Source organism: Chlorogloeopsis fritschii PCC 6912 (assembly GCF_000317285.1).
Lineage (GTDB): Bacteria > Cyanobacteriota > Cyanobacteriia > Cyanobacteriales > Nostocaceae > Chlorogloeopsis > Chlorogloeopsis fritschii.
Genome location: NZ_AJLN01000140.1, coordinates 1 through 57,671 on the forward strand (window position 1 = coordinate 1; position 57,671 = coordinate 57,671).

Here is a 57,671-nt window from a genome sequence, read left to right on the forward strand (position 1 = left end):
AGTCAGCAAATTACAAAAACAATCAGAAATAGATATTCTGGGAGCAAGAAGCAGATTTGCTGTTTATCAAAAAGGAGCTATAGATGGAAGTAAAGTTCTCCTGCCTAACTTTAATAAGGAAGTGCCTCCTCTGCAATTTTTTCTAGATACTGTTCATGGTAAATACAGCGGCTGTAAGTCTATGACAGGAGGAGGTATAGTCGGAAGAATTGACGCGCTTGTCAGTTTGATAGTTGTAATTTCTCAAAGGTATCCAGGGACAAGAATTGAAGACACTCATCTGACTATCCTAGCCAAATATGCAGGATTTGTAGCTGAAATATTCACAAATGTTGTTTCTACGAACAGAACTCCTAGCCTGACAGAAATAACAATGGATAAGCCACCTAAAAAAGCTTGGATTGAACAAATATATAGATGGAATAGTGGTTATCAAGGGTTAAAACTATGCTATGGAGAACATAATATTAAGTCAATTGTGTCTGACGGCTTTCCTTGGTCTATTTTTACAGCACCAATTGTTTTTTTGAAAAGGTTAAAGAGAACAGATAAATTTACTTTATCTACGGTAATTCATAAATTTAAAGTGTTAGCGCTCGCCTTTGCCGCATCGCGAAACATCAAGAAGAGAAGTTTAGATAATCCTGACATATTACAAGGGAGCCAAGCAAAAGCTTCGTGGTGAGCTAGTTGGCTAATTTAACAACAATAGAGAATGATCATGAATGCAACAACTCTCAACTTAGGTACTATCCAAGAAACCTTGCTAATAACGCTATGGGCGCGAGCGGTTGAGATCAACCAACTCGATCCCATTCTGACCGATCCAAGAGCTGCTCAGATCCTCACTCAGATTGACTATGACTTCCAGAAATTCTTTCAGGAGAAAAGCTCTCAAACTACAGTATGTATTCGAGGTAAAGCGTTTGATCGCATAGTTAGCGAACTTCTACAGACGCATCCTCAAACTCCTGTTTTAGAAATTGGCGCGGGTTTAAATACTCGATTTGAGCGATTGGATGATGGAAAGTTGCGCTGGTTTGATTTAGATTTACCAGATGCGATGACAGTAAGAAGAAAGTTTTTTGAGGAAAGCGATCGCCGTCAGTTCATTTCCGCTTCAGTGTTTGAAACAGATTGGATAGAGTCAGTCAAAGCCTCCACAAATGAGCCAATCTTGTTCATTGCAGAAGGAGTCTTACTTTTTTTTTCTGAGCAACAGGTAAAGGCTTTGTTTGCAACATTAGCAGAACATTTTCCAGGTTCTTGGATTGTATTTGATGCAATCTCCCAACTTCTGCTAGCAGTTCGACACAGATTTGATGCAGTCAAGCATACAAGTGCTAAATTTCAGTGGGGAATTCAGAACATCCAGCAAATAGAGACGTGGGATTCAAGGTATAAATTGCATCGTTCGCTATACATTCCAGCAGACTTTACCCAATACTTGGCGAGATTTCCCCGGATGGAACAGATATTGATGAGGTTGTTTCCAGATTTTCAACGGATGGCTGGGGTACACCTAGTTAAATTCCAAAATCTTGACTGAGGACATTTAGAGTTGCTCTACAAGCCTTATTAGCCTGAACTGCCAATGAAAAGAATTTCGTTGGCAGTTCATTTTGTTTTAAGCTTCTCGTAATGTCATAAAACTATGACATTGCTGCCTGTTTTTGACTTGTAAAAGAGCCGTTTTTGCTATTTTTGTCATGATATTTTGACATTTCGATCCCGGAAGAGTTTAAAAATTCGTGGAAGCCTTAAAAACAGGTCTCATACCCCCTTGATTCCACCCGGAGGTTAATGGTTAGTATTTTTTAACAAAAGGCTCCTCTACTCTCAAAAAAACAAAAAGTGCTGACCTTGGCATAACCAAAACCAAAAAATTGAAAGGGGTTAGCCCGCAATTTAAAACAAAACACACTAAAAACAAAATAACTAAGTAGAACAGGGGTCACATATCAAACAGCTGAAGTGGATTCTAGATTCAATCACGACTTTTAACAAGAGGTATATCATTTACCTTTCAAACGACTGGAGGCCAAATTCATGGCAAAAGAACGCCCACCGCTAGAAGAGATGACATTGCGGCAACTACGTAGAGTTGCCAGCGAATATGGAGTCTCTCGCTACAGCCGAATGCGTAAATCTCAATTGCTGGCAGCGATTCAAGACGTAGAGCGCAGCAAAGTTTCTATTAGCCAATCTCGCTTAATGGAGGCACAGGAAACCGTGGAAGCAGCAAAATTTGAATTGGGTCAGGAAGATCGTAATGGCGGTACTCTTGCTGATGTAGATGAAGGAATAGGCGACTTACCTGCTGGTTATGGTGAAAGCCGGATTGTGTTGATGCCTCGCGATCCACAGTGGGCTTATACCTATTGGGATGTTCCTAACGAACACAAAGAAGAACTGCGTCGTCAGGGAGGACAACAGCTGGCGCTGCGGATTTACGATGTGACTGACATCAGCTTTGATTATCAAAGTCCTCATAGCATTCAAGAGTATCCTTGCGATGAGCTAGCGCGGGAATGGTATTTACCAGTTCCGGTGAGCGATCGCGATTATGTTATCGACATCGGCTACCGTTGCGCAGATGGTCGTTGGTTAGTCCTAGCCCGTTCTGCTCCCGTACACGTTCCTCCTGTGTATCCATCTGACTGGATTGAAGATGTCTTCCTTACCGTCAATTTTGATGAAGAATTACGCGGAAAGACCTTCTACGAACTAGTTCCACCTGCCAAGAAAGTTGCTGCTACTGCAAACGGCAATGCCATTTACGACCAAATCTTTGGCATGGCAGAGTCTGTGGAAGCAATGCGGGTTGCTGGTTCACTATTTGGTTCGATGCAGCACGTTCCTGGCTCAATGGTTCCAGAACAAGCGATCAGTTCCTACGTTTTCCCATCTGGTGTGGGAATGTGGGCTGTACCTACCGTATCTGGTTTAACCATGTCTGGTGTTGGTATGTCTGGTGTTGGCTTCTCTGCCTCCGCCGTACCAATGCGTCCGCGCCAGTTCTGGTTAATTGCTGATGCTGAGTTGATTGTCTACGGTGCAACCGAACCTGATGCAACTGTAACAATTGGTGGTCGTCCGATTAAGCTCAATCCAGATGGTACCTTCCGCTTCCAGATGTCCTTCCAGGATGGCTTGATTGACTATCCAATTATGGCTGTTGCTGCTGATGGCGAACAAACACGTTCAATTCACATGAAGTTTACTCGTGAAACTCCATCACGCAATACCAACACTAAGGAAGAAGCTGTTTTAGAATGGCTGTCTTAAAGTTCAGTCAACATAAATAAACTAAAAACACAGAGCCCCGACTTCTGACCAAAAGTCGGGGATCTTAATATCTAGAATTCTGTCTCCTGCAAAAACTTAAAAATAGCTGTATTTACTTCTTGAGAAGCTCCCATTGAAGCATCGTGACAGCAGTTAGATAGAATTTGTAACTTAGAATTCGGAAGACATTGATGCAATTTTTCACCATGACTAGCAGGAAACCAACTATCTTGTTCACCCCACAAAACTAATGTGGGACATTGAATGGCACCAAGATTATTTTGGATATTGCTGAGTAAATTTGGTTTATTTGCTTGAAAATTCTCAATTTCTCGTGCAGCTATTTGTATCTCTTCAGCTACTTTGGTAAGAGTGCCCGGAAATTCAATAAACGGATAAGTGATCCAATAAACATCTTCTTGAGTCAATATTGACGGATCGAATAGCACTCCACGCCGTTCTATTGCCATCACTTCTCTAACAAATGGTGCTAACAGATATGCTAAACGCAACGTATCAATTGTTTGCACTATTTCCAGTGGAGTATGAGCAAGTAGTGACATTCCCCAATGAGGCAAGCGTTCAGCAAAAATAGGTACGTTTACTACTACTAACCGCCCTATTAACTGCGGATTTTTTTGAGCAAAGGCAAGAGTAACTAAACCACCTAAAGACTCTGCCACAATTGCTACGGGTTCATCAGTTAATTCCCGAATTATTCGCTCTAACTCTATCACTTGATGACCGCTTTGTTCTCGACGAGAGACAGGTTTTTCAGAAAAACCGTAACCTTTGGCATCAAAACAAATCACCCGAAAGTATTTAGATAATGGCTGAATGCTGTGACGCCAATTGTAGCTCCAGCTACCCATACCATGTAAGAAAATTAGAGGTTTACCAGTACCTATTTCGCCATAGGCAATTTGTACAGGATAACCATGAGCATCAATAATTGTTAGACTTTGCCGCCCTTTTGGAAAAGTTACTTGCCACCAATCGTTCATTCTTTTTGTCAATCACTCTTTTAATTGCCAGTTAAAACTCCCCACAGCAGTCTAATTAGTAGCACAGGCAATGCAACTAATACAATGGAGACAAGCAATAATCCAATCAAGACTACAAAGATAAACCACCCATCTGCACTTTTTCTTTGGCTTGGAAACTTTAAGTATTCTTCTAGCAGTTTGATATTGTATTCGTTTGCTGTCCAAGCAAAATCAAATAAATCTCCTAGCACGGGGAAAGCACCCACCAAACCATCAATGATGATATTAACAACCATTCTGCCCAAAGTTGCTGCTGGCGTACCTAAGCGTGCTGCTTCCAAGATAATGTAGGCAGAAAGCATAACCCCCAGAAAATCACCACCAATAGGTATTAATCCTATAATCGGATCTAAACCGATACCAAGGTTCGTTCCAGGAATAATAACAGCTTTATCCAGTAGCCGACTCAGGTAACGCAACCGCCTCAAGGTGGGTGCTCTAACTTCAGGTTCAATTGTGTAAAAGCGAGAGAGTGGCTTTGACATAAGAGCGATCGCATTTTTGTTACTAAATCGCAAACATTCTACTCTCGTCTGGGAAATTTTCAAGTATATTTTTGCTATAAGTAACAATAATTACTACATTAGTCATTGGTCATTGATTAGTGGTTAGTAGGGGAGGCAGCGCGTTGCGGAGGTTCCCTCCGTTGTAGCGACTGCCGTGCGGGTTTTATTGATGATCTTTGGGTTAAAACCGACAATTTATCTTCTAAACCCGCCCGTACAGTAGTTAGTAGCTAGTTGTTCTCCTCTGCTCCTGGTGCTCCCCTGCTTGTCCCCTTATCCCCCATCTTCCCCATTTACATTTATGACTCAAGAATTAACGCAACAGTGGTTAACGGAAATTCAGACATTGCAACAGCAGGTAGCACAGTTACAGCAAGAACGTCATGCTGGATGGGAAAGTGCGGAAAAATGGCGTAAACTTTACAACACAGAAGCAGAACAGCGCCGCACAGATGCTGAGTTCTTTAAACAAACGATCGCGTCTTTGAAAACAGAAATTGAGCGTTTACAAGGTGTTGAAGAAGAACGATTCAATGAGGCTACAGCTAAAACTGCACTGCAAAAAGAAATAGCCCAAATTAAAACTGTGGAAGAATTGAAAGCCAAACTTATTAGTGTCATAAAAGAACGCGATCGCCTGCAACAAGCTTTGAAAATAGAGCAAGACAATCACGCCCAAACCCGCAAAAACCTTACCACCGCATTGGGTGATGCAATTGATAGCTTGACACGGGAGCGTGCGACAGAGGCAGAAGGTAAGATAAAGCCTTAATTTCCAATTGGTGGAGCTAAAGGACGGCGAGGTTTACCCCCACCACCGATGCTATTTGGCCCATTGTTGTCCACAACTTTCAAAACACCAATTATTTTGGTGAGATCGGCTTGGAGTGCTTTATCGTCATTGAAGTAATATCCGGTAACTGCCTTGTACTCCTGCTCGGCATCATGCTCAATACAGATATAGTTATAGTCAAAACCGGAATCGTCAACGACATAAGCACCGTAGTTCTGCATCGCCTGGAAAATCTTTTTACCCGCTTTGGTGGTTAGTCCCAAGCTTTTCATATTCACGTTCGGTGGAATTGCCAGCAACGAACCCATGACTAAAGCTGGGTTAGAACCCTGATATTGTTTTGGTGCACCCGCATCAGCGGCACGAGCAGGCCAACGATGACCAGGTGTTGGTGATGAAGGATTGTAGTGCATCCACTTGCCCCAAATCACAAGTTTGAGTGCGTGACGAATAGCTGTGTCATTGAACAACTCGCCTTTGCGAATACTACCGCCAATACTTGACATCCCGGAGCCACCATGTCCACCATCAATGCCATCTCCGTAGATGTCGGTTTTTCCAAACCAACTACCGTAAAATGGGCCGCCCTCTTGACAACGAGCCGTCACGTTAAAAGAGACTAGGGTTCTACCATCGGGTTTGAGAACGGCAGAGGAGTTATTTGGAGTAAAATTGTGTCTTGCATCTGGAATAATCAGATCTTTAGGAATATGCAAATGCTCTGCCGCTTCGGGATGCCACTGTGCCTGGTGTTGGGGAGTTTTCCCCGTGCAGCGACCTTCGCCCCAAGCTCCGGGCATATAGGTTGGCACAACTGGATCTGTTTCTTTGCCTACAATAAACCAATCAGTGTCAACTCCAACACCTTTTGAGCCAATATGGGCATCAACATATTTAGCATTCGAGCCAATCGGCATATTCCAAATGCTATCGCAGGCGAACGGCCACGTATATTTATCGCGTGGTTTCCCCGAACCACATTTACTATCATCTGCTTGGGCTGTAAGACTAGGGGCTGCAATAGCCCTGCTATTTCCTAGCCACGAGTTTTTACCTTCTCTCATACTCAAGCTAAATTGATTTTGCGTGCTAACGCTGCGTACTTCAGCTACATTCTGAGCATAGCTAATGGCACTTAAAGCACTAGGATCGAAAATTATCATTTTCCTCTTCTGTTTCCATCAAAGCTAGTAGAAGCTCACGCACCGATCCAATATGAACTGGCGTGAAACCGAAGTAAAGCTTGACTTAACTTGCGCAAGTAAGAGCTGCTCAATCTTTGTTTAAGGTTATTTATATTGAGTTATCGCTTAACAAGAACCTGCATAAATTTCCAGCTCCTATTGTACTGAAGTCTGAAAATATGAGGAATTTCTTAAGCGATAAGTCTAATCGATAAAGATTTGTCCAAAAATAGGCCAAACCATTTCAAGATGTCAATAGCTTGATATTTACTTACTGTTTATTAAGTATCTAACTTGAAAATAGGGGTTAGGGGCTAGAGGCTAGGGGCTAGAGAAAAAGAGAGCTAACGGAGCACACCCGTAACTCATCTGTATGTATCTGTGTGTATCTGTGTTTATCGGTGGTCGATTTTTCATGCCCATGAGAGCCTTGCTCCATTAAGAAGAGCCAGAATACTCTAGTTCTCGTTACCAGGTTGAACCTGGTAACGAGGATTTGTGGACTGCCGGGAGGATATCACAATCCCATTGCCTCGGCTACAGCTTTAATTTCTGCCTCAATACCTTGTTTAAATTGGCTTTGACTGTGTTTAATGGCTGTATCTGGGTCTTTTAAACCGTTGCCTGTGAGGACGCAAACTACGGTTGCACCTGTGGGAATTTGATCCTTCACCTGCAACAAACCTGCAACTGAAGCAGCGCTAGCTGGTTCGCAAAAAATGCCTTCTTCTGATGCCAGTAGTCGATAGGCATCCAAAATTTCTGCATCAGTGACAGAATGAAAATTCCCCATACTTGCTGATTTGACTGCAACGGCTTTTTCCCAGCTAGCAGGGTTACCAATTCTAATGGCAGTGGCTATGGTTTCTGGATGTGGTACTGGCTTACCCGTAACCAAAGGAGATGCACCAGCAGCTTGAAAGCCCATCATCCGAGGTAAGCGATCGCACTTGCCAACTTGATGATATTGACAAAATCCCATCCAATATGCGCTGATGTTTCCCGCATTACCCACTGGGATGCACAGCCAGTCGGGAGCATTCCCTAAGGTATCGACTATTTCAAAAGCCGCTGTTTTTTGTCCTTCTAAGCGAAAAGGATTAACTGAATTCACCAAAGTCACTGGATAACTTTCAGCCATTTCCCGGACAATTTCCAGAGCTTGGTCAAAATTCCCTTTGATTGCCAATACCTCTGCACCATACAGCAACGCCTGTGCCAGCTTACCCAACGCCACATAACCATCGGGGATCAATACAAAGGCACGCATTCCTCCACGTCTAGCATAAGCTGCTGCCGCCGCCGAGGTGTTGCCAGTACTTGCACAAATCACAGCTTTTGCGCCAGCTTCCTTGGCTTTAGAAATTGCCATCGTCATTCCTCGGTCTTTGAAGCTACCAGTGGGGTTAAGACCGTCGTATTTGACGAAGACACGTACTTGTCTGCCGATACGTTCTGCGATCGCGGGAATTGGGATCAAAGGAGTGTTACCTTCCAACAAAGTCACAATCGGCGTTTGATCGCTGACAGGCAAGTATTCACGATATTGCTCTATAAGTCCAGGCCAGGGTTGGCGATGAGGTTTAACAGCAGACAGGCTCAAAGTCACGGGATTTTAAAGCTTATTAAAGTGTTTTGTTTAGTTACTAGAGATTAAGGGCTAGAAAATAAAAAAGAAAAGTATTTTTGACTTTTGACTTTTTTACCAGTCCCTAGTAATTAATGTAGAATGCCAGTTTATCTTTTTAGGTGCTTCTGTGGAAAGCTTTGCGCTACGTTTTATTAACTACTCCTACACAAGATTGTTGTTTTCTGGGGGAACAAAAATCATCTCCTTGGTAGTCATTTAGTGTACAGGCTGCAACATATTACAGTGGCAAATAGAAATTATATAATTTTTTAATAAATCTTCAAAATCGTTTATTATAATATCACTTAAGGTGTGAGTTAATTTTTGAATTTAATAAGCAATGTCTAAATCTAGTGTTTCTGATTTCGAGTCTCAAACAGCCCTGGCAACAAAGTTAGATAAGTGTTTTTATCAGGCGGATCAGCAGGTCAAATTGCTACACTTACAAGCAGAAATTGACTGCCTGTTACAGCAGTTGCAAAACCTGAAATTGCAGCGTATAGCCAGCACAGTCAAGGAAGAATAGCTGAATAGATAATACAGGTAATACAAAAATCGCTTCAGATGGCTACTACTCAAAGCGCTGATTTTTTTCTGACCAGCGCTTGAGTTTGTAAAAATTAGCGTTCTCTACTAAGAGTGATAAAGAGTCTGTTGTTGAAAGCTTGGCGATCGCTGTCAAAAACTGTACAGAGTTATTGCTGAAATCTGTATATATTATTTTACCAGTATCAGATAAGATGAGCGTTCTCGGACGAGATTGATTTTGTTGCTCCCCATCTTCATCTGAGGTTGGATGCAATGATTGTATTGCTTCTGCCGAAATAGTAAGCACCGTTTCCGGCTTACCGTTACCTGTTAAATCAATTTCTTGCACTGGCCAGTAGCCTAACTTTTGCAACATTTGGGAGAAGCTTGGTATTTCACCGGGTGGCAGTTGTCCAGAAGCTTGTAATAAACGCCACACCGTTGGGAGTATAACCTTTACCCGCAGTCCATTTTGTTGGTATAGCTGTTCGAGAGTGATCGCAGAAGGCTGCACCCACTCTAGCGCTTCTGATGTAAGTGCTAAAGGAGGGGGTTGCATGGCGTTGCTACCATCTTGAGGAATTTTGTCATCCACAGCAACTAATAGCTGCAATTGCGTGTTGCGTAAGCGTACACCTTTAACTGTAGCTGTAACTATTTGCTGTTCTCCATTGGCAAGCCAGACAACGATCTCGATTTCAGGATCGGAATTTAATCCCAAACTTTCCCAGAAAAACTTTGTTGAGGAAGTTTTGGTGAAGTTTAAATTTGCAAAGGGAGAATACAGCCAGCGTTTACCGTTATGAAAAGCTGTCACCTCCACTTGATACCAAGCTTGTTTTTCTGTTTTTTGTGTCTCGACAAAATTGGGTTGCCACCATTCGGTGAGATGTACTGGTGCGATCGCCCGCACCGAGCCAATAATCCGGCTGGGGTGAGTGGGGTTAATTTTCAACTGTTGTGCAAGTAGACTTTGGATGTATGCAAAAGACTCTTGGGAAAGTTTGGTTTGTTCTTTAAGGAAGGAATTGGCACGTTCGTGTCCATGCTGAACTGCTAAAATTAAGGCACCCCAAGCTTGCACCTCTGTTCGATGAGGATTGACTTGCAGTGCTGCTTCAACGCGACTCCACAACCTGCCTGCATCCGCCTTGAGTACAGTGGCAATTTCTTGGGCATTCTGCGGAGATGCCTCAAACACCTGCAAAGCTTTTTGCCAACGTCCATCGATTAAATCTGCTAAGACTTGTTGGCTGGGGCTGATCCAAGTTGTATCGGCTTGAGTTTTGGTGAGTTGAGAGTGCAAGCGAATCACATCGATTTGTGCTTGCGCTGCCGCAGGAATTTTCCCTTGGCGTTGTTTGGTTATCGATTGCAACCATTCCCACGCTGGTGTCCACAATCCACTGCGAGCAAGAAGCAGGGCATTTTGGTAGGTAGAATCATTGAGAGCAGGAGATTGCAGGGAAACTTCTTCTAATTGAACGGGGTTGAGGATAAACTCGATTGGCTTGGCTTGATAAACACGTAGCTGAGGTTCAAAGCCTACTGTTTGATCCACAACTAATTCTTTGGTACTACTGCCAGTTACTTGTTGCCATTGGGGTAGTTGCCCAGAGGGACTTGTCCAAGACAACATGAGTTGGAGGTGGCTGCGTTCGGGATTGTAGTGAACGATGTAGCCGTAAGCGATCGCATGAGTTCCTGAAGCACGCTTACCCTGCAAATAAAACCAAATACCTGAGGATGGTGTCTCACCTTCAAAGCGCCCCACTTCACTGATAGGTAAGAGCGTGCTTGAACCTTGGCGCTCAGAATTAGCATTGACTAAGGGGCTGAGTACAAACGATTCTTCTAGCCCAGTTACAGGTAACTGAGCCATCAAATTGTAGTATTTTTCTGGTTTGGATTGTAGTTCTACGTTGTGCGATCGCTGATAAACTCTGAGTTCAACTACATCTTTACAGTTTGACTGACAATTGGCACGCCCTTTGAGAACTGGCAGAACAAAAGTTTCTGTTGGATTTGCAGCTAAGGGTACAATTTCTCCTGCCATCCACCCTTTTTTTGTAAGGTGAATTTGAATTTCGCCCAAGCTTTGAGGCTGTTGTGCGCTATTGAAGGATTTCACCCATGCAGGTAAAAGCCGATTTAGCCAAGTTACTTTGTCGGGATTTAAGATTAATTCAATGCTTACCCAGGCAAAGGCTGCAATTAAACCAAGACTGCCAAGCAAAGCTGCGATCGCTAGTGTTGATGCCAGATGACTTCCCCTGGGAGCAAAAGTTGACTTTGCCTTACTCTTTTGGTGTACAACCGGGGTAGTACCTTTTTGGGAATTCTGTGTGGGAATTTTCCCCTGCCTCTTCTTCAAGTTTTTTTGTAATTTTTTGACTATGTGCTTCTTCGTAGTTTTGGCAGAAGATTGATTTTGTTTATTCTGTCGATATGGTTTTGGCGCTGGATGGATGGAGCGATCGACCATACTTTTATCAGTAGATTTAACTATAACTAAAGTGATTTTTCTTTTATACTCGCCATCTTCCAATATTGCCCAGAAAAATAAAAGTGTTGTTTTTTACAAATTGCGTAAATTTACGAATGTCAGGATTAAGGCAACTTTTATAAGCTCTTCCATTGATGCTATGTAAGGTAGAGTGTAAAAAGTTGAACATTGGTCAAGCCTGGGTCATTGCGTTTTTATTAGTAGTAGGAGTCACCGGACTACCAACAACAGCGATCGCCATTCCCACAGAACAGTTGGAGGAACAAACAGAAATATCCTCTAATGTTCTTGACGATCCGATGGCACAAGTTACATCGGTTTCTCAACTCAGGGACGTGCAACCTACAGACTGGGCTTTTGGTGCATTGCAATCATTAGTAAAACGCTATGGCTGCATTGTGGGTTATCCAAATAGGACGTATCGTGGCAAGCGTGCTTTAACTCGTTACGAATTTGCAGCCGGATTAAATGCTTGTCTAGATCGGGTGAATGAACTCATCGCTACAGCTACCAGTGATGTAATTCGCCACGAAGATTTAACAACTCTACAAAAATTACAAGAAGACTTTGCTGCTGAATTAGCAACTTTGCGAAGTCGAGTCGATAATTTAGAAGCTCGCACTGCCAAAATAGAAGCCAATCAATTTTCGACAACTACTAAACTCAGTGGTTTATCAATAATTGGTATTCAAGGGCGTACCCAAAATCGTGCTGATATTTCCCCAAGAGATGGGAAAAAAGATACAGATGATGCAGGTACAAACACTAATCTTATCTATCAACACCTGCTATTTTTAACTACTCAAATCAGTCCCCGCAGTTACCTATTTACTGGTCTTTTAGCTGCCGACGGTTCAACAGAACCCAGACTTAGCAATGATGTTTTTCTTAGTTACGAATATCCTACTGATGGTCAATTAATCGTAAGCGATCTCAATTATCACTGGTTGGTTACTGATAATTTAGCTGTAATGATAGGAACAGAAGGCGTCAGTATGACCACTGCTTTTCGAGGCCCGAATCGGTATGAGAGTGCTGCTACAGGGCCATTATCATGGTTTGCACAAAGAAATCCGATTTTAGACATTGGATTTGGTAAAGGTGGTATTGCTGTTGATTGGCAATTTGCTAAAAGGGCTAGCTTACAGGCAATTTATTCTAGTAATACTCCTGGAAATCCTGGAAAACGCAGTGGTTTATTTGACGGTCACACAACCGGTGCTGTGCAATTATTACTGACACCATCTGACGTTTTGGATCTGAGTTTATATTACGTTAATAATTATTCATCAGATGGATGTTTGCTTAGTTTTGCAGGTGATGATTGCTTAACCGCGACGAATCCCGCAACAGGAAAATCAGAACCGCTACAAACAAATGCCCTTGGCGCTTCTATGAATTGGCAAATTTCATCCCGCGTTACTTTGGGTGGGTGGTTTGGTTACACAAATTCTTATATTCCGGGCAGATCGGGAACTGTAGAGACAACTAATTACATGGTGTATCTCAATTTCCCCGATTTGTTTGGCAAGGGTAATTTAGGTGGAATTTATTTCGGACAACCCCCAAAAATCACAAATAGCGATCTGCCTGTAGGAAACAATGTCCCTGACTTCATCAATACAGGTTTAGGGCGTGCTGGCGGGCAACCAGGAACCACATATCATATCGAAGCTTTTTATCGCTTCCAAGTAACAGATAATATCAGTATCACACCGGGGATAATTCATATCTGGGAACCCAGACATACTCCAGATAGCGATCCAATTACTATGGGTGTTTTGCGGACTAGCTTTAGTTTTTAAGTAAAAGTTGATTAACCAATAAATATTGCAGAATTTAATTTATGTAATGAACCCACAAAATGTTTCTTTGTTGAAACTTTATAAATAGTTTATAGTTTATTTTTAATAGTTGACTAAATCATCTAAAACACAAGCTTTTTAGAACAGTGTAAGAGAAATTATATATTTCCGAAATTTCTCTATTGTATATACTCTTTGTAAAAAGATAAATTTTAAATAGTTAGGTATTGGGTATCGGGTATTAAAGTTTCTTTATTCCTAGTCTCTAGTCCCTAGTCCCTATTCACTAGTCCCCTTTACAGGTGCATCTATCAAATCAGTTTTTATCAGCTGAGAAATAAAGCATCATTGAATGATGTAACTGGGCATAAATAAAAATCCCACTTCATTAGCCACTTTGATTTGATTCAGTAAAAGTTGAAAGTTGAATTGGCAACGCACATATATATTTTGTGGAATGCAGCACTCGAATTCCATAAACTTCTCATGTCACATCTTGCACAAGTCCAAACAGCCTTGAGTTACCAGCCCACAAATCCTTGTTACCAGGTTGAACCTGGTAACGACAATTAGAGCAAGAGTGCTCTCTCACAACCTTCCTGTTAATTTTGAAATTTTTTAAAAATCATTTATATGCATCAATTTAATCACCATCTAATAACACTTGTTTTAATAGTTAGTTCTGCTGCAATTGCAATGCCTTCTTATGCTCAAAATGTGAGAGAGTTAAATCGAGATAAAAATGATAATAATGTGATATCAATATCTTCTCAAAATGATGTTGCTACAGAGCAAAATGTGCAACCTCAATTAGGTAATCAATCTGATTCTTCCAATAAAGATTTAGCTGCTAATACAAAAAAATCTGTTACTAATCGTAACCCACGCATTCCTATATTTAGCAAAATTTTTCCTGTACCTTCAATGCAGCAGTAATCAAATTAAGATGTTTGTTCTATACTGCGATCGCGCAATATCAAATCATAGCCTTCTCGGCGACAAATAATATCGTAGTAAACAACGGATTTAACTGATTGCCAAAACGGCATGAGGATAATTCCGTTAATTAAATTTAAAGCAATTAGCACAATGCTGCTAATTATAAAATCATTATTATTTCCTGATTGTGTAAATAATAGATCAGATATTCTCCCCAAGATAATGCTAAATCCAAAACTTAAAATTAACCACAGTAAAATTTGGATAGGCAGAGTAATAAAAAATGCGATTAATATAATAGCAATAATACGCAGCGTTAAACCTTTAGTTAGTTGCCTACTCAACTTCATGGCTTGAATAGAATTTATCTTATCCTCTATTGCTAAAGGTAAATCAGTAAGAAAAAAACGTGAGTAAAACCATAGAGGACTTAAATATACAGCTATTACTGTTGGGATAATAATTATTGTAAATAATAGATTACTAAAAGGGTTGACTTGATTAATTGGTTGAGAAATTAATCCAAAAATTGTTGCTAATATTAGATAAATTATTCCTGATGCAAGAGAACACAGAATATAAAAAATCAGAAATTGTAGTAAGCATATCAATATACTTAAGATAACGGTAAGTAAAAACTGCCAAAAGTGCTTATTAACATGAAACTTTGCACTCCTAATACTTTCTTTTTGACCAATAATATCGCTAAAAATCAAGCGTGATATCAGTCCGGCAGTTGCATAAAACTTTGCCCATCCATAAATAGGAACAAACAACCATAAATGAGCAATTAATGCTAGTTGGAAATATTGTTTAAAGCGAGAACGATATAAGTAGCTGCCAAGACTGACAATGTTACCAATATTAAGCTGTTGGGTAAGATTTTGAGTAGTAAAATTTGGAGGCATAGCAACCTTTCCTTTGGAAGCAGGGGATGGAGAGACAAGGGGACAAGGAGACACGGAGAATAATGAATGACTAATGACCAATGACAAATGACAAATAACCAATGACTAAATTTATAATTGATTTCGTGCCTTAAGCTGCAAATATTTCTCTACCAATTGATCTGCAATCTGATTTGCTGGTGCATCGAGTACTAATACACCTTTTTGCTTGAGTTGTGCAAATGCCACTTGTCGTTGTGCTAATAAATCTAGGGCGACTGCACGCCTGTAAGCAGCGGTAACATCTACTGAGTTCCCCTCTAGAGAAAGGGGGGTATGTGCTAGAAGATCCACTTGCGGATCGCGCAAGGTGACAGCAAACGGCAAATAACGGGGAGTAAGCCTAGAAAGTGCGGCAAGGAGTTCGCTGGAAGCAGTGACATCTACTATGTCAGTGATAATGACTACAAGTGCCCTGCGGCTTTGCTGCTGGACAACATGAGTCACAGCACCCATATAATCAGATTCTAAAAGCACTGGTTGAATTGGTGTCAGGCGATCGATTAAAGTACCTAAATGCTGTTGTCCGCGTTCTGGAGTAATCCATGTATGCATTTGCCGATCAAATACACCTACCCCAACGCGATCGCCTCGATGTAACCCAGCCAAAGCTAAAGATAAAGTTGTATTTAAACCCCAGTCAAACCGTTGCAAATTATGTACTTTTGCTGTCATCAATCGTCCGCGATCCAGCAAAATCAGTAAAGTTTGCTCTTGTTCTGGTTCCAGTACCCTCACTAATGGAGGCGCATTGCTAGAAGCACCTACCCGACGTGCTGTAGCTTTCCAATCAATGAACCGCAAATCATCTCCAGTTCGATAGTTGCGCAATTCGGCAAACTCTGTGCCGATACCCAAACGACGAAATTGGCGAATTGAACCAGAAGATTGCAATGTTAGACGAATAGAAAGCGATCGCAACCCTACCAAATCTGGATAAACCCTAACTTTCAAACTTTGGGGAATCTTCCAATCACTCCAAGCTAATCCCCAAGCGCCGAGTTGTCGCACCTGAATATCTCCCCAAGCAAACTCTCCACGTTGGGTTGGGCGAACAGTATAGGATAATTCTTGGGTGCTTTGTTTGGGAAGTGTAGCGCGTAGAGTTGTATCAGATACGCCAAACCCAGCTGGATAGTAATCGCGGATTTGAACTACTGCCTTGCTTTTTCCCGATGTAACTCGCAGCACAACCAAATTATCTCGCCCTACAGACAATCGTGGCAGTAATTCGCGCACCACCCCAACGCGATCGCTACGTACTCGTAAACCATCCACAACCATTAATGCCAGAACTACGGCATCAAATAGTAAAGTGATAGCGATACTAGTAGGAATACTGAAAAAAATTGCGAAAATAGAGGCGATCGCAATTCCTAAAATCAACAATAAATAAACTTTTTTAGAGGGTATCATTTCTTGGAAGATGGGGAAGATAAAGAAAACCAGCAGTAGAAAAAAAGAAATATTAGCGATCGCATTTATTCTTTCCCAAACTGTTGCTTCTCTAAGTCGGCAATATCATGCATCGAGTTTTGTAACCATTCTTGAATACTTGGTTCCCATCCCTGAGTAAACTCGGTTTTCAACCAAGTATCAACAATTTCCAAAGCGGATTCTGGTGAAGTAATGAACCCTCCCAAAGTAAGGATATTAGAATTATTGATCGAGCGAGATTTTTCAGCGGCATTAGGATTTTCGCACACAGCTGCATAAACACCAGGGTGCTTGTTGGCGATAATAGCCATTCCCATTCCAGTGCCACATACTAAAATACCTCGTTCTGCTTGTTGCTTTCCTACCCTTTGAGCTACCACAGTTGCAGTCTCATAATAAGGCGTCGTGGCAGTGCGATCGCTAATACCTAAATCTTCTACTTCTATTCCTTTTTTTAGTAGATGTTGCTTGAGTGCCTCCTTCAGTTCAAACCCGTAAAAATCTGCTCCTAGTGCAATCTTCATAGCTATTTTCCTCACCTAGTTTTAGAAAAATCTTACTGTTGTTATTACAATTATTTTTTTAGACTTACGCATTTTCAACAGAGACTTTCCCATCAAGCTCACCTTGGTACTGGTACTTTATTTAGTATTGATGCAATAACACCATCCATTTGCAAATTATCCAAGAGCGCCTCAGGTTTCAAAAGCAGGCGATGACGCAACAACGGTGGTGCAACTGCTTTGATATCATCTGGAGTGACAAAATCCCGCCCTGCCAAGTATGCTGTTGCTTGTGCCGTCACAAACCATGCACCAGCGGCACGAGGTGATGCACCCAATGCTAAATCTGGATACTGTCGCGATACTCTTACCAATCCCAGCAAATAATCAATAATTGCTTCCGAAACTTTCACTTGTTTGACTTCTTGCCGCGCCTGCAAAATTTCTGCTACCGTTGCCACTGATTTGAGACGAGCAATATCCAAGCGTCGCGCTGCAAAACCCGCTTGGCGATTTAGTAACATTTGCTTTTCCGATGCTTCATCAGGATAATCTACCACCAACTTGAATAGAAACCTATCTAGTTGTGCTTCTGGCAAAGGATAAGTACCCTCAAATTCCAAAGGGTTTTGGGTTGCAATCACCCAAAATAAATCTGGTAAAGGCAAACTTTCACCATCTAGCGTTACCTGCATTTCTTCCATCGCTTCCAGTAGTGCCGCCTGGGTTTTGGGAGGAGTGCGGTTAATTTCGTCTGCTAATAAAACTTCAGTAAATATTGGCCCCTTTTTCAAAGTAAAATCACGGCTATTTAAATCAAAAATATTCGTACCAGTAATATCCGCAGGCAAAACATCAGGCGTGAGTTGAATGCGACGAAATTCTGCTTGAATTAACTGTGCTAGCACTTTCACTAGCAATGTTTTACCAGTTCCTGGCACTCCTTCCAAAATTACGTGTCCACCTGCCAACAGCGCTACAAGTAGCTGTTGTATTAGGATAGATTGCCCGACAATAACTCGGTTCAGCCCTTGGCTGAGGCGATTAAATACAGAAATGCTTTCGCTCATGTTGTTATTTATACTGATTATAGTTAGATAATAATAGGCTTCATGAATTGCGTACACTAAAAAGGTACTGGGTACTGGTGATTGGGGATTAAGGATCGGGGATTGGGTATTCGGTATTAAAATTTCTTCCTAATCCCTGTCCCCTGTCACCTGTCACCTGTTCCCTTTCACCCTCAGGGTTTGCCATTTCTGCAACCAGCCAATCAATTCTCGTTCACTGAGGCGACGTTTCCGATCTTGCTGTTGTAAAACTGCATTTAATTCTGCTCTAGTAGCGCCTGTTCGTTGTTGCCAAGCATTAATTAAAGTTTGGCGATCCAACAGTTGCGATCCCAATCCCAGAGCTTTTTGAAGTTGCAGTTGTTCCTCTTTACCTACCATTTCAACTACAAAGTCTGTGGATTCAGCTTTTTGCAGTACTGCTGCTAGGGCTTGGATGTAAGCTGTGCTGTTATCAAGCTCAGGAGTATCTAAAGTTGCCACACTACCAAAGCGACGATTGTGTGCCCAAACTAACACCGCTAGCAAAACACCTATTTGTATAAATGCTGGAAATAATGGAGTTTGAGCCAAATAACTAAATATGTCACCTTTGCCTTCACTCTTTCTGACATCAGCATCTTTATAACCGTGGATGTATTCATCCACAAATAGTAAGTTACCTTTTTGATTAACTAAATCAGCTAAATACTCGAAATTACTTAAATAATCTTGGTAAGCATTAGCAGCTAAATAAGGAGTAGTAGAAAAAATAACTTTTCCATTACCTTGCTTTTCTTCCCAAACCACAGCGCCAAAGCGATCGCCCAAAGAAATTTTGTCCTTCGATAAAGACGACTTTCTTCGCCGCGTTTCAATTTTGACATCACCTGAGGGTGATTTTTGCATAGTGCTAAATTCGGCTGCACTAACCCTTTCGCGCACACCCAAGACAACTAAAGTATTACCAGCTTTTACCCATTCTTTTTCTTCAGACAAAAAAATAGGCTCGCTTAACTGGCTGTATATTTTTAGGAGAGTTACGGGACGTTTTTCTGTTTGTAATTCCTGAAAAGGCTTTTGCCAGCGTTTGATAGTAGTTCCACGGTCTTGCATAAAAGCATACCAAGCACCATAGCCATCGGGAGCACGGTTGTAGGTGGAACCACTATTGATTTTGCTACCATTGGGAGCGGCGATCAAGGTAAGTAAAATTATGACTCCGAAAGCGATCGCTATCAACCAGACGAGGCGGTTTGAGAATTTCATATCAAAAGGCTAATGGCTAATAGCTCATAGTAAGAGGACAATTAACTATTAGCAATTAGCTATTAGCAATTTCCCCATATGCTTGGCGGCACTGCTCGTAATTTTCAGAGTGAATCTCAGCATCACCAAAACATAATTGTTCATGAGTAGTAATCAAGGTTTCGTAAGGTTGAATTTGAGTACGAGATAATTGCAACAATTGCAAATATTCGCCATCGGTACGACTTGCCTTGTGGGGGAGAATGCCTTTTTCGTGCAACTGTTGCAACATTGCAAAATAGAGATAACGGCAAGCTTCTCGGTAGTTTCCCTGACGATATAATTCTTGCGATCGCCTCAAAAATTTTGCTACTGACAGTTCATTGTCTGTCGCTTTTGAAGCAGAAGTATTAAAATTGCCCATTGCAGCCAGCTTGGAATACAAATAAGGACTAAATTCTTGCCATAGCCGCCAACCTACCCAAGCCAAGAATAAGGCTACTAAAAGCCAAAATAGAAACTTCAGCAGCGATATCACCCAAGAATCTAATGACCATCCAGCAGGTAATTCTGGTAAAGTTTGGTTGAAGCCAGACAACTGATATTCCAGCCATTCCCCGACTTTTTGCCGAAATTGTAAAACTTGCCAGCCCCAACTGGTTTTTTCAAAAGCATCTGTTGTCATAGAGTTAGGATTGAGGAATTATTCTGGATGTTAACTTAAAAATTTTCGGCGGTACACAACCGTAGCGATCGCATAATTTCTTTGTGGTATGAAAACTTAATCCATCTCGAATGAAGGCTGAAGTGCAAATCTTGCAAGAGATGGACAGTAATATCCAGCAATTTCTTTAGCAATTGCATCCGGTCGCGTTACTCTATCTAAATTACAGAACAAAATCACGGTAATTTTGTCATCGATAAAGCGGGTAATATTGCTTGCGAAACCTAGAATCGAACCATTATGAGCGACTACTCGGCGATCGCCATAATTAATTATCCACCAACCTAAACCTGCCACATATTTGAGTTTGTTCCAATCATTACCAAGGTTTGGAGGATGAGGAGTCCACATTAAATCGAGGGTTGATTGCCTCAATACAGTTGCATTGTAAAGAGCTTGTTCCCACTTCACCATATCTTCCACACTGGAGAGTTGTCCTCCAGCTGAATAGGTAACTGAAGGACTGTAGTAGGGTTTGTTAACAAGCTTACCATTGAGCCAACGGTAACCAGCAGCACGGTGCGGCACAATATCTCTGGGATGATTCATTACGGTTGCATTCATGCCCAAAGGAGTAAAAATGCGATCGCGCAATAAATCTCCATAGGATTGCCCCGTCATATTTTCCAGCATTAAACCTAGTAGATAATAGCCTGTGTTGTCATAGGCACTTAATTCACCCGGTTGGAACTTGAGGGGTAAGTCAGTAACTAAAGCCAAAATTTCTGATTTGGATAAATCCAGACGGGTAATTTCCCAGTAGTTTTTGGCATCAGTATAACTGGGAATTCCAGATTGGTGAGACAGAATATGCTTGATTGTAACGGGCTGCCACGCTGGAGGTATATTGTCGAGGTAATTTGCGATCGCATCATCGAGCGAAATTACTCCCTCCTCAACCAACATCATTATGAGTGTGGCAGTAAATGTTTTGCCAACAGAGGCGATTTCGTAAACTGTGCGTTCAGTTGCCGTAACCGAGTGTTCAAGATTTGCCCATCCATAGCCCTTGACTAAAACAGGTTCGCCTTCCTGCACTACTGCAACAGAGACTCCTGGAATTTGGATTTGAGCCATTGTGGCTTGGATGTAATCGTCAATCATGCCAATGCAGAGTAAGTATTCTTCAGTACTTGTTCGATTGAACCCAGCTTGTTGAAATCACGAATAAGTTGATGAGCTTTTGTTTCTCGTTTTTCGAGCATCACTTTTAATGGTGCTAGCAAATTTACATCTGGATCGTCTCCAAGGGCAACTTCAGCAGCTTGTAAAACTTGTGAGGCGATCGCATAGATATCTTGATTATCAAATCCTTGTTGTGCTGAAAGTTGGTGCTTTTCGGCATCTGGTATTATTGCTCTACCAGAAAGTGATTCATCTAAAATTAGACCTTTTAATAAAGCTAATAAACCAGCATAAATTGAAAAATCATCACAACTATCAAATGCCTTAAATTCTATCCGACCTACTTCCGCTGGCAGACGTGCTATTTTTGTCAGTGAAGGCGTAGATTTAATCATTTGTTCTGGCTTTTCTACAAAAACCATTGCTGCTGCTCTTTTTCCTGTTCTGACAAAAGTTCTCACCGATAGTCCTTCCCACAAACTGTCTTGATAAAATGGTGAACTATAACTAAAAGGAACAATATAAGGACTGTAATAAGTTAATTTTTTACCAATATCAATCAAACTTTCATTTGATAAACCTGCCATTGATAAATTTAAATCCGGCCCATAAGTCACCATGTAAATGTTAGCTGTTTGTTCTTCCGGATGAGCCTGTTGTATTTGCTTAATTTCATAATCATTTAATGGCGGTTCAGGCTCAAAAACTGTTTTACACGGATTAAAACTAATTAATACTGGCGAAAACCCAAATTGTCCAGATATTTTACACAGCAAGTAAAAACTTTCTGTCAACTCATCAATTGTGCTTTGAATACTAGAATGTATTGTTGTTCTAATTTCAATACCTTTGGGAGTACAATCTACAATTTTTTCAGAATCTGTAAATCTTTCAAATCCTTCAATATACCATCTTTTTTTTCTAATCCCAGCGTCTCCAATTCTTAATTGGAGGTGGTCATTGGGATATATGGGAAGTTGCTCGATAATTTGATTAAAATCAGCAAATTTTGCACGAGAAAAATCAACAAACTTTCCTTCTGAATTGAGAAAGGCAACTTCATGTTCAATACCAAAGTTAAACATTATGTATATCCTAAAATAAATTATTTTTCTTGAAGTTAACCAAGTTTAACTAATGCTAAACGATAAGTATTTCGTAAAGGGGGAATATACGAAAATAATAAACGATTAAGTAAGGAAAAACGTTTTAAATATTGTGCTGGCAAATCTTTAAAAGTACAAACCTCCATAATGTGATAGCGAGAGTCCCAATTTTTTATCTCACGAATATCTGAAATTCCCCAATCGAACTTTGCTGACACGTGTTTTATTGCATCGTGGTACTTCTGATTCTTGACAAAAAGCGGTGATATGGAGTCAAAGGCAAACCACGAACCAGGAAACTCTTGTAAGAGATTGCTAAAAAGCTGTCGTACTTGTCGTTCGTTAAGATACATCAACACACCTTCCGCTATAAACATACAGGGTTGTGTACCAGCGGCTTTAATGCGCTCAAACCAGTCTGTATCCAGACAAGAAGCAGTGATAAACTGACGCCGTTCCGTTTCTTGAAAAAACTGCTTCCGCAAAGCCATCACATCCGGCAAGTCTAAATCAAACCAGCGCACTTGGTTGTTATCTACTCGCTCAAAGCGTGTATTCAATCCTGCACCAATTTCAACAACTGACGATTGAGGATGCTGTTGAAGGAAATTACGTGTCCAGTTGTCAATGATCATTCCCCGCAAACAAGCACCTATTTGAGAGTTCTTTGCATGAGCAAATTTCTCAAAATCGTAATCAAGCGCTGCAACAATCTCAGCCGATTTAGAGTCTACTAGAATCGGATCAACTTGCTCTAATTCAGTAGCTCTAGCCCAGAGGGGAATTAATAGCGTCTCTTGAATTACACCAAGGTCAATTTTATTTTTTATCATTAAAAATCCCCTTTTTAGGAGATTAATTAAAAAAAATCTCAATAATATTAGCACAAGAGCAAAAAATAGTCTCTATGAACTTTGGACACCACCAAGGAGGGAGTGGGGGAGCAGAGGAGCACCAGTGGCAGAGGGGAAAGAACGTGATTCACGACGATTCTCCTTGTCCCCTTGTCCCCTGTTCTCTGTCCCCTGCCCCCTCTTCGTGTACGCAATTATTCATGGTTAATCAAAAGATTTAATAAAACAAATAACATTATGTGAAGTAAGCGTCGGCTAGTATGGACTTGGGAAAAGCTAGAGGCGTGAGTTTATGACGAGTGCTGTTCAATCTCCCTATAGCAGCGAACAAATTGCCGCTTGGCTGCGTGGATTACTGACTATTGCTTGGGCAGATGGTGACTTTGATGACCAAGAAAGACAAATGATTACGAGTCTTACTCAGGATGAATTAGCCCCTGGGGTCAACTTGGAATCGTTTGATGCCATTGAACCAGAAGAGTTAGCTGCAATCTTGGGTGTAGGCACACCAGCAGCAGAAAACTTCTTACGCACGGCAGTCATGGTAGCGATCGCAGACGGTACTTACTCCAAGAGTGAAGACTATCTGCTGCACCAGTTATGTAAAGCGTTAGGAGCGCCAGAAAATTTACTGGAAGCCTTACGCCATACTTTGCCACAGCTAACAGGAAAAACACAAACTCCTGTTTTTGCACCCACAAAGCCCCAACTTGATGCATTACATCCTTTACGCGAGTGGCTAGACGGATTAGACATTCAAGATCCTAGAGTAGCCCGCTTTTTGTGCAAAATGATTCCCTCTCAGTGCCCTTTTGAGCGGGATATCAAGTTATTTGGACGCAAAGTAGTTCATATACCGCCCTTATGTAAACTCAACCCGCTTTATGAACAACTCGTAAGTTTACGTTTTCGTGCCCTCTCCTATCTGGCAGATGATTGTGGAGAGGATGTTTCAGAATATATTTAGTTATTAGTCATTAGTCATTAGTTATTAGTCCTTTGTAAAGGAGGAGAATGTCGAGCAAGAGGTTCCAAGAATTGCGGGTGTATCAACTGGCGGAAAAATTAGCTGCCCAATTAAATTCATAACCTTGACTCAATTGGCAATTCACCAATGGCTAATGACCAATGACTAATGACCAATGACTAATGACTATTGACTTATTATGCAATTCATCGATCAAGCAGAAATTGAAGTTGAAGCAGGCAAGGGAGGCGATGGTATTGTCGCTTTCCGACGGGAGAAGTATGTGCCAGCAGGTGGCCCTTCTGGTGGCAATGGGGGAAAAGGTGGTTCAATATATTTCCGTGCGGATGAGAACTTGCAAACCTTACTTGACTTCAGATATAATCATAAGTTTAAGGCAGACAATGGTGGTCGTGGTGGGCCAAATAACCGCACTGGGGCAAATGGCAAGGATTTGATTATTGAAGTTCCCTGCGGTACTGTTGTTTATGACGCACAAACAGGCGATTTATTAGGGGATTTAGTAGAACCTGGGCAGACTTTGCTAATTGCGGCTGGCGGTAAGGGTGGATTAGGAAATCAGCATTTTTTGAGCAATCGCAACCGCGCTCCCGAATATGCCTTGCCAGGGCTGCCAGGAGAAATTAAACAACTGCGTTTAGAATTGAAACTTTTGGCAGAAGTGGGAATTATTGGGCTACCCAATGCCGGAAAATCTACATTAATTTCAGCTTTATCAGCAGCACGTCCAAAAATCGCTGATTACCCCTTCACTACCTTAGTACCAAATTTAGGGGTGGTACGCAAGCCTACAGGTGATGGTACAGTTTTCGCTGACATTCCCGGATTAATTGAAGGCGCTTCTCAAGGAACTGGGCTGGGGCATGATTTTTTACGCCATATTGAGCGCACGCGAGTATTGCTGCATTTGATTGATGCCACCAGCGATGATGTTATCAGAGATTACAATACAATCCAGCAAGAATTGCAAGCCTATGGCAGGGGTTTGGCAGAGCGATCGCAAGTTTTGGCATTGAATAAAATTGATGCGGTAGATAGGGAAAGTGTAGATTTAGAAGCGTTGGCGACACAGCTGAATCATCTTTCCCATGCCCCAGTCTTTTTGATTTCAGGAGTTACGGGTGCAGGGTTAGAGCCAATGTTACAGGAAATTTGGAGAATTCTCGATCAACTCAATCCTGTTGAAGAAGTAGAAATTTTGGGGTGATTGATACGGTGGTTCTCATAAAATTCGTTGAACAGACTCTAACAGCCAACATTTCATAGATATGCGCTATTGTTGCAATGAGCCTAATGATGCAACTTACAAACGCTGGTTTGAGACATATCAGCGCCTCAGAAAGTGGTTACTAAAGCAAGCCACTCAACTTTAAGGGGGATGAAAATGCAGGAGCTTGGTCAAGGATTGCTTAAGCAACTAATGACAGAGCAGTATATCAAGAATTCACAAGAGTGGCTTGATGTGATTATTTCTACATCAGGCTTATTGAGTCTGACAATTGTAAGCGATCGCTTTGTTGGTTTATCCATACCTCAGCGCAAAGAGCAAGTCCTGAGTTTCCTCAACAAATCACAGGTTCCTCATTTATCTCCTGGTTTTCTCTCCTTATATACGCTTCAAGAAGCCGAATCTCTTAATATTTCGCGTCCACAGGTTGCGAATGAAGCCTCGGTATACACTTGGCAAGATTTAGCTTTACAGGCAGCAAACCCTCAAAATCAATCTCAAGCACAAGTGCGAGAACCCCGTGTGCCTCGGACAGTGACGTTTTATTCCTTTAAAGGAGGGGTAGGTCGAACTACTGCATTAACTCACGTCGCTTGGATTCTTGCGATGCGAGGTCGCAAGGTTGTGGCTGTTGATTTAGATTTAGAAGCACCTGGATTAAGTACAGCATTCAATCTAAATCCGCAACCAGAACATGGGATTGTTGATTATTTCTATGAGCGTTCCTACTTGCCGGAGGGATTGGAGCCTAGTATTTCAGTTGCTGAAATATTTGGCGAAGTTAGAATACCTAATGCTACAGGAAGATTATTTGTTGTTCCTGCTGGTTGTCTAGACCTTAATTATATTTCTAAAGTTGATGACCTGCGAGCTACTACCATTATTGATACGGGTGATAATCTTTGGTCTATTTTTAGTCGTGAAATTCAAGAACAGTTGAAGCCTGATATTCTCTTGGTTGATTCACGAACTGGAATTAATCAATGGGGAGCTTTTTCATTGCTTCAGGCGGCAGATGAAGTGATTATATTCCTATTTCCTAATGAGCAAAATCGGCAAGGAATTGATTTGCTTCTACAATCGCTTCAAGTCTTAAAAAATCTATCAATCAACTTCGTTTTCACACCAGTTCCTGATGTTACTGAAATTGGGATGGCTAAAGTTAAAAAGATTTGGAAGTCTTTGCATGAAAAGATTAATAAAATAACAGATGAAAATGATGAAAGGAATGAAGATGAAACAAATGATGGTGAGTTAGAAGAAGAGCCTCAGTCTGAAGTCGCAGGGCCACTGGTAGTCCCTTATCTTTCGCTAATTGCTTTGGCAGATAACTATCCTGTACCAGCATTGGCAGATTACTACACTAGAATTGCTAATTTAATTGATGAAGAAACAGATGATTTAAAACGAAGAACCGTTTTAACTAGTACAGATAATCGCTGGGAAATAATTGAAAATCTTCAATTCCCTGAAGTAAATGCTGCCGATCAAAACCAAAAAAATTTCAGGTCACTATTTCAGCGTACTACTGATTTTGAAAGATTTTTAGATGATACTACGTGTCTGATTAGAGGTCGAAAAGGAACTGGTAAAACTGCTCTCTATTGGCTTCTGCTAAAACATAGTGAGGTTGCTCAAAAATTAGCTCGTGGTCGGTTAGATAATACAGTTTGCTTTTCAGGTCACGGTAGATTTTATAAGAGCCGCCCATCTCGTGATGAATTTAGAGTAATTCATAAAAGTTTACAAAAAGGAGGAGGGTCTTGGGAAGCGTTTTGGAGAGGTTATTTACTTTTGAGAACTTTTCAAGAAGATTATTTTAGTTTTCCTAGAGGTCAACAAGGTAAAAAATTTAGTGATTTAAAAGCAATTATAAATAGTCTCTCTAAAGAGAGGTGGCAGTATGAACACACTCAAGCATTGGTGCAATTATCTACTGAACCTCAGTTACAACTTATAGTCAAAGATGCAATAGATATTATTGATGAAAAAGCTCGAAAACAATCTCAAATAATGTGGTTTCTTTATGATGATTTAGATGAAGATTTTCCTGAAGAAAGTGAAGTTAGACAGCAAGCTTTAGTAGGTTTGTTCCAGTTTATCCAGTCTTGTGATGCGCGTCGATTGACAGCAATTCGATTTAAAATCTTCTTAAGAGAAGACATTTGGAATCGTGTGAATTTTGACAATAAAAGTCATTTTAACGGACGTGATATTCTCTTGCAGTGGACTAGAATTGACTTTTTGCGATTAGCATTTCGTCAAGCAATTCAATCAACAAAATTTAAGAATTTGGTTGATAGATTTTCCCCAGTTGAGAGTATTGATCAAGCTAGTGAAGAGGCGGTTGAACGAGCCTTGGAATTGCTGTGGGGAAGCCGTCGAAGACGTGGTGACAAAGCTAAATATGTATCTAGATGGGTCTACGAACGTTTAACAGACTCCAGTGGTACTACTTTTCCCAGAAGTTTAAGTATATTGCTTAAAGGAGCAAAAGACCAAGAGTTAAGTTATAAAGGACAAACATCGATAAAGCCGCCTACAGACCGCTTGCTTAGAGGAAAATCCTTAGAAATTGGCTTAAGGAAAGCATCAGAAGAACGCTGCAATGCTATCAAAGAAGAATATCCTTATTTAAGTAAATTTTTTGATTCTCTCAAGGATATCTCAGCACTATTGTCAAAAGAAGAATTACAAACTGTATGGCAGAAATCAGTACAAGATATCATATCCCCATTTGATGACTTCGTTAATTTACTGAGCGAAATTGGTCTTGCCGAATGGCGTGAAAAGGAGCAACGCTATAAGTTTGCAGATATTTATGTATATGGTTTTGAGATGATTCGCAAAGGTACGATTTAGTCAACCTCTGATGAAATGGGGTAAGAATATGACTGCAAAAGAACAATTACTCAGAGAAATAGAAGAAGCATCAGAAAACTTGATAGAAGAAGTTTTAGATTTTTTACTGTTTGCTAAAGCAAGACGAAATCAACTAGATACTAACTCAAAGACTGCCAGTCAATTAACAGTAGACTCAAGCGAACAGCAACTTCAGCAAAAAAGTAAACCTATTTGGGAAATGTTTGAAGATTTTACCAACGAATTACCAGAAGAGATTATTGCCCAACTACCAACAGATGGTGCAGCACAAATTGATCATTATCTCTACGGAAAACCAAAACAAGAACCATGAGAACGGTTTTTGCAGATACATTTTACTGGGCTGCTTTATTAAATCCTAGAGATGAATGGCATTTAGCCGTAAAAAGCTTTAACAAAAATCTTGTCTCATCTCGTATAGTGACTACGGATGAAGTATTAACTGAGTTTCTTAACTTCTTCTCAGCCTACGATATAAAAATGCGGCAAGGCGCTATTCAAAAAGTTCAAGATATCTTAGAAAATGATTATGTTCAGGTTATTCCACAAAGCCATAACACATTTATAGCTGGACTTGAACTATATAAACAACGTGCTGACAAAGCATACAGTCTCACAGATTGCATTTCTATGCAAACTATGAAGCAATTAGGAATTATTGAGGTATTAACCCATGACAGACACTTTACCCAAGAGGGCTTTACTATACTTTTTGGATCAGTCAGTAGCTTATAATCTTGGAGGTTGAAATGTCATGACTATTGCACAAGAACAACGCTACTATTCACCTGAAGAATACCTAGAACTAGAGGTTAATTCAGAGGAGCGCCACGAATATATTGATGGACAAATTATTTTAATGGCAGGCGGAACACCCAATCACAACCAAATTGCTGGCAACTTTTATTCCACGCTAAATTTTGCTCTCAAGCGTCAGCCTTATCGAGTTTTTGTCGCAGATCAGCGTCTTTGGATTCCAAATAAGCGCATTCATACTTATCCTGATGTCATGGTTGTTGCTGGTGAACTGCAATTTACAGAAGAAAGGAGAGATACTATCACTAACCCAGTGATGATTGCTGAGGTGCTGTCAAAATCTACTAAAAGCTACGATCGCGATGAAAAATTTGCAGCTTACCGCACCATTCCCACCTTTAAGGAATATATTCTTATTGACCAGTACACGATGCACCTTGAGCAATATTGCAAGGCTGACAACAATAAATGGATATTTTCTGAATATGAAGATGGAGATATAGCTTTATCTCTAGCCTCGGTTCCTTGCCAAATTTTGCTGGCGGATATTTACGATCAAGTAGACTTTAATGCAGAAGAATAGAATAAGCGATCGCTCGCAATAGACTGGGCAATAAAAGCAAATTTAAACTTTAATAAACCAGCGTTGGCGATACATTGCATAGGCAACTGCTAACCAAAACAGCACAGTCGCGATCGCAAATAACAGCGAACCGTTGAACGCACCAGCCCAAGATGCGAACAGATTTTGGTAAATCCAATTGTAAGTGCTAGGAGCCTTTTCTCCAGTTCCAACAGTGGTTCTAACCAAAATTTTAATCAGCAGTACAGATGCGACGAATATAGATATGGCATTTAATCCCAAGACTTCAAAAGCTTTACCCCAACGCCGCACTCGTCGCACTTCTATTAATTCATAACAAGCCGCAAGTAACAATAAAGCCCAACCAGTAGTAAATACTACGTAGGAACTAGTCCAGAGCTTTTTATTAATTGGAAACGCTAAATCCCAAATTCCACCGATAACTAGACAGCTAAGACCAAATAAAACTAAATCCATGCTAGTTTCGGAATTTATCTCTTTTTTACGACGTATCCACTCCCCAGTAAAGTAACCAACTAAGACACTAACAATAGCTGGAATTGTGCTAAAAAGCCCCTCTGGATCTCCCATGAAGTTGAAGCCATCGCCTTTGTACAGATGTGCCTTGGGAATAATCAAGCGATCTATATAAGCACCAAAGTTACCTTCTCTTGTCAGCACACCAGCACCGTAACCGGGAACAGGCACATACATCATCGCCACCCAGTAACCGATGAGTAGCACTGCTGCCAGTATCCATTGCCCTTTGCGCGGTAGGTTTAGAACTGCCAAACTTGCCAGCAGGTAGGTAAGGCTGATGCGCTGCAACACTCCCATAATCCGGATACTGCTGAAATCAAAAGTCCAAATTCCCTGATTCCAAAAGCCACTGAGGAGTAATCCTAAAGCAAAGAGGATGGCAGCACGGCGTAAGATGCGCCCGTAAGGCGGATGGGGAGTTTCCCCCTCTGCTTTGTTGTCAGTGTATTTAGAGAAGGAAAAACTCATCGCTACACCAACTATAAACAGAAAGAAGGGAAATACTAAGTCAGTTGGTGTCCAACCGTGCCATTGGGCGTGGAGTAGTGGAGGATAGACATTGGGATCGGCAATACTAGCCATGTTGACAAGAATCATGCCAGCAATGGTAATGCCGCGAAACACATCAAGAGAGGTGAGGCGCATAAATGGAATTTTACGTTGGAGATTATAAATTACCTCTCTTAAGACAGACGATCAAGGAAAATTTTAGACCAATACACAAGTTAAAATTTTGTAAAGTAATGTTGCACTAGCTGAAATTGCTTATGTCTGTAAAAGTTGGGGATACTGCGCCTGATTTTACTCTTCCCTCCCAAAATGGTACATCTGTTAGCCTGAAAGATTTTCGCGGCAAACCAGTTGTCCTTTATTTTTACCCCAAGGATGACACACCCGGATGTACGGTGGAATCTTGTGCTTTTCGCGATCGCTATGAAGTATTTCAATCTGCTGGCGCAGAAATTATTGGCATTAGTGGTGATTCACCGGAATCTCATCAAAAATTTGCTGCTAAATACCAACTACCATTCACTTTGTTGAGCGACAAAGGCGACAAAGTACGGAAGCTATACGGTGCTACCACAGCTTTTGGTTTGATTCCCGGTCGCGTAACCTATGTGATAGATAAAAATGGAGTTGTGCAATATGTATTTGACTCAATGTTGAACTTTAAAGCTCACGTCGAGGAGGCGCTAAAGGGACTAGGGGCTAGCTAGGGACTAGGGATTAATGAGTAGAGATGAGGGGGATAATTTATAAAGTCAAAAGGCAAAAGTCATGATTTATCTTTTGACTCTTGATTTTCCTAGCCCCTAGCCCCTAGCCCCTAGCCTCTAGCCCCCAATCTCTATTTATGCAAGTGCGGCTGTTCCGGCGTGCCAGTGTGGGCGTGAGCTGTCTTGCCGTTTTTGTTGTTGGTATGTCCATTGCCATTGCGGGGTTGAATCACACCATATCCACCATGATTGCGTTCATAAATAACGTTAATTTCACCAGTTTCTGAATTCCGGAACATATAAAAATCGTGATCTACCAGTTGCAGCTGCTCTAAAGCTTCGGCAACGCTCATTGGCGGCATGGAAAAATATTTTGTGCGAACCACTTCTTCCGGCAATTCGGGCGTGCGATCGCCTATTAAATCTTTGACAACTGTTTGTTGAACAACTCCTTCAATGGTAGTTTGGGCATGAGTTTTCTTCTCATGACGCCGTTCTTTGTATTTACGCAGTTGACGAGCTATTTTATCCGCTACCAAATCGATACTGGCGTACAAATTCTCGCTGCTCTCCTCGGCACGGATGACACTTCCGTTAGCATAAATAGTGACTTCTGCCGATTGCTTGGGATTAATCCGGGGATTGCGAGCTACGCTCAAGTGCACATCCACTTCATTTGTGATGTTCTGAAAATGATTCACTGCCTTTTCAATTTTTTGATGCACATAATCCCTGATTGCATCGGTGATTTCAATATTTTTGCCGTGGATGACAAGCTTCATGTAAACTCTCCCGCTCAATGTTTTGATGTGTATTTGGTTTGGAGAAAAGGAATTGCGGTAAGGTCTATCACTGCCGCCGGGCTAAATCGGAAAATTCCTACATCCTGCTATTAGTGTACTTATCCTCAGCCAACTTTAAATAACTGGCTTGAGAATCTCTGCAATTGCTGCAACTGCAACAAAGGCATTTATACACGCACGCAGATATCATCAGCTTTACTCCTCCAAGTGGGGTGGATTTGCTTTTCTGTTCATAGACAACACGTGTCTGGTTGTAAGTTTTATCCCGTCTTAGATGCGAACAACTGATTAGACACCATCAGCCACTGCTTCATGCTTTTTTATTGGCGTGATAGCTCTTGCAGAGAATTCCTCCCAACACCATTGAGGTTATATATTCAAACTAGCATTTTGTATTTTACAAAACTGCTTCCCTTTACTTTCCTTTAAAATCCTTTGCATAGCTTGAGGTTATTTGCCAAAAATTATGTAATTTCTGATACCAATATTGTGACACAACAATTATTTTTTGCAATGTTCCGTAGTAATACTTCATACTCTCATCAGTGTTTGTTATATAACCAAGGCTTGACACCTTACATAGATGCTTTAAACTGGCAGCGATCGCTCGTTGCCGAACGCATCAAAGACAAGAGCTTGGATGATGTGTTCATTTTGCTGGAACACCCCCCCGTATATACTTTAGGGCAAGGAGCAAATTCCGAATTTCTCAAATTTGATATTGACCACAACATCTATGAAGTACATAGAATTGAACGAGGCGGTGAAGTTACTTACCATTGCCCTGGTCAGTTAGTGGGGTATCCAATTTTAAATTTACAACGTTATTACAAAGACCTGCACTGGTATTTACGGCAATTAGAGCAAGTTATTATCAATACATTATATACTTATGGATTACGAGGAGAGCGTATATCTGGCTTGACTGGCGTTTGGGTGGAAGGACGTAAAGTAGCTGCTATTGGCATAAAAGTCAGTCGCTGGATTACAATGCACGGATTTTCATTAAATGTTTGTCCTGATATGACTGGCTTTGAAAGAATTGTTCCCTGTGGTATTTCGGATAAGCCTGTAGCTAGTTTGACTGAGTGGATACCAGATATTACTTGCGATTTAGTGCGTGCAACGATAGTGGAGTCTTTTGCAGAAGTGTTTGATGCAGAATTAGTTGAGCCACAGTAAGAAGGCAGAAGCCAGGAGGCAGAGAGCAGCGCCGTGTGGAGAGAAGTCTGTAGACGCGGAGCGGCTTCCCGCAGGGTGCGGAGGCTTCCTCCGTAAGCGAAGCTCCTCCGGAGGAGGCTCAGAACTTCGGGAGGTTCCCCTCCGTTGTAGACGCCCGGTAGACAGGCGTAGCCTGGCTTCTCGGAGAGTGGGCGGTGAGTCCAGCACTGCGGGAGGGTAACACGAGCGCAGGTGACTGGCGAACCCGAAGGGCTTCCCGTACTCCTAAAGGAGAACCCGTAGGGTAGGGTGGCGACTGCAAAGAGGCAGAAGGAAGGACAAGGGGACACGGGGACAAGGAGAAGAATTTTCCACTTTCCTCCTCTGCGCCCATGCTCCTCTGCTCCCCTGCCTCTTTTGTGCGTAATTCAGCAATTCTACTTGTTAACTTTTTGAGCTTTTCTATACAATTAGATTATTTCTGTAGCTTTATACTTACTTTATTGAAACACTATGTTAGTCAAGATTTCGGTATAACAAAATTAAAAATGTACTTATTTAATAATGTAGCTACTATAAATTGGTTTAGCAAAAAATATAACAAATTTCTAATTATTTTTATATAGCCACCTGTTTCTGCTCATAACTATACATTAAAGTAAATTAATTTAGACAAAACTAGTATATTTGATATTTTATAAACCGTGAAAAGCAGTATTTACTGGCAAGCTATCAAATCCCAAGATAATAATTCCAATAATCAATTAGAAGAGTTACATAGTTGCTTATTAATACCTTTTAAAGAGCGTGATTGGAAAGCTTTAACAGAAATCTTTGACAGGAAAGATGTTGACCAAATTGAAACGGATATTAACACTATATTGGGTTTGATTGTACCAGAGCCATCGTGGGAAGAAGATCCTTTTGATTTTTTGCAGGAGTATTTGTAGGGGATAGGGGATAGGGGACAGCGAAGGATAACTGATACCCAATCCCCTATTAGCATAAAGACTTCCTAATCCTGATATGGATTGTCCAATTTATCTACAAAGACATTGTAGGAAAATGGCAAACGACCGGGATTCAAACGCGGTTCGGATTCATGCAATTCCCCTGTTTTTGGAATAAATAGGCGATCGCTTTTACCTAAGCTATCGATGAATCTGGGAAGAGAATACACATAAATACTTTTACCCTTCCCAAGTAGATAATCAAGCTGTTTAGTTAACGCAGTTGCTGTAGTTCAAACGTTGGGTAATCGGTATAACCTTTCTCTGTTCCCCCATAAAAAGTCGATGGATCGGGCTGATTCAGAGGTGCATTAAGAGCAAAGCGTTGCGGTAAATCTGGATTGGCTATAAACAGTCTGCCAAATGACACTAAATCTGCTTCTCCTCTTGCCAAGACAGTATTGCCTTTTTCTAAGGTATAGTCTCCGTTAACCATCAATGTACCTTTGTAGCGTTCTCGGATGTGACTGGTAGGTACGATTGTTCCGCCATGTCTGATATCTGCCTCTGTTGCCTCATAGATATGCAAATATGCCAAATCAAATTGATTGAGTGCTTCTGCTGCGTAACCAAATGTCGCTAGGGGATTGGAGTCAGACATATCATTAAAGGTTCCACTAGGAGAAAGGCGTACTCCTACTCGCTTCGCACCCCAAACACCAGTTACTGCTTCTGTTATCTCCAACAGCAATCGGGCACGATTTTCTATCGAACCCCCGTACTCATCTGTACGGTGATTAGTACCATCGCGGAGAAATTGATCGATTAAATAACCATTGGCACCATGAATTTCTACGCCATCAAATCCGGCGGCTAGGGCATTTTCTGCACCCCGGCGGTACTGTTCCACTATCCCTGGAATTTCTTCGGTTTCTAGAGCACGAGGTGTGACAAAGGGTTTCATCCCCTCATATGTTGAAGCTTGCCCTTGGGCTGGAATAGCAGAAGGTGCTACAGGTAAGGCTCCGTCTGGTTGCAAATCTGGGTGAGAAATGCGCCCTACGTGCCACAGTTGCAGGTAAATTCTTCCTCCCTGCTGATGCACAGCATTTGTAACTAGCTTCCATCCTGCTATTTGTTCGGGTGAATGAATACCTGGTGTAAAAGGATATCCTTGTCCTTGGGGTGAAACTTGAGTGGCTTCAGAAATAATTAGTCCTGCGGATGCACGTTGAGCGTAGTATTCTGCATTGAGTTCGTTGGGTACGTTGCCTTTACCTGCACGGTTGCGGGTAAGGGGAGCCATCACAATGCGGTTGTTTAGTTCGATGTCGCCAAGTTTGTAGGGAGTAAATAAATTAATGTCAGTGTTCATAGTTGATTGCCAAAAAATTTACTTTTGATTTAGATGGAAGTGAGTACTTGCAATATTGAGCAGGTGAAACAAGTTCGTAGTAAGGACTTTAGTCCTTTACTCTAAGAGCGCGTGCATCGCTTACTACGAACAATTCAAAACTTATGCGATAGACTACTATCCCCAATCGCCTTTATTAACGTTTCACTGTATTCGCCGATTGGTTAAACAACAATTCTCGTGATTTTTCGGGATCGAGCGCCTGATTTTTGAATGCTTCTGCTTTTTCATAGGCGCGGATTGTTGCCGGACGTGCTTTAATTGCCTCAAACCAACGCTTAAGGTTGGGAAAATCATCTAAATTTTGCCCTTGGCGCTCATGAGGTACAAGCCACGGATAAGCGGCGATATCGGCAATTGAATAATTATTACCAGCCACAAATTCGCGATCGCTCAGTCGTTTGTTCAGTACAGCGTACAATCGCCCTGTCTCGTTCACATAGCGGTTGATGGCATAAGGGATTTTTTCAGGCGCATATTGGCTGAAGTGGTGGTTCTGCCCCGCCATTGGCCCTAAGCCTCCCATTTGCCAAAATAACCATTGGAGAACTTCTACGCGTTCTCGTGTGTTGCTTGGAATCAGCTTGCCTGTTTTTTCTGCTAAATACAGCAAAATTGCACCAGACTCGAAAACTGAAATTGGTTCGCTCCCATCAGCAGGTTCTTTGTCAAGAATTGCAGGGATGCGATTGTTGGGTGAAATCTTGAGAAATTCTGGCTTAAATTGGTCGCCTGCACCAATATTTACGGGAATAATGGTGTAGGGAAGTTCGGCTTCCTCAAGGAACATTGTAATTTTGTGACCGTTAGGCGTTGTCCAGTAGTAGAGTTCTATCATGGATTTTTCTCCTGATTTTTTAAAAGAATTACTCTGGCCTAAACTATTGAGCGCACAACACCACAATCTGCCCGCAAAGCAGCACGGTTAGTGGCTACTGATGTACCCTCTTGCACTAGCATTTGGGCAATTGCAAAACCAATTCCTGCGGTTGAGCCGCTTACCAGCGCAGATTTATTATCTAGTTTTAAGTCCATACCAAGGAAAGAAGAAGAAATAGAGCAACAAGGGTAAATTTGATTTGGTTAGTTCATGCTTTACACTTGTTGCTTCTGTGTTACAACTTCAGTAGAACAGGTAAGTTACGTACCCACCTTAGTTTCAAACTAGGTAGTCATGTGAGACATCACACAACGAGGAAATCAAAACTATCTTTCCTAGTCCCTAGCCCCTAGCCCCTATTTTCAAGACAGATGCTGTGCTAGAGTTTTAGCTAAGGTTGTTTTTGGTACTGCACCCACAACCGTATCGACTTGCCGCCCACCTTTAAACACCATCAGTGTGGGAATGCTACGAATCCCGTAATGACTGGCAACAGTGGGATTTTGATCTGTGTTCAGTTTCACCACTTTTACCTGTCCTACGTACTCGGTAGCCACCTCATCCACCACCGGAGCCACCATGCGACAAGGGCCACACCACGGTGCCCAAAAGTCTACCAATACCGGAACTTCGCTTTCGAGGACTTCTTGTTTGAACGTGGCTTCTGTCACATTCGTAACGGATGACATATTTGCCCTCCCTTTATTCGTTAGTTCGATATAATCGAATAATTAAAATATAATCTACTTTATGAGATAATGCAAGTATGAGATTCTTATATCACCCAGAGCGAAAAAATATTTATTTGACAGGAGTGTTGTATGCCTTAGGCGATCCTGTGCGGTTGGAGATTGTCCGGCAGTTAGCGGCTAAGGGAGAGCAATGCTGTGCTGATTTTGATTTTGCGATCGCCAAGTCTACTATGTCCAATCACTTTAAAATTTTAAGGGAGTCGGGCGTAGTGTGGACACGTAAAGAAGGGACACAACATATAAATTCTTTAAGGCGGGAAGATCTAGAGGTATTGTTTCCAGGGCTGTTGGATGTGGTTTTGCGATCGGCGCAACCATTGATGAGTCAAGAGTCAACAGTTATTAGTCATTAGTCATTGGTTATTGGTCATTAGTTAACACCAAGCACTATCCACTAACTACTGTACGTGAGGCAGCGCGCCCTTGCGGGTTAAGCGCGTTGTAGCGACTGCCGTGCGGGTTTAAAAGATAAATTGTCTGTTTCAACCGAAAGGTAATCAGCAAAAGCCGCCCCTGCTATCCACTATCCTACATATCTAACCGCATTTCATTATTTGGCAAGAAACCAAGACGCTCGTAGACTGGTTTGCCTGATGGCGAGGCGTGGAGGATTGCTCGCGTACAGGCGATCGCTTTGAGATACTCAATTGTCATGCTTGTAAGCTGTGTGGCAATTCCCTGACTGCGGTAAGGTGGCTCAACATAAACACCCCAAATATAACCATATTTGCGGTAATCTTCCGTAAATGGCATAGGATAAAGACCAGCAAACAGTTGACAACTAGCAGAGCCGACTACTTTACCATCAAGCTCTGCAACAAAGGCTTTGTAGTATAAATCTTGACGAGCTTTGCTGATAAATTCAAGAATCACCTCTAGCCAGTTGGAGCGGATAAATTCAGCCGAAACGTTATTATCTCGCCATAATTGATAAAAGTGTTGAGCAATTAGAGAATCTTCTTGGAGAGTGGCTTCCCGGAAATTAATATTTGGAAATGCTGACATTAATTTAACACACACGGAGTTGCTTTCCGTTCTATTATTTTTATATCTCAAAAAGTATATATTTTTTTCCTACTCCCCAGGGCAGGCGCAAGGCACTGTCTTTACACCCTCTTTTCCCTCCTCTTATGACCGCACCAGCAGTATCTACATCAATGTGGAATCCCCTGCGGCAGCCAGTATTTCGTGCTTTGTGGTTGGCATCGGCGGTATCAACTATTGGCACCTGGATGCATGATGTTGGGGCAGCTTGGTTAATGACTACTTTGGCTCCTGACTCACCTTTTTTGGTAGCCCTCATGCAGGCAGCTGCGAGCTTGCCTTTTTTTTTACTAGCATTACCAGCTGGGGCGATCGCTGATGTGGTTGATCGTCGCAAGTTACTACTATGGACGCAAACTTGGATGTTGGTGGTAGCAACAGTACTAGGATTATTAACCCTGGCGAATATCATCAATCCTTGGATACTTCTAGCGTTGACTTTTGCCTTGAGTATTGGCAGTTCCATTAATATGCCCGTATGGCAGGCTATTACTCCAGAATTGGTAGCACCAGATGATTTGCCGCAAGCCATAACTCTCAGCGGTATAGTAATCAATTTATCGCGCTCGATTGGCCCGGCTTTGGCAGGCATAATCATTGCCGCGGTTGGCACTGGAGCAGTTTTCCTGCTTAATGCTGCTTCTTTTATCGGGGTAATATTAGTAATATATCGCTGGCAGCGCATACCTCATAGAAGCGCCTTACCTGCAGAACGGTTCTTGGGAGCCATGCAAGCCGGAATTCGTTACGTGCGTTATGCTCCGCCTTTACAGGCTGTGTTGATTCGCACATCAGCCTATATTTTCTTTGCCAGCGCCTTATTTGCTCTGTTGCCACTATTGGGACGACAAGAATTACAGTTAGATGCACTAGGGTATGGTATTATACTTGGTTTTTGGGGCATTGGTGGCTTGAGCGGAGCCTTTATTTTACCCAAGCTGAGGCAACGGCTCTCTATTGATCAACTCGTTGCCTTATCATCTTTGCTGATGGGAGTAATGATGCTGGTGCTTGCTTACCTCCGTAATGTTCCCCTAGTGTGTGCCTTGATGATGCTAGTGGGAATTGCTTCCCTCAGCGTGATGGTGAGTTTGAGTGTAGCAGCACAAACAGCCGTTCCCACATGGGTGCGAGCACGAGCTTTAGCCGTGCAATTGCTAGTTTTTCAAGGAAGCTTGACTTTGGGCAGTTTGTTATGGGGTACAGTCGCCCAAAACACAAGTATTTCAATTGCCCTTGATAGTGCTAGCGTCGGTTTGATGATTGCTGCAATATTGACAGCCCGTTATCGCCTTCGCTGTGCCGAAAAATTAGACTTGCGCTCATCTTTGCACTGGGATCAACCAGCGATCGCTTTTGAACCTTGCCCAAATGACGGCCCGGTTCTAATTACCCTAGAGTATCGCATCGACCCAGTCAACGCCGACGAGTTTACCAAAGCTATGAAGACGCTGAGAACAATTCGTCTACGTGATGGCGCAATTTATTGGGGCTTGTATCAAGATTTATCCGATCCTGGTCGATTTGTAGAAACTGCGGTTGTAGAATCTTGGGCGGAACACAAGCGACAATTTGAGCGAGTAACTCATACAGATAAGATCATAGAGGAACGTGTCCGTGCTTTTCATATAGGCGATGAACCACCAAAACTGTCACAAATGATATATGCAAATTACACAGATGGGAAGGGTTTTCAGCAACCATGCTAATGTCTTTGGGTAGTTTATTTAAGAGAAAAATTATTGGTATTGATAGCAACTTTCTACATTTTTCCCCTACAGCAATCTTGGATTAGGTTAATTTGTAATCCCTGGTGTATATATCGCCAAAGTTCTTTCCAATTTTAATTTACCAAAACAGAATTCAAAAGTCAGAAGTCAGAAGCCAGAATATTCTGAATTCACCAATTCTGAATTCTTCAAAACAGAAAAATAGCTACTTTTTGTGGGATGAAGTTGTACAACCAGTGATTACTGAAATAATTTTCATGCGTCTAGCTCACCCGTTTGGGTGAATACGATCGCACCTAGAAGCATCTAACCTAAAAACAGGGACACTTTTAATTCTGCTGGCGGTAATGCAAAGACGGTAAAAACTGCCAAAATGCTCATAAATAACTTGTCCCAATTTATCAGTTGCTTATATATAGAGTCAAAAAGTGGATGAAACTGTGAAAGCGCTGTATACATCTGATTCTCAGTCAAGAGCATTGCCGCCACTGGAAAAAATTGCTGCTAATATACCGGGAATAATTTTTCAATTTCTACAGCAGCAAGATGGTTCTCAAAGAGTGGTTTATGTTAGCTCAGGCTGCCGAGAGTTGTACGAAATAGAACCAGAATTGGTACAAAAAGATTTTCAGGTGTTGTACAAACTTCTTCATCCAGAAGATGTAAAAGCCTTTGCAGAATCGGTTAATAGTTCTTATCTTACAGGGGAGCCTTGGCGTTGGGAAGGTCGAATCGTGACTTTGAGCGGTAAACTTAAATGGATTCAAGGTGCTTCCCGTCCAGAAAGACAACCTAACGGCGATACTATTTGGGATGGGCTGTTAATGGATATTACAGATCGGAAGCTAACAGAGGAAAAATTGCGAGAGAGTGAGGCACGCTATAAAGCAATTTTGGATGCTATTCCCGATCTGATGTTTCGCATTAGCCGTAATGGTGAATATTTAGACTGTAAAGATGAAGGTGCAAATGTCACCATTCCTAAAGCAGAAGTACTTGGCAAACGCGTACAGGATTTATTACCCCCGCACGTGGCTTTAATTTGCCAAGAGGCGATCGCTAAAACTTTGGATACTGAGAGTTTACAAACTTGCGAATACCAGCTGCCAACGCCTTTGGGAATGCGAGATTATGAGGCACGGTTGGTAAAAAGTGGTAAGGACGAAGTACTGGCAATTGTCCGAGATATTACTGAACGCAAACAAGCAGAACTCGCACAGCAAAGTCTCGCTCAAAAGTTTGCTAAAGCTTTTCGTTGCAGTCCTAATCCAATCACGATCAGTACGCTTCAAGAAGGACGCTACATAGAAGTTAACGATAGTTTTGTACAACTGAGCGGTTACGAACGCTCAGAAGCAATTGGTCGTACTGCTTTTGAATTGAATATTTGGGTGAATGAAAGCGATCGCACAAAACTATTACAAGAGTTACAGCTAAAAGGGGTAATTCGCAATCAGGAATTTACATTTCGTAAAAAGTCTGGCGAGCTAATTCTAGTGCAAGTTTCCGCCGAAATCATTGACTTAGATGGAACTCCGTGTATACTTGCCATTAGTCAAGACATCACTGAACGCAAACAAGCAGAACTTGCTCTGAGAGAGTCTGAAGAAAAATTTTCTAAAGCCTTTCGTTCTAGTCCAATTCCAATTACTATTCTCAAACTTAAAGATGGACGCTATGTTGATGTCAACGACGCCTTTCTGCAAATCACAGGTTTTCGCCGAGAAGAAGTAATTAGCCGTACTCCCGGCGAGCTAAATATTTATAAAAATCCTGACGATGGTGACAGAATTCAAAGTTTGTTACAACAGCAGGGATTTATTCGCAATCTAGAAACTGAATTTTATACTAAATCAGGTGAGTCAAGAGTAGTGCTATTTTCTGCGGATATTATCACCCTTGGTGGCGAAGCTTGTATGCTTTGTGTCACCAATGATATTACTGAACGCAAGCACGCAGAAGAATTATTACGCCTATCTTCTCAACGCGATCGCCTCTTGGCACAAACACTAGTACAAATTCGCAAATCACTCAATCTCGATCAAATTCTCCAAACTACTGTCAACGAAGTTCGGCAATTTTTACAGACAGATAGAGTATTTATTGCTGTTAATGATAGTCATGTCAAATCTAGAATTCTTGCTGAATCCGTCAATCCTAAATATCCATCAGTCTTGGGTTGGGAAACAGATGAAGCGATTTTGCAAGAATTGAAAACGCTACTAATGAACGATAAAGTGCGTGTAGTTGAAGATATTACCCAAATGGTAGTGTCTCCCAAGCTAGCAGCACTCTATCAAAAATTCCAAACAAGGGCTACCTTAGCTGTACCAATCATGCTCGGCAAGGAATTTTTTGGGGCATTAATTGCAAACTCTTGCGGCAAACCACGTCATTGGCAACCAATGGAAATAGATTTGCTCCAGCAAATGTCAGAGCAACTGAGCATCGCCATTCAACAAGCACAACTTTACCAAAAATTAGAACAACTGAACACAAATTTAGAACATCAGGTAGAAGAGCGTACTGCGCAGTTACGACAAAAAATGCAAGAGTTGCAAGAAATCCATCGAGTTAAAGATGTGGTGTTGCACACAGTTTCCCATGATTTGCGGACTTCTGTGATGGGCAATTTGATGGTGCTGCAGAACCTGCTCAATCAGGGATTAGGGACTAGGGACTGGGGACTAGGGGCTAGGAAGAGGACGCGGGGACGCGGGGACGCGGGAAATGAAGAGGACGCGGGGACATGGAGACACCCAGACAAGGGGAATGTAAATGAAAATTTCTCCCCCACTCCCCCCCTCTCCCCACGCCAGGTGCTACAACGGAGGGAACCTCGCAGTCGCCTGCGGAGGGAAACCCTCCCGCAGCGCTGCTCGCAACGCACTGGCTCCTCTCCCAATCCTCCCCTTTCTTCTATTCCCGTTCCTAGTTCAATTATTGAGCGGATGATTGAGGGTAACGATCGCCAACTGCGGATGATTGACTCTTTGCTAGAAATTCATTCTAGTGAATCACAGGGAATTATTCTGCATCGAGAACCAGTCAAATTTAACAAACTCACAGAGGTAATTCTCAAAGATGTGGAGCCAATGCTCAAGCAGAACCAAGCTTCTTGCCACAAATTGCTTCCTCAAGATTTACCGTTAGTTTTTGCCGATCCATTACAGTTACAGAAAGTATTTGTGAATTTGTTTACTCACAGCTTGCAAAAGAATCCACCAGGAGTAAAACTAAAACTTTCTGCCAAAGTGGAAGCAGAAATGATTCGCTGTACCATTCAAGATAACGGTACTCCCCTCAATAAGCTAGAGTGCGATCGCCTGTTCGATTTATATGTACGCGAGCCGCAAGCCTGTTGCTCCACAGAAATTGGCTTAAGAATGTATCTTTGCAAGCAAATTATTAAAGCGCATGGTGGTGAAATTGGCGTCAATAGCAACCGCAAGCAAGGGGTAACTTTTTGGTTTACCCTGCCCTTGGCGATTCCATCAAAAGTTATGAGTGATGAGTAAAGTTTTTTACGAATGCATAGGTGAACGTTGGCTTGTTGCAGATAGTAAAAATGCTCTTAAAAAAACCGAAATTAAGAAACTGCAGTACGAGATTTCTTACTTTGATTATCACAGCCCAGCGATAATAATGGTTTTGAGAGCTAATGGCGTGTATCTCTATTGCACAGTCGAAGCTGGGGGGGCTGGGGTGGCTGGGGAAGCTGGGGGAGAAAACTGCGATCGCCCCGACCGAGCAATCAAGGTATGCGGTAATGGCTGCTGAAAGCCTTCTGGTGTAAGGTATATTAGCTAACTAACTCAATTTTTTCGGAATTTTTTTCTTAAAAGACTACTTAATGTCGTCTGACCCAAATAACCCGACATCCAACGGCGATCGCTGATGTAGGTAGGATACATAATTGCTGTAACCCTTGAAGTATATTGTGTTTAAAAACTGTTAGTTGCAAGCACTCGCGACTGTTTTTCAGGAATTTACGCTATTGATTTTAACTGTATGACTTTTATGTAAGTTTAGTATTATGGACGAATTTGAAGAAATTCTCAGACTGAATGCTTTACGGTCAGAAATCATCAAGCGTTATGAAACTGGGGAACGAAACTTTGCTGGTGCTGATTTGAGAAAAATCCGTATTAGCTATCCCTGTTTTCTGGATACCGATTTTAGTGCTGCTAATCTGGAAGAGTCTAGTTTCGGAAGCATCTATTTCATTAATGCCAACTTCAATAGTGCTAATTTGGGACAAAGCTATTTGCCCAGTTTTCTGATTAATTCCAACTTGAGTCATGCCAATCTCCTCCAAGCCGATTTGAGCAATGCAAACTTGATTTGTACTAATTTGACTGGGGCTGACTTGAGCAGTGCTGACTTGAGAAATACCAAATTGATTGATACTAACTTGAGCCATGCCAATTTGACTGACATCAAAATTGATGAACGTACTATTTTTGTTTCCACCATCATGCCCGATGGCAGTATAAGAACTGACTCCACTAAACAAATTATTGATGCTCAACAATTGCGCCAACGCTTCTATAAAGAGTGGCAAGATAACTTCCAGGGCATTATCATGCATAATGCTGATTTGTCGGGAATCGACTTGCATGGTACTTGGATGTACCCCGTCAATATGTCCGAAGCTTATTTTAGCAATGTCAATTTCAGGGATGCTAACTTGAGTGGAGTTGATTTTAACAGAAGTAGTTTCATCGGTTGTGATTTCAGGGGAGCTAACTTTGGAGCCAATTTGGAAGGAGCTAATTTGATTGATATTGACTTTAGAGGGACTGATTTGAGGTGTGCTAGCCTCTACCACGCTATGTGTATTAGAGTTAACTTCCAAGGTACTAAAGTTAATCTGTTCGGAGCTGAAGCTTCTTATATCGAAACTATCATGCCCGATGGAGAGTTTCTTTCTAGCCTTTAATTCCTTTGTTGTAAATATAGTTAATTTATCTACAGGTTCAATCTCTGCCATCAAAGAAGCGATATGTGGTCGATATCGATAAGCAGGCGGCAATTCTGATTTAATATCTTTAAAAGAATTTCTTTTAGATTCAGAAATTTGTGAGAAAAGATTGAAATTAGAATTTACTGCTTCTGTGAGTCAATTTTCTAGTGGCTCAAGCCACGACCGAGCAAGGAAGTTGCACCGCATTGGCTCGCCAACTCTTATAGATAAGGATTAAAAGCTGGGTCAAATTTTTCATTGCTTACTTTTGTTGCTTAAAAGCGATCGCAAGTGTAAAGCCTTGAGTGATAATGCATGAACTGGCGTTGCTGATTTAGGCTATGAAAATAATTTTTCGTAATGCCAAAACCCCTGCCCAGACGCGATATATCGCGTCTCTACAAATCAAATTCATACCGCGATTCAGCAACGCCCATGAACTACACCCTGCCGTTAGCGATCGCTCATAATCAATCTTGATTCCCTTCTACTACCTGCTCAGTAATAAAAATCGATATTCTCTTACTTTCGGAAGAGCACTATTTGTGTTGTTGAGAATTCACAATTAAACTTAAGGGTGTGTCAGCAGTTGTGAAGATGCAAACACCTTCTCGATTATGGGAAGATTTGGTCAGAAGTTAATGAAGACCGTGTTCAAAATAGCAAAAGATTGGCTTAAAAAAGCTGTTTACGGTGATAAAAATCTGACAAAAAATGACGTTGCCAATGAATACCAACATTGGCGTAATGGCTTTTTGTGGCAGAGGTTACGCTTATGGTTATGGCTAGCGCTTATCTGTGTTTTTACGTTTACACTACGTGATATTTATAACTTTTTCTTCCCTCTTAAGGAATTTCAAAACCTACCAGAGACATTAAGAACTCAGGTTCTGGTCATGGATTTTGTCATGCTGCTGAGTCTTGCTATCTGCTTGGCTTTGCGCAAAACTAAGTTCGGTCGTTCTTATCCAGGTATATTATTTTTGGGATCGTCTTGGGCGATCGGTATAGTGCCACAGATTTTCACTACTCTTAAAGGTTTCGCACTACCCGATACCCTAGCTTGGTCACTTTTATTTGTCAGCCAAGCTACATTCATGCCAGTATGCTGGATTCTTCACTTTTTGTCTCAGCTAGGTTTATTACTTTACTATTTTGGTGTTAATACAGCACTTGGGTTACAATTACCACTTCCAAATCACCCAGAATTATATAATGTAACCTTAATTTTATATTTATTCTGGTTATGTACTATATGTGACATTAGTGTTTTCTTGTACGATCGCCTGCAACGCTCTGAGTTTTACGCACGTCGAGAATTAGAGTCTGCATATCAGAAACTGAGAGTCGCAGAAGTTAAATACCGTAGTATATTTGAAAACGCAGTTGAGGGGATTTTCCAAAGCTCTCCTGACGGACGTTACATTACTGCCAATCCTGCATTAGCACATATTTATGGATACTCTTTACCGGAAGAGGTAACGGAGAATTTTACTGATATTGAACATCAACTCTACGTAGATCCACAGCGGCGTGCAGAGTTTGTACGCTTAATCGAACAGTATGGTAGCGTGTCAGAATTTGAGTCTCAGATTTATCGCCGAGACGGCAGCATAGTTTGGATTTCGGAAAAAGCTTACGCCGTGCGTGATGAAAATGGAAAACTGCTGTACTACGAAGGACTAATAGAAGATATTACCAAACGCAAGCAAGCAGAGGCAGCTTTACAAGAACAGTTGGATTTTTTGCAAGTTTTAATTGATACTATTCCCGCTCCAGTTTTTTATAAAAATACCCAAGGTTTATATATTGGCTGCAACCAAGCTTTCGAGGAAGCTTTGGGTTTGAGCAAAGAACAGATTCTCGGTAAGACTGTATATGATTTAGCACCTCAAGAACTTGCCGAGCAATACCATCAAGCAGATGTTGCATTATTTGAGCAGCGTGGCGTTCAAAGTTATGAAGGTTCTTTAGTCTACAAAGATGGCAAGAAGCATGATGTGATTTTTTATAAGGCAACCTTCTCAAAGGCAGATGGTTCTCTTGGTGGGTTGGTTGGAGTAATTTTGGATATTAGCGATCGCAAGCGCACCGAGGAAGCACTGCGAGTCTTTTTCCATGCGGTTTCCCATGATTTACGCAATCCGGTACTGGGTACGTTAATGGTGCTAAAGAATTTACTCTCACGTTCAGAAGACAAAATCACTGTTCCCCGCACAATTTTAGAACGGATGGTGCAAAGCAGCGAACGCCAGCTAAATTTAATTAATTCGTTAATGGAAGCTCATGTCAGCGAAGTACAAGGTGTGGGCTTGCAACTTCAACCAGTAGAACTACATACAGTTGTAGAAGATGCGATCGCCGACTTGCAACCTATACTTACGGAAAACCAAGCTCATCTCACAAATTTAGTCACAGCAGATTTACCCTTAGTTAATGCCGATCAAACGCAACTATGGCGAGTGTTCTCTAACTTAATTGTCAATGCTGTTAAACACAATCCACCGGGGTTGAGCATCATTATTAATGCCAGAGTTGAAGGTGATAAAATCTGCTGTACAGTTTCTGATAACGGTGTAGGCTTGAATCCACAACAGAGTGACAAGCTGTTTGATCTTTACTTCCGGGGTAGTAACAATCGCAATTCTGTCAGTTTGGGATTAGGATTGTATTTGTGCAAACGAATAATTAACGCCCATGGTGGGGAAATAGGTGTGAACAATAACCCACAAGCAGGGGCGAGTTTTTGGTTTACGTTACCTGTCTTGAAATGATTTAGATTTCCTGTTCTATTTCACCTTCACGTTCTTTTTTGTAGACAGTTCAACAAGGGCTACTTAATTGATTCCTTATCTTTTAAATAATCTATCGCTGCCTCTAATTTTGAGGAATATCTTTCAGCAAACCTTTCAAACCAAAGTCCTTCTGGCGAGAATAGATCTAATTTTGCTAGCCAACTTTGAGCAAATTTACTCAAATCTTGCAGTTGCTTGGCTTTAATTTGTTCTTGTTGAATTCTTTCTTGTTCTAGCTCCTGCTGTCGTCTCAACTCTTCAGCGTGCTCCCGCTCCTGAAAATCAGCTTTTACTTCCGCTAATAGGTTGTCTATCAACGATGCTGATTTCTGTGGTGATTGAATAGATGGTGTAGGTTGAGTTGGCTTTGACTGTTTCTGTTCGTTTTTGCCTTCTTTATATTCAGCTTTCAGTTCGGCTAACAACTTATCAATAGAATCCATATTAAATCCTCAAATTTATTATAAATTCAGTTTTCCTCCTCAATTTGTGGCAAAAATTGAACTTAAAAATTTATTTGAAATTGAATTTATTGAGGAGAAAAATTAATCATTGATTGCATTAAGCAATACTTCTGACAAACTCATATCTTCCATATCTTCCATAGTCAAAGTGTCACAAATATCGAATTTTGCGCCAGCACTTTGCAGTTCATCATCCAATACTTTCAAAAAGCGAGTAGCTTGTTGATCTGTACCAACTTGAATGAAAGAAATGGCTAGCTCTTCATCGCGATCCATACGGCGAGAAGCTTCAATTATCACCTTCATAACTGCCTTACGGTCATCTGGTTCACCATCAGTAACTACTAAAATTGTTTCACCATTCGGCTTTGTTTGACCAGCAGCTTTCCGTTGGAAGTAATTATCAGTTGCGTGTTTTAATACTCCTGCCAAATCTGTGCTACCAGCAGGATCATTTTCTTGGAAAATTTGTGAAACTTTGCTTGATGTCACATTCTCATAGCGCTTAAATCTACCAGAGAACACATACACAGTAATCCCATCTGGATCAAATTGTTCGCATTTACTTGCCAAAGCAAAGGTTGATTCTTGAGCTGTTACCCATCTGGTTCTACCACCTTTTTGATCTGGTGTTGCCATGCTGCCACTTTTATCGATAATTAGCGTATAATCACGATTTTCCAGCATTTGTAATTTCTCCAATAATTAGAGTCATTAGTCAATGGACACAACCTTGAAATTATGGACTATGCACTAAATTAATCAGTTACTGCATTCATTAATACTTCAGAAAGGCTCATCTCTTCCATATCATCAAGAGTTAGTGTATCGCAGATATCAAATTTGGCACCAACACTTTGCATTTGATCGTCCAAAGCTTTGAGAAACTTAGTTGCTTGCGAATCAGAACCTACTTGAATGATTGAAATTCCTAATTCTTCATCGCGTTCCATTTTTTGAGTTGCATTGATGATTACCTCAAAAACCGCTTTGCGATCGTCAGGCTCACCATCGGTAATCACTAAAATTGTTTCTCCGTTTGGCTTAGTTTTACCAGCAGCTTTACGTTGGAAATAATTATTAATAGCATCTTGCAGTACACCTGCTAAATTGGTTGTGCCAGCAGGATCGTTTTCGCGAAATATTTGCTCTACTTTGGCTGAAGTTACATCATCGTAGCGTTTAAATCTACCAGAAAATACGTAAACAGTAATACCATCGGGGTCAAATTGTTCACATTTCCTTGCTAGGGCAAGAGTAGACTCCTGAGCAATCTCCCATCTACTTTTACCACCCACTTGGTCGGGAGTGGACATACTACCGCTTTTATCGATGATTAAAGTGTAGTCGCGATCGCTCATCATAATTTCCTCTAATTTTTACCCTGTGGTTCTAGTCTAGTCTACGACTCTCCTTGCTATGCAAGATTTTTTAAGCTTTGTATCAATTTTGCTACTCAATCCAAAGGATTGGCATAAAAACCCAAATGATTGGCCACTGGGCGCTCGCGCATAGGTAATTTAGTATGTATGGGAGCGTTTAACACTTTTGCTCCCTGAGTGGCTGCCATCACTAGTGTAGTTGAACCACCGCCATCTAGGTTAAGTGCTGTATATGCACCTAGCTCCATAGCAATCTCAGTCAATTCGCTCATCTTTACCCCCTCACTGTAAAGGGGCTGTTTGCCATCAACAGTAATTAGCCAGAGTTTTTTACCTTCTCGATCAATAGCTGCAGCCATACGCGGATACGGTTTATCATTGGGTGTTTGGAAAAACTCGGCTTTCGGTTTACCGCGATCGATGAAAATTTTGCTACCTGCAATACCTTGGATTGTATCTACGGGACACTTGCCACTGTCGAAAATTTGAGCGCGGTTGTTTTGAGAAAAGCACAAAACTCGCCAGCCTCCCTCAGTTACAGAATAGCGATATCCATTCGAGATAACTTCGCCTAGAGGATGAGAGCGATCGCCACTGCGAGGGTAATAATCCCAAGGAGTTTTTTCCTCAAAATGATGGAAGTAGCTACCATTAACTGCCAATTGCAGTTTGAATTCACGCAAAAACTCTGAAGTTGTGCGAGCGCTAGTTTCTCTATCACTACTAGGTGGCATTCCAGGAGTAACTAGTGGTTTCACTCCAGGTGCATTCAAGTCAACACTGACAATATGGATAATGATAGGACGTGGTATGGAGCGGGCATGGCGCTTGTAGACAATGCCACGAAACAATACTTGCTCCTTCTCTGTCTGGGGTGGGCGTAAAAAGTGTAATGCACTATAAAGTATGAATGGTAACAATAGTAGGGCCGTGCCAGCACTTAACAAATATTGTTTCATGTGTTGCCAAAATTGCTATGCAAGAACAAAATTATGCACTAAACAACTAATTTTATTGTCGTTCTATTAATGTTTTTGTGCCTTCTTAATTATGAAGAATCAAAGCCCTCTCAATTTTGCTAATCAGGATTTGCGAAATCGTTCCTTTCAAAGACAGAATCTGATTGGTGCAGACTTTAGTGGTTCAGATATTCGAGGCTGTGATTTTAGTTATGCCTTATTGCGGGGGGCTAATTTTAAACAAGTTAAGGCTGGTCAAACTGTTGAACATTTAATTTTAATAGTATCTGTTGCAGTAGTTGTGGTGATCGCAACATTTCATGCTGTTAGCCAACTAATTTTTAGCGCTGTTGGCGTAACTCCAGAAGAACCAGCTTGGGTTTATACTCTGGCTTTGTTCTTCAGTTTAGGTTTGGTGGGAGCAAGTTCGGCAATTAGGGGCATGACTAGCAACAAATCTCTTATCAAGCGCATTGCGACAGCAGTTTCAGGTGCAACATCGGCAGCATTACTAGCTTTATTTTATTTGCACGGAAATGCCGCAACGCTGAAGAATCCCCAAAGTGCAGTTATGACGTTGGTTTTTGTGGCGATAGTAATAGCAGTTGTGGGTTTTTACTCTACCAGGGGATTGGTGGCTGTTGCAGTTGGAGTTGCGGGTGCGGTAGCGACTTATGGATTTACTTTCTTAGTTGTAGCAGTAGCAAGCGCCTACCTGAGTACTCAAAACTATGTCTGGGGATTGCTCTGGAGTATTGTGGCTTTAGGAGCGATCACACTGTTGATGATATCCCTGAAGCAGTCTGTCAAAGAGATAACAAGCACTTTTGCCACATCTTTTCGTGGTGCTGACATTACAGATGCTAACTTTGAAGGTGCCAAACTTGGGAAGACAAATTTTTCTGGTGTACTAAGATCTTCGCGATCGTAGGTAGAGATTTTTCAGATATCGAATATATATATTTTAGTAATTGAAACTTTTAAAATATCAAATTTATGGAACTGCGACACCTGCGTTACTTTATTGCCGTAGCGGAAGAATTACACTTCAGTCGAGCGGCGGAACGATTGCACATAGCGCAACCACCTTTGAGTCAGCAAATTCAACAACTGGAAACAGAATTAGGGGTGGAGTTGTTTGATCGCAAAACTAAGCGTCAAGTACAACTAACAGAGGCAGGAAGAGTATTTTTGCGTGAAGCTTATCAACTTTTAGTGCAACTTGAACAGGCAATTGAGTTAACGCGCAGTACGGGTAGGGGAGAAAGAGGACAATTACGGGTAGGGTTTATCAGTTCTGTCACTTATGATGTTTTACCTAATATCCTAGAGGCTTTTCATCAACAGTTTCCAGAGGTGGAATTGATATTGCAGGAGTTAACAACAACAGAACAAGAAAACGCTTTACGCAATCATCGCATTCAAGTTGGCTTTGCACATTTGCCTTTGGAAGATGACAGCCTTTGTTGGGAGTGTATTCAGCAAGAAAATCTTGTTGTTGCTTTACCTGTAATTCATCCTTTGGCAAAACAAGAACAAATAGCAGTGCGATCGCTTGCCGACGAACAGTTTATTTTATTTCCCCGTTATTTAGGAATAGGACTTTATGACAAAATTATTGCTCTGTGCCAGCAAGGTAACTTTACACCCAAAGTTGCGCAAGAAGCGATCCAAATGCAAACAATTATTGGACTAGTGTCTGCTGGGATGGGGATTGCAATTGTGCCGTCTTCTTTGCAAAATCTCCAACGTACAGGTGTAGTGTATCGAGCGATCGCTCAAGCAACACCCTTAGTAGAAACAGCTATAGTATGGCAACCAGAGGCACAAACACCAGTGATGCGGCAATTTCTCAATGTTGTCAGGGATGTTTGCAATATATCAAGTTCTAGAGAATGAGCGATCGCTTATCTTTTTGCTAGGAAATTCTAGTAATATTTATTACAGTGAAGATTTAAGATTGGATAAGTAGGCAAATTTTAAAGCCAGACAAAATGAAAGGCGCTTCAGCGCCTTTTTAGTGGATTATACAGCCTAAAATGCCTTTATTAGCTTTTGACTACACCATCATTAGCAATTAAGTAAGAATGTAGAGTTTGTGGCGTTGTTCAATTTCTGCCATCTCAACTTAAAAGCGTTGGTGAGGAGAGAAGATGGTATAGTAAAGCGATGGATCTATGCGGTCTGTGAAGGGACGGTACAAATATTGCTCTCGGATATTGTCTGTTCTATGTTCTTCAGCAGTATCGTCTTCTGGTTGCATACTGGGGGCAGGTTTAATTAGAGCAGCCAACCTTGACCATGCAATTGAGAAAGGGTTTTGTAGATATTTTTGAACCAGTGATTTATTTTTATGCTCTGAATTATCTACAAGCAATTCATTTGTATTCCTCAACATATAAGTTCTCCTTGGCACAATAAAGTGCGATAAAAAGGTTGTTCATTTTGTACGTCAATACTTGTGGGCAAACATTCTCACCAATCGCTTTTGTTCTCAGTTAAATACATATACCATCAGTTCATCCACCTTTCCGGTTAAAGAGACTATTGCTAGTTGTAAATTTAGATGAAATGGGGCAAATATGAAGCTCGAACACTTTGATATTATTTGTGCTGGGCTACTTATCCCTGTAATTTCATATGTTGATTTAACTATAGAGAGCGAATATCAAAAAGTTGTAAAGAATTTATAATAAGAGTTGCTAATTTGTTAGATCCCCGACTTCTCTAAGAAGTCAGGGATCTGTGTTCTTAGTTTATTTATTTTGACTTCCTTATTAGGTAAATACGCTGTAACTATTTATTACTTATTTATTACTTAATTTAAGAGGAATACGACTTCCAATTATCGCAGCTATAAACTTAGAAACACCAAGGATGATTCCTAAGCGGTAATCTACTATGCCTTGTTGGATGAAAATTAAGGTAGCTATAAATAATAAGCACACATAGTAAGGTGGGCACTGTCTACAAATAAAAATAAGGGTTTGAGGAAAGTTAGGCAGTGCCCACCCTACAAAAACTGCTCAATAGTTGATGATTTTAGATATTGAATGTCTCCCTTCCACCTAACCTAAGATTGCATATATCTAGCATCTTGACACTCTAAATTTGATGTAGAGAGCAAAAAACGATATTGTCAAGAATTGTTAGATTTAAATCTACATCATCTTTCCACCCAAACAAGTTTAATTCTGCTCCAAAACTGAGTAATGACCAATTATTTCCGCTCCAATATTAATGCAATGGCTAGTTATGTCCCCGGTGAGCAACCCAAGCGGGGTACGCAGATTATCAAACTCAACAGCAACGAGAACCCCTATCCTCCCTCTCCGGCGGCACTAGCTGTGCTACAAAATATTGATGGGGAATGGTTGCGGCGATATCCACAACCGTTTGGAGAGGATTTCCGGCAAGCCGCGAGTAAAGTTTTAGGAGTTCCCAATGATTGGATTATTGTGGGGAATGGCAGTGACGAATTGTTGAACTTGGTGATTCGAGCCTGTACGGAACCTGGGCGGAAGGTAGTCTATCCGGTGCCTACCTACGTGTTATACCAGACATTAGCAGGAATGCAGGCTGCGGATGTTGTTGAAATTCCCTACAACGAAGACTATAGCTTACCTCTGAAAGAACTGATTGCGGTTAATGGTGCTGTAACATTTATTGCCTCCCCCAATAGTCCTTCGGGGCACGTGGTGCCAATCGAGGATCTGCGAGAACTAGCAACTCAGTTATCTGGGGTTTTGGTAATTGACGAAGCATACGTAGATTTTGCCGAAGAAGATGCATTAGCTTTGGTTCAGGAATACGAAAATGCGATCGCGATTCGCACACTTTCTAAGGGCTACTCATTAGCAGGATTGCGGTTGGGGTTTGGGGTAGCGAATCCGAAGCTGCTGAATGGATTGTTTAAGGTGAAGGATAGCTATAACATTGATGCGATCGCTTGTGCCGTTGGGGCAGCTGCGATCGCCGATCAAGAATATAAAAATACTTGTGTAGCCAAGATTAAAGCATCGCGAACTCAGCTAGCAAAAGATTTAAGACAATTAGGTTTTCGTGTTTGGGATTCTCAAACCAATTTTTTGTTGGCACAGCCACCAAAGGGGAATGCAGAATATCTCTATCAAAAGCTGAAGGAACGCTTGATTTTAGTGCGTTACTTTCAGCAACCAGGATTGGATGATAAATTACGCATCACTGTTGGTACTGATGAGCAGAATCAAGTCTTAGTGAAGGCACTGAGCCAATTTCTTGATGGTGGAGCGGGATAAAAAGGTAATTTTATTGTAAAAATACTACCTTTATCTAATTTACTTTGTACGTTCAAACTGCCGTTATGTGCTTGAACAATTGCTTGAGCGATCGCTAAACCTAAGCCAGAACCACCAGTACTGCGAGAGCGATCGCTCATGACTCGATAAAAGCGATTAAAAACGCGAGAAAGTTCCTGCTGGGGGATACCAATACCTGTATCTTCAACTTGAATCACGGCATAATTGTCACTGCGATCTAAAATCACAGTTACCATTCCCCCTGCTGGCGTGTATTGAATTCCATTGACGATTAAGTTGGAAATTAGACGATAAAGCTGCTCGCTATTACCTACAACATTTAGAGGTTGATGCACCCGGATAGAAGATGTGAGTGTGATTTTCGCAGCCAACGCCATTGCTGCAAATTCCTCAATTAAGTCGCTGACAATTTCATTTAAACAACAAATTTCTTGTCGTGTTTTTAGCGATTGTCTGTCTAAGCGAGCCAGCAATAACAAATCTGCAACTAAAGTAGTCAGCCGCTGATTTTGACGCAGTATAGTTTGTAAAATCTCCCGCGCCTCTGTTTCATCTAGTTGCGGCATCAAAAGTGCTGATTCTACTGTCGCACCTGTTGCTGCTAAAGGAGTGCGTAACTCATGCGCTGCATCCGCCGTGAATTGTTGAATTTGTCTGTAGGATTGATAAATCGGTTGCATTGCTAATCCTGCTAACCACCAACTAGCGATCGCAATCAGAACCATTGCGATCGGCAATCCCAACGCTAAAATTAATTTCACAGCATCTAGATATTCACTAAAGTCTTTCAGACTTCGCCCGACTTGGATATAGCCCCAATTTCTGTTGTCTTGAGTGTGTAGTACAAAAGAAATTTGATGGTAAAGATTGCCTTTGTTATCTGTAAGAGTTTGCCAAGATTTAGGATTAAAAACTGAGGGTAGCTCTTGTTGTTCAGTACCTGCGATGGCAATCAGCTGCCCTGAATTATCAAAAAAACGTACATAGTAGTAGCCTTGGCTAATGGCATTCAAAATATGACGTTTAGAACTCGACTTTTCTGGAGTGCAGCTTTTACCAATCACACAAATATCTGGCAAAAGCTGCTGAATTACTGGTTCCAAGTTTCCAGGTTGTTGTAGTTTCAGTTCAATCGTGTCATGGAGAGTTCCCGCCACCGACTCTAGTTCTCGATCTAAAGTCATCCAATGAGCATGGGATATCGCTTCGTAAACACCAAATCCGCACAGGCTTAAAATTAAAGCCATGACGATCGCATACCATAAAGCTAAACGAAGGCGGGTGTTCTGAAACAGTTTATTTTGATTCATCGGTGAGATTGAGACGATACCCCATCCCATGCAACGTTTCAATTGGGTTGCCACAGCCACTATTTGCTAATTTGCGGCGCAGCAAACGCACTTGGGCTGCTACTACATTACTAACAGGTTCTGCACTTACTTCCCAAAGTTGATTGCGAATTTGTTCTGTGGTGACAATTTGGTTTGGGTGCTTCATCAAATACTCTAGTAACTGAAATTCTTTATTTGTTAGGGTTATTGCCTGTTTGTCTGGATGGGCAGGGTGACTCGTAACGGTACTATTGCCGTAATCAAGAGTCAGATTACCTAAAGTTAATTGCTTCGGTTGAAAGTGAGGCGATCGCCTCTGTAACGCCCGCAATCGCGCTAGTAACTCTGCCATCCCAAATGGCTTTACTAAATAGTCATCTGCACCCGCATCCAGCCCAGTAACTTTATCTTCCATTCTGTCTTTAGCCGTTAGCATCAAAACAGGCAGAGGATTTTTATTTTTACGTAGCCGTTGACATAACTCCAATCCTGACATTCCTGGTAACATCCAATCAACAATCGCTAGCGTATATTGCGCCCAGCTATTTTCTAAATAAGCCCAAGCATCAGTACCATCAGTTACCCAGTCAACCACGTACTTTTCTTGATTTAAAACTCGCTTAATCGCAGCACCTAAATCCGGCTCATCTTCTACAAGTAGCACCCTCATAAAAAATTTCTCTACAAGTTGTAGCTGATTAGTAATGTACGAAACTTACATAAAGTTGAGCTTAGTGCAGTAGCTTTTGGAATTACCATGCCGCAGATGGGATCTTTAGCCATCTTCTGTTTCTAGTTTTGTCCCACGCCTACAGCTTCAAGCTGCTGTTGAGTTGGTTTGCCCGTCAGCATCAGCACTCCGTTGATGGCAATCGCTGGTACTGCCTGAACCCCATACTGTTGCGCTTTGGCTAGATAAATCGACTGCTGTTGTCCGGAACTGAGATTATAAACCAATACTTCACAACTGGGGCAAGCTAGCTCTTGCACCAAACGAACAGTCTCGTCACAAAAAGGACAATTAGCCGTGAATATCTCGATTTGACGTTTTGTCATAATGTCTGCTCCTTTTTTCAAACTCACTGCTGACTCGATCTAGGAGTAGGCTGATACCAAGCTTGATACCATTGCTGCATCTGTGCGATTTCAGCCGTTTGAGTTTTAATAATGGATTGAGCTAAGTTGCGAAGTTCGGGATGTGTTCCACTGTTAACAACCATACGTGACATCATTACCGCCATTTGGTGATGCGGAATCATCTCACGAATAAATTCTCGATCAAAGTCAGAGGCATTCTTCAGAGTATCCATATGCATCTGCATATCTGGA

At 41.4% G+C, this 57,671-nt stretch carries 55 protein-coding genes and 1 pseudogene (1 of these 56 running past the window's edge); 25 read left to right on the forward strand and 31 right to left on the reverse strand.

What is annotated here, in order from left to right; genetic code table 11:
* The 3 genes and pseudogenes from UYC_RS0130625 to UYC_RS0130635 form a co-directional block, all read left to right on the forward strand.
* Positions 1–685: pseudogene (locus tag UYC_RS0130625) on the forward strand (hypothetical protein); the annotation flags it as partial.
* A gap of 36 nt (positions 686–721) precedes the next feature.
* Positions 722–1,549: a class I SAM-dependent methyltransferase gene (locus tag UYC_RS0130630; protein WP_016877966.1), complete on the forward strand. Its 828-nt coding sequence runs from the start codon at positions 722–724 to the stop codon at positions 1,547–1,549.
* 500 nt (positions 1,550–2,049) lie between these two features.
* Positions 2,050–3,288, forward strand: coding sequence for a DUF4912 domain-containing protein (locus tag UYC_RS0130635; protein WP_016877967.1), 1,239 nt, complete (start codon positions 2,050–2,052; stop codon positions 3,286–3,288).
* Between the two features lie 71 nt (positions 3,289–3,359).
* Here UYC_RS0130635 and UYC_RS0130640 read toward each other — a convergent pair whose 3' ends face one another.
* Both UYC_RS0130640 and UYC_RS0130645 read right to left on the reverse strand, forming a co-directional pair.
* Positions 3,360–4,292, reverse strand: a complete 933-nt coding sequence (locus UYC_RS0130640; RefSeq protein ID WP_016877968.1) for an alpha/beta fold hydrolase — start codon at positions 4,290–4,292, stop codon at positions 3,360–3,362.
* A 20-nt stretch (positions 4,293–4,312) separates the two neighbouring features.
* On the reverse strand, positions 4,313–4,819 hold the full coding sequence (locus tag UYC_RS0130645; RefSeq protein WP_016877969.1) for a DUF4112 domain-containing protein: 507 nt from the start codon (positions 4,817–4,819) through the stop codon (positions 4,313–4,315).
* 322 nt (positions 4,820–5,141) lie between these two features.
* On the opposite strand from UYC_RS0130645, the gene UYC_RS0130650 reads away from it, so the two are divergent.
* Entirely contained in the window at positions 5,142–5,612 is a 471-nt protein-coding gene (locus tag UYC_RS0130650; RefSeq protein ID WP_016877970.1) for a hypothetical protein, read from the forward strand.
* On the opposite strand, the gene UYC_RS0130655 is transcribed toward UYC_RS0130650, so the two are convergent.
* Both UYC_RS0130655 and thrC read right to left on the reverse strand, forming a co-directional pair.
* Positions 5,609–6,796: a hypothetical protein gene (locus tag UYC_RS0130655; protein WP_016877971.1), complete on the reverse strand. Its 1,188-nt coding sequence runs from the start codon at positions 6,794–6,796 to the stop codon at positions 5,609–5,611. The genes UYC_RS0130650 and UYC_RS0130655 overlap by 4 nt on opposite strands.
* 538 nt (positions 6,797–7,334) lie before the next feature.
* Entirely contained in the window at positions 7,335–8,426 is a 1,092-nt protein-coding gene (gene thrC, locus UYC_RS0130660; protein WP_016877972.1) for a threonine synthase, read from the reverse strand.
* A 361-nt stretch (positions 8,427–8,787) separates the two neighbouring features.
* Here thrC and UYC_RS0130665 point away from each other — a divergent pair, with 361 nt between their 5' ends.
* Positions 8,788–8,973, forward strand: coding sequence for a hypothetical protein (locus UYC_RS0130665; protein ID WP_016877973.1), 186 nt, complete (start codon positions 8,788–8,790; stop codon positions 8,971–8,973).
* 45 nt (positions 8,974–9,018) lie between these two features.
* Here the strand turns inward: UYC_RS0130665 and UYC_RS0130670 are convergent, their stop codons facing one another.
* A complete protein-coding gene (locus UYC_RS0130670) occupies positions 9,019–11,460 on the reverse strand; it encodes a hypothetical protein (RefSeq protein WP_235083094.1) in 2,442 nt (813 codons plus the stop codon).
* 155 nt (positions 11,461–11,615) lie between these two features.
* Between UYC_RS0130670 and UYC_RS0130675 the strand changes: the two genes are divergently transcribed.
* Positions 11,616–13,286 carry an iron uptake porin gene (locus UYC_RS0130675; protein ID WP_016877975.1) on the forward strand — a complete coding sequence of 557 codons (1,671 nt, stop codon included), beginning with the start codon at positions 11,616–11,618 and terminating at the stop codon, positions 13,284–13,286.
* A gap of 633 nt (positions 13,287–13,919) precedes the next feature.
* On the forward strand, positions 13,920–14,222 hold the full coding sequence (locus UYC_RS0130680) for a hypothetical protein (RefSeq protein ID WP_016877976.1): 303 nt from the start codon (positions 13,920–13,922) through the stop codon (positions 14,220–14,222).
* A gap of 5 nt (positions 14,223–14,227) precedes the next feature.
* On the opposite strand, the gene UYC_RS0130685 is transcribed toward UYC_RS0130680, so the two are convergent.
* From UYC_RS0130685 to UYC_RS0130725, 9 genes are all read right to left on the reverse strand, one after another.
* Positions 14,228–15,133, reverse strand: coding sequence for a hypothetical protein (locus UYC_RS0130685; RefSeq protein ID WP_016877977.1), 906 nt, complete (start codon positions 15,131–15,133; stop codon positions 14,228–14,230).
* Positions 15,134–15,244: 111 nt separating this feature from the next.
* On the reverse strand, positions 15,245–16,588 hold the full coding sequence (locus UYC_RS0130690; protein ID WP_016877978.1) for a DUF58 domain-containing protein: 1,344 nt from the start codon (positions 16,586–16,588) through the stop codon (positions 15,245–15,247).
* Between the two features lie 65 nt (positions 16,589–16,653).
* Positions 16,654–17,133, reverse strand: a complete 480-nt coding sequence (locus UYC_RS0130695) for an RpiB/LacA/LacB family sugar-phosphate isomerase (protein ID WP_016877979.1) — start codon at positions 17,131–17,133, stop codon at positions 16,654–16,656.
* Positions 17,134–17,231: 98 nt separating this feature from the next.
* Positions 17,232–18,182, reverse strand: coding sequence for an AAA family ATPase (locus tag UYC_RS0130700; protein ID WP_016877980.1), 951 nt, complete (start codon positions 18,180–18,182; stop codon positions 17,232–17,234).
* 153 nt (positions 18,183–18,335) lie between these two features.
* On the reverse strand, positions 18,336–19,430 hold the full coding sequence (locus tag UYC_RS0130705; RefSeq protein WP_016877981.1) for a DUF4350 domain-containing protein: 1,095 nt from the start codon (positions 19,428–19,430) through the stop codon (positions 18,336–18,338).
* A gap of 55 nt (positions 19,431–19,485) precedes the next feature.
* A complete protein-coding gene (locus UYC_RS0130710) occupies positions 19,486–20,094 on the reverse strand; it encodes a DUF4129 domain-containing protein (protein ID WP_016877982.1) in 609 nt (202 codons plus the stop codon).
* 96 nt (positions 20,095–20,190) lie between these two features.
* Entirely contained in the window at positions 20,191–21,237 is a 1,047-nt protein-coding gene (locus UYC_RS0130715; RefSeq protein WP_016877983.1) for a serine hydrolase domain-containing protein, read from the reverse strand.
* On the reverse strand, positions 21,234–22,343 hold the full coding sequence (locus tag UYC_RS0130720; protein ID WP_016877984.1) for a hypothetical protein: 1,110 nt from the start codon (positions 22,341–22,343) through the stop codon (positions 21,234–21,236). Before UYC_RS0130720 ends, UYC_RS0130715 begins: the two co-directional genes overlap by 4 nt.
* Positions 22,344–22,378: 35 nt before the next feature.
* Positions 22,379–23,197: a class I SAM-dependent methyltransferase gene (locus UYC_RS0130725; protein WP_016877985.1), complete on the reverse strand. Its 819-nt coding sequence runs from the start codon at positions 23,195–23,197 to the stop codon at positions 22,379–22,381.
* 313 nt (positions 23,198–23,510) lie between these two features.
* Here UYC_RS0130725 and UYC_RS0130730 point away from each other — a divergent pair, with 313 nt between their 5' ends.
* The 6 genes from UYC_RS0130730 to UYC_RS0130755 all read left to right on the forward strand — a co-directional run bounded on the left by UYC_RS0130730 (position 23,511) and on the right by UYC_RS0130755 (position 29,656).
* On the forward strand, positions 23,511–24,185 hold the full coding sequence (locus tag UYC_RS0130730; RefSeq protein ID WP_016877986.1) for a Mo-dependent nitrogenase C-terminal domain-containing protein: 675 nt from the start codon (positions 23,511–23,513) through the stop codon (positions 24,183–24,185).
* 199 nt (positions 24,186–24,384) lie between these two features.
* Positions 24,385–25,413 carry a GTPase ObgE gene (gene obgE / locus UYC_RS0130735; RefSeq protein ID WP_016877987.1) on the forward strand — a complete coding sequence of 343 codons (1,029 nt, stop codon included), beginning with the start codon at positions 24,385–24,387 and terminating at the stop codon, positions 25,411–25,413.
* Between the two features lie 177 nt (positions 25,414–25,590).
* Positions 25,591–28,296: a ParA family protein gene (locus UYC_RS0130740; protein ID WP_026087691.1), complete on the forward strand. Its 2,706-nt coding sequence runs from the start codon at positions 25,591–25,593 to the stop codon at positions 28,294–28,296.
* A gap of 28 nt (positions 28,297–28,324) precedes the next feature.
* Positions 28,325–28,630, forward strand: a complete 306-nt coding sequence (locus UYC_RS0130745; RefSeq protein ID WP_016877989.1) for a hypothetical protein — start codon at positions 28,325–28,327, stop codon at positions 28,628–28,630.
* Positions 28,627–29,052: a type II toxin-antitoxin system VapC family toxin gene (locus UYC_RS0130750; protein WP_016877990.1), complete on the forward strand. Its 426-nt coding sequence runs from the start codon at positions 28,627–28,629 to the stop codon at positions 29,050–29,052. The genes UYC_RS0130745 and UYC_RS0130750 overlap by 4 nt, the downstream gene beginning before the upstream one ends.
* A 19-nt stretch (positions 29,053–29,071) precedes the next feature.
* The gene (locus UYC_RS0130755; RefSeq protein WP_016879785.1) at positions 29,072–29,656 is read left to right on the forward strand and encodes a Uma2 family endonuclease; all 585 of its coding nucleotides are present in this window, start codon (positions 29,072–29,074) and stop codon (positions 29,654–29,656) included.
* A 42-nt stretch (positions 29,657–29,698) separates the two neighbouring features.
* Here UYC_RS0130755 and UYC_RS0130760 read toward each other — a convergent pair whose 3' ends face one another.
* A complete protein-coding gene (locus UYC_RS0130760; protein WP_016877992.1) occupies positions 29,699–30,841 on the reverse strand; it encodes an acyltransferase family protein in 1,143 nt (380 codons plus the stop codon).
* A gap of 122 nt (positions 30,842–30,963) precedes the next feature.
* Here UYC_RS0130760 and UYC_RS0130765 point away from each other — a divergent pair, with 122 nt between their 5' ends.
* Positions 30,964–31,413: a peroxiredoxin gene (locus UYC_RS0130765; protein WP_016877993.1), complete on the forward strand. Its 450-nt coding sequence runs from the start codon at positions 30,964–30,966 to the stop codon at positions 31,411–31,413.
* A 131-nt stretch (positions 31,414–31,544) separates the two neighbouring features.
* Here UYC_RS0130765 and hpf read toward each other — a convergent pair whose 3' ends face one another.
* The gene (gene hpf, locus UYC_RS0130770) at positions 31,545–32,195 is read right to left on the reverse strand and encodes a ribosome hibernation-promoting factor, HPF/YfiA family (RefSeq protein WP_016877994.1); all 651 of its coding nucleotides are present in this window, start codon (positions 32,193–32,195) and stop codon (positions 31,545–31,547) included.
* A gap of 534 nt (positions 32,196–32,729) precedes the next feature.
* On the opposite strand from hpf, the gene lipB reads away from it, so the two are divergent.
* Positions 32,730–33,398: a lipoyl(octanoyl) transferase LipB gene (gene lipB, locus UYC_RS0130775; protein ID WP_026087692.1), complete on the forward strand. Its 669-nt coding sequence runs from the start codon at positions 32,730–32,732 to the stop codon at positions 33,396–33,398.
* A 683-nt stretch (positions 33,399–34,081) separates the two neighbouring features.
* Positions 34,082–34,327, forward strand: a complete 246-nt coding sequence (locus tag UYC_RS0130780) for a hypothetical protein (RefSeq protein ID WP_016877996.1) — start codon at positions 34,082–34,084, stop codon at positions 34,325–34,327.
* Positions 34,328–34,392: 65 nt separating this feature from the next.
* On the opposite strand, the gene UYC_RS39675 is transcribed toward UYC_RS0130780, so the two are convergent.
* The 5 genes from UYC_RS39675 to trxA form a co-directional block, all read right to left on the reverse strand.
* Positions 34,393–34,557: a hypothetical protein gene (locus UYC_RS39675; RefSeq protein ID WP_235083096.1), complete on the reverse strand. Its 165-nt coding sequence runs from the start codon at positions 34,555–34,557 to the stop codon at positions 34,393–34,395.
* Between the two features lie 44 nt (positions 34,558–34,601).
* Positions 34,602–35,702: an alkene reductase gene (locus UYC_RS0130790; RefSeq protein WP_016877997.1), complete on the reverse strand. Its 1,101-nt coding sequence runs from the start codon at positions 35,700–35,702 to the stop codon at positions 34,602–34,604.
* A 175-nt stretch (positions 35,703–35,877) separates the two neighbouring features.
* Positions 35,878–36,579 (reverse strand): glutathione binding-like protein, encoded by a 702-nt coding sequence (locus UYC_RS0130795; RefSeq protein WP_016877998.1) that lies wholly within the window; start codon positions 36,577–36,579, stop codon positions 35,878–35,880.
* A gap of 38 nt (positions 36,580–36,617) precedes the next feature.
* The gene (locus tag UYC_RS39160) at positions 36,618–36,776 is read right to left on the reverse strand and encodes a hypothetical protein (protein WP_016877999.1); all 159 of its coding nucleotides are present in this window, start codon (positions 36,774–36,776) and stop codon (positions 36,618–36,620) included.
* 207 nt (positions 36,777–36,983) lie between these two features.
* Positions 36,984–37,310 (reverse strand): thioredoxin, encoded by a 327-nt coding sequence (gene trxA / locus UYC_RS0130805; RefSeq protein ID WP_016878000.1) that lies wholly within the window; start codon positions 37,308–37,310, stop codon positions 36,984–36,986.
* Between the two features lie 77 nt (positions 37,311–37,387).
* Between trxA and UYC_RS0130810 the strand changes: the two genes are divergently transcribed.
* Positions 37,388–37,726, forward strand: coding sequence for an ArsR/SmtB family transcription factor (locus UYC_RS0130810; RefSeq protein ID WP_016878001.1), 339 nt, complete (start codon positions 37,388–37,390; stop codon positions 37,724–37,726).
* Between the two features lie 175 nt (positions 37,727–37,901).
* On the opposite strand, the gene UYC_RS0130815 is transcribed toward UYC_RS0130810, so the two are convergent.
* Complete coding sequence (locus UYC_RS0130815; protein WP_016878002.1) at positions 37,902–38,378, reverse strand: GNAT family N-acetyltransferase; 477 nt, start codon at positions 38,376–38,378, stop codon at positions 37,902–37,904.
* Positions 38,379–38,503: 125 nt separating this feature from the next.
* Between UYC_RS0130815 and UYC_RS0130820 the strand changes: the two genes are divergently transcribed.
* From UYC_RS0130820 to UYC_RS0130840, 5 genes are all read left to right on the forward strand, one after another.
* Entirely contained in the window at positions 38,504–40,126 is a 1,623-nt protein-coding gene (locus UYC_RS0130820) for an MFS transporter (protein ID WP_235083105.1), read from the forward strand.
* Positions 40,127–40,575: 449 nt separating this feature from the next.
* Complete coding sequence (locus tag UYC_RS0130825; RefSeq protein ID WP_016878004.1) at positions 40,576–43,665, forward strand: PAS domain S-box protein; 3,090 nt, start codon at positions 40,576–40,578, stop codon at positions 43,663–43,665.
* Positions 43,658–43,927: a hypothetical protein gene (locus UYC_RS0130830; protein ID WP_016878005.1), complete on the forward strand. Its 270-nt coding sequence runs from the start codon at positions 43,658–43,660 to the stop codon at positions 43,925–43,927. Before UYC_RS0130825 ends, UYC_RS0130830 begins: the two co-directional genes overlap by 8 nt.
* Positions 43,928–44,183: 256 nt before the next feature.
* A complete protein-coding gene (locus tag UYC_RS0130835; RefSeq protein WP_016878006.1) occupies positions 44,184–45,089 on the forward strand; it encodes a pentapeptide repeat-containing protein in 906 nt (301 codons plus the stop codon).
* A gap of 665 nt (positions 45,090–45,754) precedes the next feature.
* The gene (locus UYC_RS0130840; RefSeq protein WP_016878007.1) at positions 45,755–47,887 is read left to right on the forward strand and encodes a PAS domain-containing sensor histidine kinase; all 2,133 of its coding nucleotides are present in this window, start codon (positions 45,755–45,757) and stop codon (positions 47,885–47,887) included.
* Positions 47,888–47,946: 59 nt separating this feature from the next.
* Here the strand turns inward: UYC_RS0130840 and UYC_RS0130845 are convergent, their stop codons facing one another.
* From UYC_RS0130845 to UYC_RS0130860, 4 genes are all read right to left on the reverse strand, one after another.
* Positions 47,947–48,351: a salt stress protein, Slr1339 family gene (locus UYC_RS0130845; protein WP_016878008.1), complete on the reverse strand. Its 405-nt coding sequence runs from the start codon at positions 48,349–48,351 to the stop codon at positions 47,947–47,949.
* A 102-nt stretch (positions 48,352–48,453) separates the two neighbouring features.
* Positions 48,454–49,059, reverse strand: a complete 606-nt coding sequence (locus tag UYC_RS0130850) for a vWA domain-containing protein (protein WP_016878009.1) — start codon at positions 49,057–49,059, stop codon at positions 48,454–48,456.
* Between the two features lie 71 nt (positions 49,060–49,130).
* Positions 49,131–49,736 carry a vWA domain-containing protein gene (locus UYC_RS0130855; protein WP_026087693.1) on the reverse strand — a complete coding sequence of 202 codons (606 nt, stop codon included), beginning with the start codon at positions 49,734–49,736 and terminating at the stop codon, positions 49,131–49,133.
* Positions 49,737–49,828: 92 nt separating this feature from the next.
* Positions 49,829–50,713, reverse strand: a complete 885-nt coding sequence (locus tag UYC_RS0130860; protein WP_016878011.1) for a phosphodiester glycosidase family protein — start codon at positions 50,711–50,713, stop codon at positions 49,829–49,831.
* A gap of 91 nt (positions 50,714–50,804) precedes the next feature.
* On the opposite strand from UYC_RS0130860, the gene UYC_RS0130865 reads away from it, so the two are divergent.
* Positions 50,805–51,644 carry a pentapeptide repeat-containing protein gene (locus UYC_RS0130865; RefSeq protein ID WP_016878012.1) on the forward strand — a complete coding sequence of 280 codons (840 nt, stop codon included), beginning with the start codon at positions 50,805–50,807 and terminating at the stop codon, positions 51,642–51,644.
* A 65-nt stretch (positions 51,645–51,709) separates the two neighbouring features.
* On the forward strand, positions 51,710–52,612 hold the full coding sequence (locus tag UYC_RS0130870; protein ID WP_016878013.1) for a LysR family transcriptional regulator: 903 nt from the start codon (positions 51,710–51,712) through the stop codon (positions 52,610–52,612).
* Positions 52,613–52,841: 229 nt separating this feature from the next.
* Here the strand turns inward: UYC_RS0130870 and UYC_RS0130875 are convergent, their stop codons facing one another.
* Positions 52,842–53,111, reverse strand: a complete 270-nt coding sequence (locus UYC_RS0130875; RefSeq protein WP_016878014.1) for a hypothetical protein — start codon at positions 53,109–53,111, stop codon at positions 52,842–52,844.
* Between the two features lie 814 nt (positions 53,112–53,925).
* Here UYC_RS0130875 and hisC point away from each other — a divergent pair.
* Positions 53,926–54,990, forward strand: a complete 1,065-nt coding sequence (gene hisC, locus UYC_RS0130880) for a histidinol-phosphate transaminase (protein ID WP_016878015.1) — start codon at positions 53,926–53,928, stop codon at positions 54,988–54,990.
* On the opposite strand, the gene rppB is transcribed toward hisC, so the two are convergent.
* The 4 genes from rppB to UYC_RS0130900 form a co-directional block, all read right to left on the reverse strand.
* The gene (gene rppB, locus UYC_RS0130885; RefSeq protein WP_016878016.1) at positions 54,939–56,321 is read right to left on the reverse strand and encodes a two-component system sensor histidine kinase RppB; all 1,383 of its coding nucleotides are present in this window, start codon (positions 56,319–56,321) and stop codon (positions 54,939–54,941) included. The genes hisC and rppB overlap by 52 nt on opposite strands.
* Positions 56,308–57,012, reverse strand: coding sequence for a two-component system response regulator RppA (gene rppA / locus UYC_RS0130890; RefSeq protein ID WP_016878017.1), 705 nt, complete (start codon positions 57,010–57,012; stop codon positions 56,308–56,310). The genes rppB and rppA overlap by 14 nt, the downstream gene beginning before the upstream one ends.
* A 122-nt stretch (positions 57,013–57,134) precedes the next feature.
* Positions 57,135–57,398: a thioredoxin family protein gene (locus tag UYC_RS0130895; RefSeq protein WP_016878018.1), complete on the reverse strand. Its 264-nt coding sequence runs from the start codon at positions 57,396–57,398 to the stop codon at positions 57,135–57,137.
* A gap of 23 nt (positions 57,399–57,421) precedes the next feature.
* Positions 57,422–57,671: the end of a DUF305 domain-containing protein gene (locus UYC_RS0130900; protein WP_016878019.1), read on the reverse strand. The gene runs 425 nt beyond the window's last position; only the last 250 of its 675 coding nucleotides appear in the window; the start codon falls outside the window, past its right edge; the stop codon is at positions 57,422–57,424.

Bases quoted from the DNA above. Each gene is read 5' to 3' on its own strand.
- rppB (WP_016878016.1), bottom strand. From the start codon at position 56,321: ATGAATCAAAATAAACTGTTTCAGAACACCCGCCTTCGTTTAGCTTTA.
- UYC_RS0130795 (WP_016877998.1), bottom strand. From the start codon at position 36,579: ATGATAGAACTCTACTACTGGACAACGCCTAACGGTCACAAAATTACA.
- UYC_RS0130810 (WP_016878001.1), top strand. From the start codon at position 37,388: ATGAGATTCTTATATCACCCAGAGCGAAAAAATATTTATTTGACAGGA.
- lipB (WP_026087692.1), top strand. From the start codon at position 32,730: ATGTTCCGTAGTAATACTTCATACTCTCATCAGTGTTTGTTATATAAC.
- UYC_RS0130725 (WP_016877985.1), bottom strand. From the start codon at position 23,197: ATGATAAAAAATAAAATTGACCTTGGTGTAATTCAAGAGACGCTATTA.
- UYC_RS0130670 (WP_235083094.1), bottom strand. From the start codon at position 11,460: ATGGTCGATCGCTCCATCCATCCAGCGCCAAAACCATATCGACAGAAT.
- UYC_RS0130715 (WP_016877983.1), bottom strand. From the start codon at position 21,237: ATGATTGACGATTACATCCAAGCCACAATGGCTCAAATCCAAATTCCA.
- UYC_RS0130830 (WP_016878005.1), top strand. From the start codon at position 43,658: ATGAGTAAAGTTTTTTACGAATGCATAGGTGAACGTTGGCTTGTTGCA.
- UYC_RS0130765 (WP_016877993.1), top strand. From the start codon at position 30,964: ATGTCTGTAAAAGTTGGGGATACTGCGCCTGATTTTACTCTTCCCTCC.
- UYC_RS0130690 (WP_016877978.1), bottom strand. From the start codon at position 16,588: ATGATACCCTCTAAAAAAGTTTATTTATTGTTGATTTTAGGAATTGCG.
- UYC_RS0130710 (WP_016877982.1), bottom strand. From the start codon at position 20,094: ATGACAACAGATGCTTTTGAAAAAACCAGTTGGGGCTGGCAAGTTTTA.
- UYC_RS0130740 (WP_026087691.1), top strand. From the start codon at position 25,591: ATGCAGGAGCTTGGTCAAGGATTGCTTAAGCAACTAATGACAGAGCAG.
- rppA (WP_016878017.1), bottom strand. From the start codon at position 57,012: ATGAGGGTGCTACTTGTAGAAGATGAGCCGGATTTAGGTGCTGCGATT.
- UYC_RS0130860 (WP_016878011.1), bottom strand. From the start codon at position 50,713: ATGAAACAATATTTGTTAAGTGCTGGCACGGCCCTACTATTGTTACCA.
- obgE (WP_016877987.1), top strand. From the start codon at position 24,385: ATGCAATTCATCGATCAAGCAGAAATTGAAGTTGAAGCAGGCAAGGGA.
- UYC_RS0130745 (WP_016877989.1), top strand. From the start codon at position 28,325: ATGACTGCAAAAGAACAATTACTCAGAGAAATAGAAGAAGCATCAGAA.
- hisC (WP_016878015.1), top strand. From the start codon at position 53,926: ATGACCAATTATTTCCGCTCCAATATTAATGCAATGGCTAGTTATGTC.
- UYC_RS0130760 (WP_016877992.1), bottom strand. From the start codon at position 30,841: ATGCGCCTCACCTCTCTTGATGTGTTTCGCGGCATTACCATTGCTGGC.
- hpf (WP_016877994.1), bottom strand. From the start codon at position 32,195: ATGAAGCTTGTCATCCACGGCAAAAATATTGAAATCACCGATGCAATC.
- UYC_RS0130705 (WP_016877981.1), bottom strand. From the start codon at position 19,430: ATGAAATTCTCAAACCGCCTCGTCTGGTTGATAGCGATCGCTTTCGGA.
- UYC_RS0130650 (WP_016877970.1), top strand. From the start codon at position 5,142: ATGACTCAAGAATTAACGCAACAGTGGTTAACGGAAATTCAGACATTG.
- UYC_RS0130865 (WP_016878012.1), top strand. From the start codon at position 50,805: ATGAAGAATCAAAGCCCTCTCAATTTTGCTAATCAGGATTTGCGAAAT.
- UYC_RS0130875 (WP_016878014.1), bottom strand. From the start codon at position 53,111: ATGTTGAGGAATACAAATGAATTGCTTGTAGATAATTCAGAGCATAAA.
- UYC_RS0130730 (WP_016877986.1), top strand. From the start codon at position 23,511: ATGACGAGTGCTGTTCAATCTCCCTATAGCAGCGAACAAATTGCCGCT.
- UYC_RS0130700 (WP_016877980.1), bottom strand. From the start codon at position 18,182: ATGAGCGAAAGCATTTCTGTATTTAATCGCCTCAGCCAAGGGCTGAAC.
- UYC_RS0130755 (WP_016879785.1), top strand. From the start codon at position 29,072: ATGACTATTGCACAAGAACAACGCTACTATTCACCTGAAGAATACCTA.
- UYC_RS0130720 (WP_016877984.1), bottom strand. From the start codon at position 22,343: ATGTTTAACTTTGGTATTGAACATGAAGTTGCCTTTCTCAATTCAGAA.
- UYC_RS0130850 (WP_016878009.1), bottom strand. From the start codon at position 49,059: ATGCTGGAAAATCGTGATTATACGCTAATTATCGATAAAAGTGGCAGC.
- UYC_RS0130630 (WP_016877966.1), top strand. From the start codon at position 722: ATGAATGCAACAACTCTCAACTTAGGTACTATCCAAGAAACCTTGCTA.
- UYC_RS0130855 (WP_026087693.1), bottom strand. From the start codon at position 49,736: ATGATGAGCGATCGCGACTACACTTTAATCATCGATAAAAGCGGTAGT.
- UYC_RS0130635 (WP_016877967.1), top strand. From the start codon at position 2,050: ATGGCAAAAGAACGCCCACCGCTAGAAGAGATGACATTGCGGCAACTA.
- UYC_RS0130820 (WP_235083105.1), top strand. From the start codon at position 38,504: ATGACCGCACCAGCAGTATCTACATCAATGTGGAATCCCCTGCGGCAG.
- UYC_RS0130835 (WP_016878006.1), top strand. From the start codon at position 44,184: ATGGACGAATTTGAAGAAATTCTCAGACTGAATGCTTTACGGTCAGAA.
- UYC_RS0130895 (WP_016878018.1), bottom strand. From the start codon at position 57,398: ATGACAAAACGTCAAATCGAGATATTCACGGCTAATTGTCCTTTTTGT.
- UYC_RS0130655 (WP_016877971.1), bottom strand. From the start codon at position 6,796: ATGATAATTTTCGATCCTAGTGCTTTAAGTGCCATTAGCTATGCTCAG.
- UYC_RS0130685 (WP_016877977.1), bottom strand. From the start codon at position 15,133: ATGCCTCCAAATTTTACTACTCAAAATCTTACCCAACAGCTTAATATT.
- UYC_RS0130680 (WP_016877976.1), top strand. From the start codon at position 13,920: ATGCATCAATTTAATCACCATCTAATAACACTTGTTTTAATAGTTAGT.
- UYC_RS0130845 (WP_016878008.1), bottom strand. From the start codon at position 48,351: ATGGATTCTATTGATAAGTTGTTAGCCGAACTGAAAGCTGAATATAAA.
- UYC_RS0130840 (WP_016878007.1), top strand. From the start codon at position 45,755: ATGAAGACCGTGTTCAAAATAGCAAAAGATTGGCTTAAAAAAGCTGTT.
- UYC_RS0130790 (WP_016877997.1), bottom strand. From the start codon at position 35,702: ATGAACACTGACATTAATTTATTTACTCCCTACAAACTTGGCGACATC.
- UYC_RS0130870 (WP_016878013.1), top strand. From the start codon at position 51,710: ATGGAACTGCGACACCTGCGTTACTTTATTGCCGTAGCGGAAGAATTA.
- UYC_RS0130645 (WP_016877969.1), bottom strand. From the start codon at position 4,819: ATGTCAAAGCCACTCTCTCGCTTTTACACAATTGAACCTGAAGTTAGA.
- trxA (WP_016878000.1), bottom strand. From the start codon at position 37,310: ATGTCATCCGTTACGAATGTGACAGAAGCCACGTTCAAACAAGAAGTC.
- UYC_RS0130815 (WP_016878002.1), bottom strand. From the start codon at position 38,378: ATGTCAGCATTTCCAAATATTAATTTCCGGGAAGCCACTCTCCAAGAA.
- UYC_RS39160 (WP_016877999.1), bottom strand. From the start codon at position 36,776: ATGGACTTAAAACTAGATAATAAATCTGCGCTGGTAAGCGGCTCAACC.
- UYC_RS0130640 (WP_016877968.1), bottom strand. From the start codon at position 4,292: ATGAACGATTGGTGGCAAGTAACTTTTCCAAAAGGGCGGCAAAGTCTA.
- UYC_RS0130750 (WP_016877990.1), top strand. From the start codon at position 28,627: ATGAGAACGGTTTTTGCAGATACATTTTACTGGGCTGCTTTATTAAAT.
- UYC_RS0130665 (WP_016877973.1), top strand. From the start codon at position 8,788: ATGTCTAAATCTAGTGTTTCTGATTTCGAGTCTCAAACAGCCCTGGCA.
- UYC_RS0130695 (WP_016877979.1), bottom strand. From the start codon at position 17,133: ATGAAGATTGCACTAGGAGCAGATTTTTACGGGTTTGAACTGAAGGAG.
- UYC_RS0130675 (WP_016877975.1), top strand. From the start codon at position 11,616: ATGCTATGTAAGGTAGAGTGTAAAAAGTTGAACATTGGTCAAGCCTGG.